The organism is Pseudomonas sp. Root401 (assembly GCF_001425105.1).
GTDB lineage: Bacteria > Pseudomonadota > Gammaproteobacteria > Pseudomonadales > Pseudomonadaceae > Aquipseudomonas > Aquipseudomonas brassicacearum.
On record NZ_LMDO01000045.1, the window covers coordinates 57,672 to 114,388 of the forward strand.

Genomic DNA, 56,717 nt, shown 5'->3' on the forward strand with positions numbered 1-56,717 from the left:
GTCGGCAACAGGCCGACGTTCACGCCGATGTTGATCAGGAACTGGCCGATCCACAGGAACGACAAGCCATACGCCACGTAAGCGGCAAAAAACTGCTTGGCTTTCTCGGCCCACAAGCCGATGTACATGCCGCGCACGCAGACGAACACGAACAAGGCAACGGTGCACAGGGAGCCGACCACGCCCAGCTCTTCGGCCAATACCGAGAACACGAAGTCGGTGTGGGCTTCCGGCAGGTAGAACTGCTTCTGCACGCTGTTGCCCAGGCCTACGCCCAGCCATTCGCCGCGACCGAAGGCGATCAGCGCCTGGGTCAATTGATAGCCGGAACCGAACTGGTCGGCCCACGGGTCGGTGAAAGTGATCAAGCGTGCCATCCGATAAGGCTGCGCCTGGACCAATACGGTCACGGCCGCCACTGCCAATGCCACCATCAGGATGAAACGGAACAGCCCGACGCCACCCAGGAACAGCATCGCCGCCGCCGCGCCCATCATCACCACCGTGGCGCCGAAGTCCGGCTCCATCAGCAGCAGGCCCGCCATCGGCAGCAACACGATGAACGGCTTGAAAAAGCCCATCCAGCTCTCGCGCACTTCTTTCTGGCGACGCACCAGGTAACCGGCCAGGAAAATCACCACGAAGACCTTGGCGATTTCCGAAGGCTGCACGTTGAAGAAACTGAAGCCGATCCAGCGCATGGAGCCGTTGACCTCGCGGCCAATGCCCGGCACCAGCACCATCACCAACAGGCCGAAGGCACCGAGCAGCATCATCCAGCCCAGGCGCTGCCAGGTAGCGATCGGCACCATCATGGTGACGATGCACGCGCCCAGGCCGATCACCAGGTAGATCAGGTGGCGGATCATGTGATAAAGCGTGTTGCCCGACTGCACCGCGGCCACTTCCGACGACGCGGAGGTGATCATCACCAGGCCCAGGCCCAGCAAGGCCAGGCAACCGGCAAGCATCGGGAAATCCAGGTCGATGCCGCGCCCGGTGATCAGCGGCGACGGGTACGGCTTGATGATGTTCATCAGGCTCATGCCAAGTCCTCCGCGGCCCGGGCAAACAACTGCCCACGCTCTTCGTAGTTCTTGAACATGTCGAAACTGGCGCAGGCCGGCGACAACAGCACCGCATCGCCCGGGTGCGCAAGAGCGCGGCATTGCTGCACCGCCTCGTCCAGCGAACCAACGCGAACCAGCGGCACGGCATCGCCGAAGGCCTGGGCGATCAATTCGCGATCGCGGCCCATCAGCACCACGGCACGGCAGTTGGCCGCCACCGGGTCGCGCAAGTCCTTGAAGTCGGCGCCCTTGCCGTCGCCGCCGACGATCAGCACGAGCTTGCCTTCGATGTCCGCGCCCAGCCCTTCGATGGCCGCCAGTGCGGCACCGACGTTGGTGGCCTTGGAGTCGTTGTACCAGGCCACGCCGTCCAGGTCGCGTACCCACTGGCAGCGGTGCTCAAGACCGGCGAAGGTACGCAGGGCCGAGAGCATGGCGTCGAACGGCAGGCCGACTGCATGCCCCAGGGCCAACGCGGCCAGGGCATTGGCCTGGTTGTGGGCGCCACGAATCTTCAGTTCGCGCACCGGCATCAGGTTCTGGAATTCGAAGGCCAGGTATTTCTCGCCATTCTCTTCGCGCAGCCCGAAGCCTTTGAAGTCCGGCACGCCCAGGCCGAAGGACCAGCACGGCATGCCCTCGCCCAACAACGGACGAGTCAGGGCGTCCTGGCGGTTGAACACCACTTGCCGGGCACCACGGAAGATCCGGTGCTTGGCCAGGTGATAAGCCGGCAGGCCGCTGTAGCGGTCCATGTGGTCTTCGCTGACGTTGAGCACGGTCGCCACTTCGGCGCCCAGGTGGTCGGTGGTTTCCAGCTGGAAGCTCGACAGTTCCATCACGTACAGCTCGACGTCGTCACTGAGCAGGTCCAGCGCCGGGGTACCGAGGTTGCCGCCCACGGCGACGCGCTTGCCGGCCGCCGCGGCCATCTCGCCCACCAGGGTGGTGACGGTGCTCTTGGCATTGGAACCGCTGATGGCGACGATTGGCGCCTTGGCGTTACGCGCGAACAGCTCGATGTCGCCGGACAATTTCACGCCACGGGCAGCGGCCGCCTGCAGGGCCGGAGTCGCCAGGGCCAGGCCGGGGCTCACGTAGAGCTCATCGGCGCGGCACAGGAATTCGACGTCCAGCTCGCCACAACGCACGTCCACCTGCGGATAGTCACGGCGCAGCGTGGCCAGCTCAGGTGGATTTTCCCGCGTATCGGCCACGGCAAACGACACGCCCCGGTTCGCCAGGAAGCGAACCAGGGACATGCCGCTCTTGCCGAGGCCGACAACGATGCGGAAGTGGTCAGAAGCGATCAGGGACACTCGTTCTACCTCAGCTTCAGGGTGGCAAGGCCAATCAGCACCAGAATCACGGTGATGATCCAGAAACGGACGATCACACGCGGCTCGGGCCAGCCCTTGAGTTCAAAGTGGTGGTGGATCGGCGCCATGCGGAATACGCGGCGGCCGGTCAATTTAAAGGAAGCAACCTGAATGACGACTGACAGGGTCTCCATCACGAACACACCGCCCATGATGAACAGGACGATTTCCTGGCGAACGATGACCGCGATGGTGCCCAGGGCCGCGCCCAGCGCCAGCGCGCCGACGTCGCCCATGAAGACTTGCGCCGGGTAGGTGTTGAACCACAGGAAGCCCAGACCGGCACCGATCAGCGCACCGCAGAACACGATCAGCTCGCCCGCCCCTGGCACATAGGGGATCAGCAGGTATTCGGCGAATTTCACGTTACCCGACAGGTAGCAGAAGATCCCCAGCGCACCGCCGACCATGACCGTGGGCATGATCGCCAGGCCATCGAGGCCGTCGGTGAGGTTGACCGCGTTGCTCGAACCGACGATCACCAGGTAGGTCAGCACGATGAAACCTGCGCCCAGCGGGATGCTGTAGTCCTTGAGCATCGGCAGGATCAGGGTGGTCTCCACCGGCGAAGCGGCGGTCATATAAAGGAAGATCGCCGCGCCGAGGCCGAACACCGACTGCCAGAAATACTTCCAGCGGCTTGGCAGCCCACGGGAGTTCTTCTCGATGACCTTGCGATAGTCGTCGACCCAGCCGATGGCGCCGAATAACAAGGTCACCAGCAGCACGACCCAGACATACCGGTTCGCCAGGTCGGCCCAGAGCAAGGTGCTGATGCCGATGGACGACAGGATCAGCGCGCCGCCCATGGTCGGGGTGCCGGATTTGGACAGATGCGATTGCGGGCCGTCGTTACGAACCGACTGGCCGATTTGCAGGTTCTGCAGAGTGCGGATCATCCACGGGCCCAGGAACAGCGACAACGACAGCGCGGTCAGCACACCCAGGATCCCGCGCAGGGTCAGGTACTGGAAGACCGCGAAGCCTTTGTGAAACTGTTGCAGGTACTCCGCTAGCAGCAGCAGCATTAATGTTTCTCCGTGGAGGCGCCGCACAGCGCCGCGACGATGTTTTCCATCGCTGCGCTGCGTGAGCCCTTGATCAATAAGGTGGTGTTCGGGTCCTGCTCGGCGCCCAGGGCCTGGATCAGTTCGGCCTGAGTGGTGAAATGCCGTGCGTGCTCGCCAAACGCGGCGACCGCATGGGCCATCATCGGGCCGACCGCATACAGCGCGTCGACCTTGCCGCGCGCATAGGCACCGACGTCGTGATGCCCCTGTTGCGCCCACTCGCCCAGTTCACCGATATCCCCCAGCACCAATACGGTACGGCCGGAGAAACCGGCGAGGATATCCACGGCCGCGCACATGGACGACGGGTTGGCGTTATAGGTGTCGTCGATCACGCGCATGCCATTGCTGGCCAGTTGCGCGACGGAGCGCCCCTTGACCGGCTGCACGGCGTTCAACCCGGCGACGATGCCCGGCAGCGACACGCCCAGCGCATGGGCGGCAGCCGCCGCGGCCAGGGCGTTGGCAACGTTATGGGTGCCAAGCAGGTTCAACTGCACCCGCTCGGCGCCATCCGGGCTGTGCAGGTTGAAGGCCGGGCAACCGCGAGCATCGCGGTCCAGGTCGCTGGCGTAGAAATTCGCGGCGAGGTTGCTCAGGGCAAAGGTCAGCACCTTGCGCTCGCCCGCCCGGGTCTTCCAGATTTCGAAGGCCTTGTCGTCGAGATTCAGCACAGCGACGCCATCGGCATCCAGTCCCTCGATGATCTCGCCCTTGGCCTCGACGATTTTTTCCGGGCCGCCGAACTCACCGACGTGAGCAGTCCCGGCATTGTTGAGCACCGCCACATGAGGCTTGGTCATGCCCACGGTGTAGGCAATCTCGCCGAGCCGCGAAGCGCCCAGTTCGATGACCGCGGCGCTGTGTTCCGGCGCCAGCTCCAGCAGGGTCAGTGGCACGCCGAGGTCGTTGTTCAGGTTGCCACGGGTCGCCAGCACCGGACCGCGGGTGCGCAGGATGCTGGCCAGCATTTCCTTGACCGTGGTCTTGCCGCTGGAGCCGGTGATGGCTGCGACCGGGTTGCCATAGGCCGCGCGGTTCAGCGCACCGAGCTGGCCCAGGGCCAGGCGGGTGTCGTTGACGAGCAATTGCGGCAGCGTGCTGTTGCTCACTTCGCGCTCGACCAGGGCCGCGACCGCACCTTTGGCGGCGACCTCGTTCAAGTAATCGTGACCATCGAAGCGCGGCCCAGCCAGAGCGACGAACAGTTGCCCCGGCGCGATCGCCCGACTGTCGATGCTGACGCCGTTGAAGGTGGCGTCCGCGGCGATGAGGCGCGCATTCAGGGCGTTGGTCAGTTCGCTGAGCTTCAGGGCCTTAAGCATGGGCCACCTCCCACGCGGTCAGGGCGTGATCGGCTTCCACCAGATCGGAGAAAGCGTGGCGTTCGCCGTTGATTTCCTGATAGTCCTCATGGCCTTTGCCGGCCAGGACGATGACATCGTCCGCCGAGGCGCTGGCGATCAACTGGGCAATGGCCTGGCCGCGACCAGCCACGAAGGTGACGTTATCCACAGCCGCAAAACCAGCACGGATGTCGTCGAAAATCCGCTGCGGGTCTTCGCTGCGTGGGTTGTCGTCGGTGACCAGCACGCCGTCTGCCAGCCGCTCCACCACTTCGGCCATCAATGGGCGTTTGCCGCGATCGCGATCGCCACCGCAGCCGAACAGGCACAGCAACCTGCCCTTGGCGTGAGGACGCAAGGCCGTGAGAACTTTTTCCAACGCGTCGGGGGTATGGGCGTAATCGACCACAACCAGTGGTTGAGTCCCACCGCCCAAACGCTGCATGCGGCCGGCCGGGCCCTCGAGCTTCGGCAAGACCTTGAGAATTTCGTCCAGCGCGTAGTCCAGGCCGAGCAAGGCGCCGATGGCCGCCAAGACGTTGCTCAGGTTGAAGCGGCCGAGCAAGGTGCTGCGCAAATGGTGCTCGCCCTGGGGCGTGACCAAGGTGGCGCGCACGCCTTCGTCATTGAATTGCGCCTGGCGTACATAAAGGTAGGCGCTGGCATCTTCCAGGCTGTAGGTGATCAACCGCGACTCGCGCTTTTCGGCAGCCAGTTGCCGACCGAATTCGTCATCAAGGTTGATGACCCGGCACTTCAGGTCATTCCAGGCAAACAGCTTGGCCTTGGCTTCACCGTAGGCCTGCATGGTGCCGTGGTAATCCAGATGATCCCGGGACAGGTTGGTCAACACCGCGACATCGAATGCCAGGGCGGTCACACGGCCCTGATCCAAACCGTGGGAAGAGACTTCCATCGCAACGGCCTTGGCACCGGCCTTTTTCAGGTCCGCCAAGGTCGCTTGCACGGCAATCGGGTTCGGCGTGGTGTGCAGTCCGCTTTCCAGCGCGCCATGGAAGCCGTTGCCCAGGGTCCCGACAATGCCGCAATGCTGGCCGAGCAGGTCGAGGGCCTGGGCCACCAGTTGGGTCACGCTGGTCTTGCCGTTGGTGCCGGTCACGCCCACCAGGTTCAGGTGACGGCTCGGGTCGCCATAGAATCGCCCGGCGATGTCCGACAGCTGCGCCGCCAGGCCCTTGACCGGAATCAGCGGAACGTCGGTGATCGGCAGCACTGTCGCGCCTTGCACTTCATAAGCCACGGCAGCCGCGCCACGCTTCAGGGCATCGGCAATATGGTCGCGACCATCGAAACGGGCACCCGGCACCGCCAGGAACAAATCCCCGGCGCGGACATTGCGGCTGTCCAGGGCCAGTTCACGAATCAGCAGATCGTGACCGGCGTGGGCAAAAATCTTGTTCAGGCTCAGGGACATCAGCCACGCCCTCCTTCGGCTTTCAAGGGAACGACCGGTGCGGTATTGGCCTGCTGGGTCGGCGGCAGGTTATCCGGGGTAATGTTCATCAGGCGCAGGGTGCCGGACATGACTTTGCTGAACACTGGCGCCGAGACCAGGCCACCGAAGTAGCCGGCCTTGCTCGGTTCATCGATGACCACGACGATGGCGTAGCGCGGGTCGCTCATCGGGCCGAAGCCGGCAAACAGCGAACGGTAGGAATTCTCGGCGTAGCCTTTGGTGCCCACGGAGGTCTTACGGGCCGTACCCGATTTACCTGCCACGTGATAGGCCGGCACCTGGGCGCGATAGACACCACGCGGCGCCTCGATCACCTGTTGCAGCATGCCCTGCATGGTCTTGGCGACGTTCTCCGGGATCACCTGGGTGGTCTGCGGCGCCTTGTCGGTCTTGATCAGGGTCAGCGGGGCGATACGGCCATTGTTGGCCAGCGCGGAGAACGCGTGGACCAGTTGGATCGCCGTCACGGAAACACCGTAGCCATAGGACAGGGTGGCGGTTTCCGCCTTGCGCCAGTCACGGTAGTTGGGCAGGTTGCCGACACGCTCGCCCGGGAAGCCCAGGCCGGTGTCCTGGCCGAGGCCGATTTTCTGGGCCAGGCGATAAATCGTCTCGCCGCCGATATCGAAGGCGATCTTGCTCATGCCCACGTTACTGGAGTTGATCAGGATGCCGGTCAGGTCGAGCACCGGGCCTTCGGTCTTGGACACGTCACGAATGGTGTACTTGCCGATCTGCAGGGTGCCCGGGTACACCTCGACGGTGTCGCTCGGTTTCCAGCGCCCGGTTTCCAGGGCGGCGGCCATGGACACGGCTTTCATGGTCGAACCGGGCTCGAACACGTCGATCATCGCGCGGTTGCGCATCATCGCCGGTTGCAGGTTGCGACGGTTGTTCGGGTTGTAGGTCGGCTGGTTGACCATGGCCAGGATCTCGCCGGTCTTCACGTCCATGATCACCAGGCTGCCGGCCTTGGCACCGTTCTCGACGATGGCATTGCGCAGCTCACGGTTGGCCAGGTATTGCAGGCGCAGGTCAATGGACAACGCCAAGGGCTTGCCGGCCTTGGCGTTTTTGGTGACTTGGACATCCTTGATCAGCCTGCCGCGCCGATCCTTGATGACTTGGCGCTTGCCGGCGACCCCGGCGAGCCATTCGTCATAGGCCAGTTCGACACCTTCCCGCCCTCGGTCATCAATGTCGGTAAACCCCACCATATGGGCCGTGACTTCACCAGCCGGGTAGAAACGCCGGAACTCTTCGATGCCGTAGACACCAGGTACTTTCAGGTCGAGCACACTCTGGCCCTGCTCGGGCGTCAGGCCGCGCACCAGATAAATGAATTCCTTGTTGGCCTGGGCTTCGAGGCGCTCGGCCAGGGCCTTGGGATCCTGCCCGAGGGCCGCGGCCAGTGCCGGCCATTTTTCCTTGGCCAGCTGCATTTCCTTGGCGTTGGCCCACAAGGTGGTCACCGGGGTGCTCACGGCCAGGGGTTCGCCATTGCGGTCGGTGATCAGGCCACGGTGAGCCGGGATCGGAATATGACGCACGCTGCGAGCATCGCCCTGACCCTTGAGGAAATCACGGTCGACAACCTGCAGGTCGATGATGCGCCACGAAATCGCCGCCACCATGACCCCGAGCAAACCCAGGACCAGACGAAACCGCCACGGGAACAGCGCCCCTTCGAGTTTCATCATGGCGCCACCATCTGCACTTCGGCGGCGCCGGGAATGCGCATTTTCAGCTGTTCGGTGGCCAACACTTCGATACGGCTATGGGCGGTCCAGGTGCTCTGCTCCAGGATCAACCGGCCCCACTCGGCCTGCGCCTTGTCGCGCACGCTCAGCTCGTTGTAAAGGTTATTGAGCAACTGCCGGTTCCAGTGCGCGCTATAGGACACGCCGATGGCCGACACGAGCACGCCGATAAACAGCAGCAGCATGAAAAAGCTGCCGCCTGGCAGTGGCTTGGCGAAGAGCTTGCTCACCGCAACTTCTCCGCGACACGCATGACGGCGCTACGGGCACGTGGGTTGGCCTTGAGTTCAGCCTCGGAGGCGAACTGCGCTTTGCCATGGATCTTGATTTTTGGCACGAAGGCTTCGAAACGCACCGGCAGGTTGCGCGGCAGGTTATCGGCTTCGCCTTTGGTGAGCTTGCGCATGAACAGCTTGACGATGCGGTCTTCCAGGGAATGGAAGCTGATCACCACCAACCGACCGCCGACTTCCAGCGCCTCAAGCGCCGCTTCGAGACCGACTTCCAGATCGCCCAGCTCGTTATTGACGTGGATGCGCAAGCCCTGGAAAGCACGGGTCGCCGGGTTCTTGCCCTTTTCCCAAGCCGGATTGGCAACTTTCAACACCTCGGCCAGGTCACCGGTGCGCTCGAATGGCTTGATGTCGCGCCGCTCGACCACGGCACGGGCCATACGGCCGGAGAAACGCTCTTCACCGTACTCCTTGAAAACGCGGGCGATTTCTTCCACCGGGGCAGTGTTGACGAATTCGGCGGCGCTGATGCCACGGGACGGGTCCATGCGCATGTCCAGCGGGCCGTCATTAAGGAAGCTGAAGCCGCGCTCCGGGTCGTCCAGTTGTGGCGAAGACACGCCCAGGTCGAGCAGCACGCCACTGACCTTGCCGGCCAGGCCACGCTCGGCGACCTCCGAAGCCAGTTCGGCAAAGCTGCGCTGCACAATGACAAAGCGGCCGTCTTCGGCCGCCAGCGCTTGCCCGGTGGCAATCGCTTGAGGATCCTTGTCGAACCCCAGCAGCCGGCCACCCGGACCGAGCTTGCTGAGAATCAACCGGCTGTGTCCGCCACGCCCGAACGTACCGTCCAGATAGCAGCCATCAGGACGTACGGCGAGAGCCTCGACGGCTTCGTCCAGCAGTACGGTGATGTGGTTAAAGCCGCTATCAATAGTCACAGGATCAAATCACGCAGTTCATCAGGCATGGCGCCCGGTTGTTGAATAGCAGCGAGGTCGGCGGCAGAAACCGCATTCCAGGCATCTTCGTCCCACAGCTGGAACTTGTTCAGTTGGCCCACCAGCATCGCGCGCTTGTCCAGCTTGGCGTACTCGCGCAGGCGCGGTGGAACCAGGAAACGACCGCTGCCATCGAGTTCGAGGTCGACGGCATTACCAATCAGCAAGCGTTGCAAACGGCGGTTTTCTTCCCGTAGCGAAGGCAGTGCGCGCAGTTTGGTTTCGATGATTTCCCACTCATCAAGAGGGTAAACACACAAACATGGGTCAACGGCGTCGATCGTGACGATTAACTGCCCAGAACTTCGCGAAACGAGCTCGTCACGATACCGGCTCGGCATGGCGAGACGGCCTTTTGCATCGAGACTGATAGCGTTAGCTCCGCGAAACACGTCTGCGTTTCTCCACTTTTTGGCGTTTTACCTTCAAAAAAACCCACTTCATGCCACTTTCCGCCACTTGCGCACACTATAGGAATGCGCCCACCGCACCGTCAAGGCGCGGATTGAAGGAAAAGCCTTATAGATCGGAGATTTAGAAGCGTTTCAGGAGGGGTAACAAGAATCTGACGTAGGAATTTTCGCCTCAACCCGAATGAGCACAGGAAGCTGCGCGCACAAGTTAAAGTGATTTGTTAAGAGTAAGATTTTTTTGGTATTAGGAACTGCGTCTGCCAGTGATTCCGGCAGGGAGGGAAAAAGGTGGAGAGTCGATCTGTAAGCCGGGTTCTGTCTTGAACAGTCATTCGTCTACGATGGCCATCACTGGACATCTTTAGCAACCTACCCGGTCCCAGCGCGGGCCACGCCTTGGGACCCTATTTGGTCTTGCTCCAAGTGGGGTTTACCTAGCCACGAACTGTTGCCAGACGTGCGGTGCGCTCTTACCGCACCTTTTCACCCTTACCGGCGCCGAAGCGCTTAGGCGGTTATTTTCTGTGGCACTTTCCGTAGGCTCACGCCTCCCAGGCATTACCTGGCACTTCGCCCTATGGAGCCCGGACTTTCCTCCCCCCCCTAATTCTCATAGAGGGCAGCGACTGTCCGATCGACTCTCCGCCGCGAAGGTTAACGGTAGAGCGCTTGAAGAACAAGCGCTAAAAGCCCCGGGCCAGCACCGTGTCCCGGTTTCACTGGTCTTTCTGTTTTTCCAGTGCGATCTGATACAGCACATTCTTGCGCTCGCCGGTGATCTGCGCCGCAAGGGCCGCGGCGCGCTTGAGGGGCATTTCCTCGAGCAGCAGGTTCAGGACGCGCATCGCTTCGCTGCTGACAGCGTCTTCACTTTCCGGGGCTGTCCACCCGGCCACCAGCACGACACACTCGCCGCGCTGCTGGTTGCTGTCGCTTTCGACAAACGCCCGCAGCTCCGCCAATGGCAACCCCTTGAGGGTTTCGAAGGTCTTGGTCAACTCACGAGCCAGCAGCGCCGGGCGCTCGGCGCCGAACACCAGCTCCATGTCTTGCAGGCACTCCAGAATGCGGTGCGGTGCCTCATAGAAGATCAGCGTGCGCGGCTCTTCCTTTATAGCTTCCAGGCGCGCCCGTCGCCCCACCGCCTTGGCCGGCAGAAAACCTTCGAAAATGAAACGGTCCGACGGCAGGCCCGCCGCCGACAGCGCCGCGATCAATGCACAAGCCCCGGGCACCGGCACCACGCTGATGCCTGCCGCCCGGGCCTGACGCACCAGATGATAGCCAGGGTCGGAAATCAGTGGCGTACCGGCATCGGAAATCAGCGCGACGTTATCGCCCGCCAGCAGCCGGGTAATGAAACGACTGCCTTCATCCCGTTCATTGTGTTCATGACAGGCGGCCAACGGCGTGGAAATGCCGAAATGCTGCAGCAGGCGCTGGGAGTGACGCGTGTCTTCGGCTGCGATCAAAGCAACTTCCTGCAGGATTTTCAGCGCCCGGGCACTGATATCGTCCAGGTTGCCGATGGGCGTCGCCACCACATAAAGCGAGCCGGCAGCGGAATTCAAAGCACCTGGAGCAGTCAAGACACATACCTCATGATCGGTAAAAACCGCCATTGTAGCGTGTAGCGGCCGTCTCGGCTGTTCGCGGTAATGGGTAACCCGAGGCAATGCCGCTCACTGGAAGGTTACACAAGCCCTTGTGCCGAGGAAGCTTGCTCCCGCTCGGTTGCGCCCGTAGGAGCTGACGAGCGAAGCGAGGCTGCGATCTTTCCCCTGCCACTTGAGTTTCAAGCGAAAGATCAAAAGATCGCAGGCTTCGCCAGCTCCTACAGGGCCCAGCGGGAGCAAGCTCCCTCGCCACAGGGGTCAATAGCCCCGTCTTTTTAAGCTGCACCGCACTCTTTGAAATACCTAAATTGATCGATTCACACCACTAACATCGCGCCCCGGCCAGTGCTTGGGTACAATTCGACGCTAATTTGATCTCGTATCAGGAACACTTACATGATCGCTTGCCTGCGGCTGCTCTCCGCCCTCTGCCTCGCTGCCCTCCTGGCGGCTTGCGCCAGCTCGCCCTCGTCCAGCCTTGGCGAACTTCCACGCACCCCGGATGCCAGTATCGAGCAGTTGCTCGAACAGGCCACTCAAAGCAAAAATCCGGAAAAAGCCGCCCTGCTGCGCCTGAGCGCTGCCGACCTGGCCTACCGCCAGGGCAATGCCGGCCAGTCCGCACAAATCCTGCAACAAGTGCCGATGGAACAACTCAAGCCCGGCCAGCAGATTTTCGCCAGCACGCTGTCGGCTGAACTGGCGATGACCCGCAACCAGCCCAAGGCGGCACTGACCGCCCTGAGCCACCCAAGCCTGCAACACCTGAGCGAAATGCCGGCGGAGCAACAGGTTCGCACCGGTACCGCCCGCGCCCGCGCCCTGGAGGCCGATGGCCAGACCCTGGCCGCCGCCAAGGAGCGCATTTTCATCGCACCCCTGCTGGAAAACGACGCCGCGGCAAAAAACCACGAAGCCATCTGGTCGTTGATCGCCTCGCTGCCCACCGACCAGTTGCAACCAAGCTCCAACGACGACCTTGGCGGCTGGCTGAGCCTGGCCCAGGCCGTCAAGACCGCCGGCACCCTGGAACAACAGCAGGCGGCTATCGACCACTGGCGCGAACAGAACCCGAAGCACCCTGCCGCCCTGCAACTGCCGACACCCCTGGTCAAGCTCAAGGAGCTGGCGAGCCAGCCGCTGAGCAAGATCGCCCTGCTGCTGCCACAGAATGGCCAGCTGGCTGCGGTTGCCAAGGCCTTGCGTGAGGGCTTCATGGCCGCGCACTACCAGGCCCAGCAGGCCGGGCAGAAGCCGCCAAGCATCCAGTTCTATGACAGCTCCAGCCTGACCTCCATGGACGAGTTCTATCGCAAGGCCCAGGCCGACGGCGTGCAACTGGTAATCGGACCGCTGGAAAAACCCCTGGTCAAGCAAATCAGCACCCGCCCGCAATTGCCGATCACCACCCTGGCGCTGAACTACAGCGAAGGCGAACAAGGGCCACCGCAACTGTTCCAGTTCGGCCTGGCACCCGAGGATGAAGCCCGCGAAGTCTCCCGTCGCGCCCGCGCCGATGGCCTGCATCGCGCCGCCGTCATGGTACCGAAGGGTGAATGGGGCGATCGTGTCCTGAAAGCCTTCAGCCAGGACTGGCAGGCCAATGGCGGCACCATCCTCGCAATCGAACGGGTCGACCAGCCGGTGCAACTGGCCCAGCAGATCGCCGACATGTTCCAGCTGCGCCAGAGCGAAGGTCGCGCCAAGAGCCTGCAAAGCACCGTTGGCACCACGGTCGCGGCCCAGCCGTCCCGTCGCCAGGACATCGAGTTCATCTTCCTGGCCTCGACGCCGCAACAGGCCCAGCAGATCAAGCCGACCCTGAACTTCCAGTACGCGGGTGATGTGCCGGTCTACGCGACGTCTTCAGTGTTCAGCGCCAGCGGCGACCAGAACCAGTACAACGACATGAGCGGTATCCGCTTCTGCGAAACCCCTTGGCTGCTCGACGCCAATGACCCGCTGCGCAAGCAGGTCACCGCCCAGTGGCCACAGGCGGGTAGCAGCCTGGGCCGGTTGTACGCGATGGGTGTAGACGCCTATCGCCTGGCGCCACGCCTGGGCCAGCTCAAGACGTTGCCGGACAGCCGCATCGAAGGGCTGTCGGGCAGCCTGGCAGTGTCTTCGACCCAGCGCGTACAGCGTCAACTGCCATGGGCCGAGTTCGTCAACGGCCAGGTGCAGCGCCTGCCGGATACCCAGCGCTGATGCCCGACCGATCACGCCAGCAAAGCGGACGGGATGCCGAGGGCCAGGCCCTCGCGCATCTCCAGCAACAAGGCCTGCGGCTGGTGGCGCAGAACTGGTTGTGCAAACGCGGCGAGCTTGATCTGGTCATGCTTGACGGCGATACAGTAGTATTCGTCGAAGTCCGCTACAGAAAAAATACTCAATGGGGTGGCGCGCTCGACAGCATTGACGAGCGCAAGCGCCAGAAGCTGGTTTTCGCCGCGCAGTATTTTCTGCAAAGCGAGTCTCGCTGGGCCGATCATCCCTGCCGCTTCGACGTGATTGCCATCGACAGCAACGCCGCCCAGTTGAACTGGCTGCAGAACGCCTTCGACAGTTGAGCGCCCATGCCGAGCCGGACACCTTCACCTAACTTTTTTGCTCTTTGCTTTGCGCGCCGCACATGTTTGTGCCGATAAGCCGCGCTACTTAAGGTCACACAGATGGACATGCAATCGCGAATTCGCCAGCTTTTTCAGGCCAGTATCGACACCAAGCAACAGGCGATGGACGTACTTGCACCGCACATCGAGCAAGCCAGCCAAGTGATGGTCAACGCCCTGCTCAACGAGGGCAAGATGCTTTCGTGCGGCAATGGTGGCTCGGCCGGCGACGCCCAGCACTTCTCTTCGGAACTGCTCAACCGCTTCGAACGCGAGCGCCCGAGCCTGCCGGCGATCGCCCTGACTACCGACAGCTCGACGATCACCTCGATCGCCAACGACTACAGCTACAACGAAGTCTTCTCCAAACAGATCCGCGCCCTGGGCCAACCCGGCGATGTGCTGCTGGCGATTTCCACCAGCGGCAACTCGGCCAATATTATTCAAGCGATCCAGGCCGCACATGATCGCGAAATGGTTGTCGTAGCATTGACCGGTCGCGACGGCGGCGGCATGGCGTCCCTGCTATTGCCAGAAGACGTCGAGATCCGCGTACCAGCCAATGTCACCGCACGTATCCAGGAAGTCCACCTGCTGGCGATCCACTGTCTTTGCGACTTGATCGACAGCCAACTGTTCGGGAGTGAAGAATGACCCCTAATCGCCTAGGCCTTCTGGCCCTGACCCTGTGCCTCGGCATCAGCGGCTGCACATCGGTGGTTAACGCCAGCCGGGAAAAGCCGATTGAAGATGACCGCGGCACCCGCACCTTCGGCAGCAAGATCGACGACTCCCTGATTGAAACCAAGGTAGGCGTGAACATCGCCAAGGCCGACCCGGACCTGGATAACAACTCGCACATCGTCGTCACCAGCTTCAACGGCGTCGTACTGCTGGCCGGCCAGACCCCACGCGCCGACCTCAAGGCCAAGGCCGAACAGGAAGCCAGCGCCGTGCAACGGGTCAAGACCGTGCATAACGAACTGCAGGTCCTGCAACCCTCCTCGCTGCTGGCGCGCCAGAACGACGCCTGGCTGACCACCAAGATCAAGACCCAGATGCTCACCGACGCCAGTATTCCCGGCTCGCGTATCAAGGTTGTGACTGAGAATGGCATTGTCTATTTGCTGGGGTTGTTGACCAAGAAAGAGGCTGCGCAGGCGACCAACCTGGTGCAGGGTGTGTCTGGGGTGCAGAAAATCGTCAAGTTGTTTGAGTACATTGACTGATTTTTGAACTTCAGTTGCTCAAGAAAAACGGCGCTTCTTCTGAGACGGGGGGCGCCGTTTTTTTTGCTTCTTTTTTGGTGGGATCGATGTGTATATCCGTTGCTGCGGTAACGGATATACACACCAACCACAACAGCACAAAAAAAATGCCCACATCTCTCGATACGGGCATTTTCTTAACCAGGTTACCAAGCTTTCAAACAGCCTGTATCTGGCACATATCTACCTACTTCACCACTTTCAGACTCGGCCGTCCGCTAGGACGCGGCGGCTCGTCATCCGGTGGTGGCAGGTCATCATCCGGCTCGAACTCTTCTTCGCCATCAAGCGGCGCTTCCAGCTCAAACACCATGCCCTGGCCATTCTCCCGAGCATAAATCCCCAGGATCGCAGCAATAGGCACGTACAAAGTGTGCGGCACGCCACCGAAGCGCCCTTCGAAGCTGACGGCATCGTTATCCATATGCAAGTGACGCACAGCGGCTGGCGACACGTTCAAGACAATTTGCCCGTCATTGGCAAAACCCTGCGGCACCTGCACCGACGGAAACTCGGCGTTGACCAGCATGTGCGGGGTGCAATCGTTGTCCACAATCCACTCGTAGAGCGCGCGGACCAGATAAGGTCGACTGGAGTTCATAGCGGCTCCCTAAGCCTTAGCGCATGTCACGTTCGACGCCAGACAGACTCGCCTGGAAAGCCTCACGCGCGAATTGGCGCTCCATATAATCAAGCAGCGGCTTGGCAGGCCGCGGCAGTTCGATACCCAGAATCGGCAAACGCCAGAGTATGGGCAATAGGCAGCAATCCACCAGACTTTGTTCCTCACTGAGGAAAAACGGCTTATCGACGAATAGCGGCGATACGCCAGTCAGGCTTTCACGCAACTCCTTGCGTGCCACGACCCGCGCCGGCTCCTTGGTCCGAGAGTCCAGGATCAGATCCACCAACCCGCACCAGTCACGCTGGATGCGATGGATCAGCAAACGGCTGTTGGCACGCGCGACAGGGTACACCGGCAGTAAAGGTGGATGCGGATAACGCTCATCCAGATATTCCATCACCACGGTCGACTCCCACAACGCCAGGTCACGATCGACCAGTGTGGGCAGGCTGCCGTAAGGGTTCACCTCGATCAGCTTCGGCGGCTGACGGCCCGCTTCAACGTAAATGATCTCGGCGCTGACACCCTTCTCTGCCAGTACGATGCGTACCCGGTGGGAATAGTGGTCGGCGGGGTCGGAGTAACAGGCCAACCGATTGGTCACGCCCATGGCGATCCTCCTCGCTTGTTGAAATTATCGAAAAACGGAAAAACGAGCGCGCCCAGAGGGCGTCTCCTGTAACACCTGGCTGGCCAGGCTCGTTACATTTCTAGAGACGCCCTTGGGCGCGCACGATTAACAGCAACGGCTTACAGCTTTATCAATGCACGTCTTTCCAGTATTCACGCTTGAGCAGGTAAGCGAATACGAAGAAGAACGCCAGGTACAGCAATACATAGGTACCGATGCGCTGATGCTCCAGCTTCACCGGGTTGGCCGAGTAGGCCAGGAAGGTCACCAGGTTCTTGACCTTCTCGTCGAACTGCTCTGGAGTCAGGCTACCGGTGTTCGGCAATACCGTCAGCTGGTCGCAGGCTTCATGGGTCAAAGCAGTGCCGGTCAGCGGATCGAATTGCTTTTTACCATCCTCAACGATCTGAACCTGTTTGCAGCCTACCACCTGGCGCCCCTGGAGGCCGACCAGTACGTTAGGCATGCCGACGTTCGGGAAGACCTTGTTGTTCACGCCCCATGGACGCGCAGGATCTTCGTAGAACGAACGCAGGTAACCATAAAGCCAGTCAGTCCCACGCACACGAGCAACCAGGGTCAGGTCCGGCGGCGCGGCGCCGAACCAGGTCTTGGCGTCCGCAGGCTGCATGCCGATGGTCATGTGATCGCCCAGCTTGGCACCGGTGAACACCAGCTTCTCGAGCATCAGCTCATGAGGAATGCCCAGGTCATCGGCAACGCGCTCGTAGCGCTGGAACTTGGCACTGTGGCAACCCATGCAGTAGTTGGCGAACGTACGCGCGCCGTCCTGCATGGCAGCTTTGTCGGAAACGTCGATGTCGACTTTTTCCAGCTCCGGACCAGCAGAGGCAGAAGCAAAGGACAGTGCAGGCATAGCCGCGAGAATCAGTACAGCAAATAGCTTTTTCATCAGCCAGTCACCCTTTCCGGAACCGGTTTGGTCTTCTCTAGCCTGGTGTAGAACGGCATCAGAATGAAGTAGGCGAAGTAAAGGAAGGTGCAAACCTGCGACAGCAACGTACGCTCCGGTGTCGGGGCCAACACGCCCAGCACACCCAGGATCACGAACGAGATGCAGAACACCACGAGCCAGATTTTGCTCAGCCAGCCTTTGTAGCGCATCGACTTTACGGGGCTGCGGTCCAGCCAAGGCAGGACAAACAGCACTGCGATGGCCGCGCCCATGGCGATAACGCCCATCAGCTTGTCCGGGATCGCCCGCAAAATCGCGTAGAACGGCGTGAAGTACCAGACCGGGGCAATGTGCTCAGGCGTCTTGAACGCGTTCGCCTGCTCGAAGTTCGGCTTCTCGAGGAAGTAACCACCCATTTCCGGGAAGAAGAACACGATGGAGCAGAAGATGAACAGGAAGACCACCACGCCGACGATATCTTTTACGGTGTAGTACGGGTGGAAGGCGATGCCATCCAGCGGTACGCCGTTCTCGTCCTTGTGCTTCTTGATGTCCACGCCATCCGGGTTGTTCGAGCCGACTTCGTGCAGCGCCAGAACGTGCAGCACCACCAGACCGAGAATCACGATCGGCAAGGCGACCACGTGCAGGGCGAAAAAGCGGTTCAGGGTAATGCCCGAGATCAGGTAGTCACCACGAATCCACTGGGTCAGGTCGTCACCGATGACCGGGATCGCACCGAACAGCGAGATGATCACCTGGGCACCCCAGTAGGACATCTGCCCCCACGGCAGCAGGTAGCCCATGAAAGCCTCGGCCATCAGCGCCAGGTAGATCAGCATGCCGAAGACCCACACCAGCTCACGAGGCTTCTGGTACGAACCGTAGAGCAGGCCACGGAACATGTGCAGGTAAACCACGATGAAGAACGCCGAAGCGCCGGTGGAGTGCAGCAGACGCAGGATCGAGCCGTACTCGACGTCGCGCATGATGTATTCGACGGAAGCAAACGCTTCTTCCGCCGACGGGGTGTAGCTCATGGTCAGCCAGACACCGGTAACGATCTGGTTGACCAGAACGAGCAGCGCCAGGGAGCCAAAGAAGTAGAAAAAGTTGAAGTTCTTCGGAGCGTAATACTTGCTGAGATGGTCTTCCCACATTTTGGTCGCGGGAAAGCGCGCATCAACCCAATCCATGAATTTGCTCATCACGCTTTCTCCGTATCGACGCCGATGACAATGATGTCGTCGGTCTCATAGGAATGCGGGGGAACTGGCAGGTTCAGAGGTGCAGGCTGCGACTTGTAGACGCGACCAGCCAGGTCGTAGTGGGAGCCGTGGCAAGGGCAGAAATAACCACCGACCCAGTCCTTGCCCAGATCGGCAGGAGCCACTTCAGGACGGAACGTTGGCGAGCAACCCAGGTGCGTACAGATCCCGATCAGCAGCAAAACCTCTGGCTTGATCGAACGCGTTTCAGGATTGACGTATTCCGGTTGGACCGAGTTCTTGGAGGACGGGTCGGACAACTGACCCTCGATCTTTTTCAGATTCCCCAGGATTTCCTCTGTACGGCGGACGATGAACACCGGCTGGCCGCGCCACTCAGCAATCATCTGCTGGCCTGGCTCGATCTTGCTGACATTCACTTTCACCGGTGCACCTGCGGCTTTCGCCTTGGCACTGGGAAACCATGACCCCACGAACGGGACCGCAGCCCCCACCGCTCCTGCAGCACCCACCACGGATGTGGCTGCTACCAGGAAGCGACGCCGGCCTGCATTCACGCCGTCATTGCTCATTCAGTCCTCTCCCATCAGCTTTGTGGCCTGTTAGATCAGGCGTCTACTAAGTAAAAATCTGAACTTATAAAAATTTTGCCGAATGGTAATGAAAAGCCCCAATTCTGACAAGGTAATTACCAAGCGGCCAAACCGCCAAGCCTTGTAGTATAGGGGCTCTACGAATGTGGCAAGTTGTCACAGAGCAATTCTTTTGCCCATAAAAAAACGCCCAGCTCCGTGAGGAACTGGGCGCCTTTTGAAAGCGGAAGCGAAATTAACGCTTCGAGTACTGCGGACGCTTACGCGCTTTACGCAGACCGACTTTCTTACGTTCAACTTCGCGAGCATCGCGAGTTACGAAGCCGGCTTTGCGCAGAGCACCACGCAGAGTCTCGTCGTAATCCATCAGGGCGCGAGTGATGCCGTGGCGGATTGCGCCAGCCTGACCACTTACACCACCACCGATAACAGTGACGTAGATGTCGAATTTTTCGACGGTCTCGGTCAGTTCCAGCGGCTGACGAACTACCATGCGGGCAGTTTCGCGGCCGAAGAAGTTATCCAGGGAGCGGTTGTTGATGGAGATGTTACCAGTGCCCGGACGCAGGAAAACGCGTGCGGTTGCAGTCTTGCGACGGCCAGTGCCGTAATTTTGAGTCGCCGACATAATGAACTATTCCGTTAAAACTTCAGTTCTTGGGGCTGCTGAGCAGTATGAGGGTGAGCAGCGCCCGCATAAACCTTCAGCTTACGATACATGTCGCGACCCAGTGGGTTTTTAGGCAGCATGCCTTTAACCGCGGTCTCGATCACGCGCTCAGGGGCTTTGGCGATCAGCTTTTCAAAGTTGATCGACTTGATGCCGCCAGGAAAACCGGAGTGGGAGTAGTACATTTTGTCAGTGGTTTTAGCGCCAGTAACACGTACTTGCTCAGCGTTGATCACGACGATGTAGTCACCGGTGTCAACGTGAGGGGTGTACTCAGGCTTGTGCTTGCCACGCAGACGGCTCGCGATTTCGGTGGCCAGACGACCCAGGGTCTGACCAGCAGCGTCGACGACAAACCAGTCGCGCTTTACTGTTTCCGGTTTAGCAGTAAAAGTTTTCATTCTTTATAGCCTCAGGGGCCGCCCTGTAAATTAGACGGCGGATCTTACTGAATAGTGCGTACTTTGACAAGTCAAAGGCAGCCGGATACAGACGCTTTCGGGGGCTCGGGTCGGCGCGTCCGTTCAACGGCAAGATTCTTCGGCGGCGGCGCATCACTTCCACTGCAGAAAGAGGTGCGCAATTATGCAGATTGCGAAAAATATTTCAACCTGCTTTTATGATTGTTTTGCCCAAGGAGTTCCCGATGGACTATCGCCCGCTAGGCCGTACCGACCTGAACGTGAGTGCCCTGTGCCTCGGAACCATGACCTGGGGTGAGCAGAACAGCGAGGCCGAGGCCTTCGCCCAGATCGAACGCGCCAAGGCTGCCGGCATCAATTTCATCGACACCGCCGAGATGTACCCGGTGCCACCCAAGGCCGAAACCTACGCCACCACCGAGCGCTACATCGGCAATTACTTCAAGAGTCGCGGCGACCGTGCCGACTGGATCCTGGCGAGCAAGATCGCCGGCCCCGGCAATACCATCGACTACATCCGCGACAAGAACCTCAAGCACAACCGCCGCCATATCGTCGAAGCCGTGGACGCCAGCCTCAAGCGCCTGCAGACCGACTGGATCGATCTCTACCAACTGCATTGGCCGGAGCGCAGCACCAATTTCTTTGGTCAACTGGGCTACCAGCACAATGCCGACGAAACGTTCACCCCGCTGGAAGAAACCCTCGAAGCCCTGGACGAACAGGTTCGCGCCGGCAAGATCCGCCATATCGGCCTGTCCAACGAAACGCCGTGGGGCACCATGAAATTCCTTGCCTTGGCCGAGGCCCGTGGCTGGCCGCGGGCGGTGTCGATCCAGAACCCGTACAACCTGCTCAACCGCAGCTTCGAGATCGGCCTGTCGGAAATCGCCATTCGCGAGCAATGCGGCTTGCTGGCTTATTCGCCACTGGCGTTCGGCTTCCTGTCGGGCAAATACGAAAACGGCGCACGGCCAGCCAAGGGCCGCCTGACGCTGTACAGCCGCTTCACGCGCTACTTCAATCCACAATCGGAAGCGACGTGCAGCCGTTATGTGGCCCTGGCTCGCGAACATGGCCTGGACCCGGCGCAGATGGCCCTGGCGTTCGTCACCCGGCAGCCGTTCGTGACCAGCAACATCATTGGCGCCACCACGCTGGAGCAACTGGACAGCAACATCGCCAGCTTCGACCTGAAACTGTCGGATGAAGTGCTGGCGGGGATCGAGGCGATTCACAAGGATCAGCCGAACCCGGCGCCATAACCTCAAGCGGAACGCAGAGCGTCCCTGGCGGCGTTCCCACGCAGAGCGTGGGAACGATCACGCTGCATTACAGCGACCGCGCAATAATCTCCTTCATGATCTCATTGGTCCCGGCATAGATCCGCTGCACCCGCGCATCCGCCCAAGCCCGGGCAATCGGGTATTCCCACATGAAGCCGTAGCCGCCATGCAACTGCACGCATTCGTCGAGCACCTTGCATTGCAGGTCAGTGCCCCAGTACTTGGCCATCGCCGCCGTCGGCACGTCCAGCTTGCCTTGCAGGTGCAATTCCAGGCAGCGGTCGACGAAGACCCGGCCGATCTGGATTTCGGTGGCCATTTCCGCGAGCTTGAAACGGGTGTTCTGGAAGTCTGCGATGGATTTGCCGAACGCCTTGCGCTCGCGGGTGTAGTCCAGGGTCCATTGCAACGCCGCTTCGGCCGACGCCAGGCCGCCGATGGCGACGGTCAGGCGCTCCTGGGGCAGCTCCTGCATCAAGTAGGCGAAGCCCATGCCGGCCTGCCCCAACAGGTTCTCCTTCGGCACGCGGACATCCTGGAAGAACAATTCCGACGTGTCCTGGGCCTTCATGCCGACTTTTTCCAGGCGCTTGCCCTTTTCAAATCCCGGCGTACCCGCCTCCACCAGGAACAGGCTGGTGCCCTTGGCGCCGGCCTTCGGATCGGTCTTGGCAACCACGATCACCAGGTCTGCCAGGAAGCCATTGGTGATGAAGGTCTTCGAGCCGTTGATGACATATTCATCACCGTCCAGCACCGCCGTGGTCTTGACCCCTTGCAGGTCGGAACCGGCGCCCGGTTCGGTCATGGCAATGGCCGTGACCATTTCGCCAGACACCAGCTTCGGCAGGTACTTATGTTTCAACGCTTCGCTGCCGTAATGCAGGATGTACGGTGCGACGATGTCGGAATGCAGCGAGAAGCCAATCCCTGTCAGCCCCAGGCGGCCGATCTCCTCGATCACCACCGTGCTGTAGAGAAAATCTGCGTCCAGCCCCCCATAGGCTTCCGGGAGGTGCGAGCACAACATGCCCGCCTCCCCTGCCTTGTTCCAGAGCTGGCGATCGACATGCCCCTGTTTTTCCCACTGGCTGTGGTACGGCACAGCTTCTTTTTCAAGGAAGGTTCGTACGCTGTCGCGAAACAATTCGTGCTCGGGACTGAACAGTGTTCTTGGGATCATGGCGCACCTTTGGTTATTGTCGGGCGTGGTTATCCGACAGAGCCTAAGCCTGCGGGGTACGACAGGACACTGGACACATCCGACAAAAAATAAGACGATCCAGCCGTCTGTTGACCACTTTCCCCTATAAAAATAAAGATGAATTATGTCTATGCACGCCTCCACGCCCTTGCGGCGCGTCAGCATCCTGGCGATCGACCGGGTCTTCGCCTCCACCCTCATGCAAGCCAAGGATTTTTTCCACCTGGCCAGCCTGCGCTATGGCAAACAACTGGGCCACGGCCTGACGCCGGCGTTTGAAACCCGGCTGGTCAGCCCCGATGGCAAACCAGTGAACAGCTTCAGCGATGTGATCATGCCGGTGGACGGAGGCCTGGAAAACACCGATGTCATCATCCTGCCGGCCTTCTGGGACGATTTCGCCACCCTCTGCCAACGTTATCCCCAGGTCCTGCCTTGGCTGCGCGAACAACACGCGCGCGGCGCGGTACTCTGCGGCGAAGCCACCGGGGTGTTCTGGCTGGCGGAGGCCGGGCTGCTCGACGGCAAGGAAGCCACCACCTACTGGCGTTTCTTCAATGCCTTCAAGGAGCGCTTCCCCCAGGTATACCTGAACCAGGACAAGCACCTGACCGACGCCGACAACCTGTTCTGCGCCGGCGGCACGACCTCAGCCTGCGACCTCTACATTTACCTCATCGAACGCTTCTGTGGCGCCAACGTCGCCCAGGCCGTGGCGCGGGATATCCTGTATGAGGTGCAACGCAGCTATTCGCCAGGGCGGATCGGCTTCGGCGGGCAGAAACTGCACCAGGACGTGATCATCCTGCAGATCCAGCAATGGCTCGAAGAGCACTTCGCCGATAAATTCCGCTTCGAGGACGTTGCCCGGGAACATGGCATGAGCATCCGCAATTTCATGCGCCGCTTCCAGACCGCAACTGGCGACAAACCGCTGCATTACCTGCAACGGCTGCGGATCGAAACCGCCAAGGGCCTGCTCTCCGGCAGCCGCAAGAGCATCAAGACCATCAGCTATGAAGTCGGCTATGACGACGCGAGCTTTTTCGCCCGGCTGTTCCGGCAACATACCGACCTGTCGCCGAACCAGTATCGGCAGCAGTTCCAGCAGGCGGCGTAGCCCGAGGGCTTGGCAACGATCCACTGTGGGGAATATGCACATACAAAAAAGGCCCGCAATCGCAGGCCTTTTTTGGTGTTCCGAATGTCCCTACGGCTTATGCGCCCGCGCCAGGAATTCGTGGGACTGCATCTCCAGCAAGCGACTCAAGGTCCGCTGGAATTCGAAGGTCAGGCGACCGCCGGTGTAGAGGTCCTTGAGTTCGACTTCGGCCGAAATGATCAGCTTCACGTTACGGTCGTAGAACTCGTCGACCATGTTGATGAAGCGACGGGCGATGTCGTCGGTGGTGACGCTCATCTGCTCGACATTGCTCAGCAGCACGGCGTGGAAGATCTTGCCCAGTTCGATGTAGTCGTTCTGGCTGCGTGGGCCGTCGCACAGTTCGCGGAAGTCGAACCAGGCCACGTCATCGCACGTACGCACGGCGCGAATTTCGCGATTTTCGATGACCAATACATCATTTTCCACGGCCTGGGTGCATTCCGGCGTCAGGGCGCGGAAGCTCTTGCGCAGGCTCTCCTGGGCAGCGGCATCCAACGGGAAGTGGAACAGTTCTGCTTGTTCGAGGTGACGCAGACGGTAGTCGACGCCGCTGTCGACGTTGACGATTTCAGTGTGTTCCTTGATCAGCGCGATGGCCGGCAGGAAACGCGCCCGCTGCAGGCCGTCCTTGTACAGGCCGTCCGGCACGATGTTCGAGGTGGCGACCAGGGTCACGCCGTTCTTGAACAGCTCTTCCATCAAAGTGCCGAGGATCATGGCGTCGGTGATGTCGGAAACGAAAAACTCATCGAAGCAGATCACCCGGGTCTCGTCGGAAAACCGCTTGGCGATGATGGTCAGCGGGTTCTTCTCGCCGCCCAGGGTCTTCATTTCCTCGTGCACGCGCTTCATGAAGCGGTGGAAGTGCGTCCGTGTCTTCTCCTTGAACGGCAACGCTTCGAAGAAGGTGTCCACCAGGTAGGTCTTGCCCCGGCCCACGCCGCCCCAGAAATACAGGCCCTTGACCGGTGCCTGGTCTTTTTTGCCGAACAGTTTGCCCAACAGGCCGGGTTTGTTGTTCGCCGCCGCGACCAGGTCGTCGTACAGGCGTTGCAAATGCCGCACCGCCGTTTCCTGGGCTGCGTCGTGGAAGAACTCCGGGCGTTTCAGATCAGCTTGATATCGTTCTAGGGGCGTCATATTCGTTAGCAAGGCAACAAAAACGGGCCGTCACTGTAGCGACGGCCCAGAGGAATGGCAATCGGCCCGTATTCGGGCCGATGGTCGGGTAACGCGCCGGGATCAGTCCTGGGCAGGCGTCAGGGCAACGCGCAACGCATCGACGGCGGCATCTCGCGCGGTGCTGTCAGCAAAGGCCGGGCTATTCGCCACGCACTCGCCGTCGAGCCAGACGCTGAAACCCAGGTCGTCGCTTCGTACATCCAGCGGCTGGCCAGCTTGCAGTTGCTTGGTGACCTGGCCGGCCGCCTTGCCATCGGCAAAGTTGCGCGACAGCAACAGTTGCTCGCCGTCGGCGGACAGCAGACGGAAGCGGAAACTGCCGTCGTCTTCGCGGAAGCTGACAAAGCGTGCAGCCTTGGCGGCTTTCTTCTTGGTGCTGGCGGCCACCTGGACCTGGCTGACAAACGAGCGCAGGCCAACGGCCTCGCGCAGTTCGTTGAGGAACGGCGTTGCCACGGCCCGGGCTTTTTTCGCGCCCAGTTGCAGGATGTCTTCAAGGTCCGACGGACGCTCGATGAACTGGTGATAACGCTCACGCGCCTCACCCAACTCGCTGTCGAGCAACTGGAACAGGCGGTTCTTGGCTTCGCCCCAACCCAGGCCTTGCAGCAGTTCGCTGCGGAACTCGGCGGACTGTTCGGCAGTGGCGAAGGCCTGGAACAGGGTGAACAGGTGCGAATTGTCCGGATCCTTGGCTTCGCCCGGGGCACGCGAGTCGGTAACGATCCGCGAGATCGCGTCCTTCATGTCCTTGGCGCTGCTGAACAACGGGATGGTGTTGTCGTAGCTCTTGGACATCTTGCGACCATCAAGGCCCGGCAGCGTGGCGACGCTTTCCTCGATCAGCGCCTCGGGCATGGTGAAGAACTCCTTGCCCTGGCCGAACAGGTGGTTGAAGCGCTGGCCAATGTCGCGGGCCATCTCCACGTGCTGGATCTGGTCACGACCGACCGGCACCTTGTGGGCGTTGAACATCAGGATGTCGGCGGCCATCAACACCGGGTAGCTGTACAGCCCCATGGTGATGCCGGCGTCCGGGTCTTCGCCGGCCTCGACGTTCTTGTCCACCGACGCCTTGTAGGCGTGGGCACGGTTGAGCAGGCCCTTGGCGGCGACGCAGGTCAGCAGCCAGGTCAGCTCCGGGATCTCGGGAATATCGGACTGGCGATAGAACGTCACGCGGTCCACATCCAGGCCGCCGGCCAGCCACGTGGCGGCGATTTCCAGGCGCGAACGCTGGATACGCAGCGGGTCATCGCACTTGATCAGGGCGTGGTAGTCGGCCAGGAAGTAGAACGAATCGGCGTTGCTGTCGCGGCTGGCGAGGATCGCCGGACGGATGGCGCCGGCATAGTTGCCCAAGTGCGGGGTGCCGGTGGTGGTGATGCCGGTCAGGATACGGGTACGCGTCGTCATGGGTTATCGCTTGTCAGACTGCTGTCAATTCGAGAGGCGCGGCAGGATCAGATCCTTGAGATCGGTCAGCTTGCCATGAAAAAAGTGTCCGCATTCTGCCACTTTCAGCAGCTCATGGGGACGTTGGAGCGTGTCGGACCATTCGTAAACCAGCTTTGGATCGACTACTTCGTCGGTTTCCGGTTGGATCACGGTCAACTCGCCGCTCATCGGCAAGGGCGACTGCTCGTCCAGGCGCATCACCGCCGGGGCCACCATGAACAGGTGCTTGACCGGCTGGCCCTGGGCTTCCAGACGCCCACCCAGGCTGGCGGCGACGAAGCCGCCAAAGGAGAAACCGAACAGGGTCAGGGGCAATTGCGGGTATTTTTCCCGCAGCCATTGGGCGACAGCCTGGGCGTCATCCACTTCGCCAGTGCCCATGTCATGACTGCCGGCACTGGCCCCCACGCCACGATAATTGAAACGCAACGTAACCAGGCCAGCATCGCGGGCAGTGCGTTGCAGGGTCGAGACCACTTTGTTGAGCATGGTCCCGCCCTGCACCGGGTTCGGGTGGCAGATCAGCGCCAGGCCACGGGGAGCCTCGCTGTCCAGGTACAAGGCTTCCAGTTGGCCCACCGGGCCATCGATGACTACAGGGGTTTCGCGCATAAGCAAGGGAAAGAACTCCGTGACCTCGAATTGGGTCGACTCGTCTAGCTAAAGTCTGTGCCTGGCATGATTGCGATGTTCTTCGCGGTATACAGCGCAGGTCCGAGCCGTTAACGTAAAGCAAAGCCGTTTATAGAGGAAGGACTCGTGGAACACTCGCTCTTAGTTTGGTTGTTGCCGACTCTTGCCCTGGTTGCCGGTGTCGCCATTGGATTCCTGCTTGCCCGACTGCTGCCCAACGCGGTGCCCAACAGCACGCAACGTCAGCTGGACGACATCCAGGAACGTTTCGACAGTTACCAGAATGAAGTGGTCACCCACTTCAACAGCACCGCGTCCCTGGTGAAAAAACTCACCCAGAGCTACCAGGAAGTCCAGGATCATTTGTCCGAGGGTGCCAATCGCCTGGCCCTGGACGAACAGACTCGCCAACGCCTGCTGGCTGCCCTGCACGCCGATTCGGCGCAGGCTCCACGGGAACGCCTGACCCCGCCAAAGGATCAGGAACCGCCCCGGGACTACGCCCCCAAGGCCCCGAATTCGCCCGGCATGCTCGATGAGCATTACGGTTTGAAGAAGTAATCGCCAGGCAACAACCAAAAGCCCGCCCGATCGCATGATCGGGCGGGCTTTTTATTGGCTCTAATTCCCCTATCTCAATTTGATTCCCTGTGGCGAGGGAGCTTGCTCCCGCTGGGCCTGTAGGAGCTGTCGAGTGCAACGAGGCTGCGATTTTTCCAAAGACACTTGAATCCCAAGCGAAAGATCAAAAGATCGCAGCCTTCGGCAGCTCCTACAACGCAGCCCAGCGGGAGCAAGCTCCCTCGCCACAGGATATTGGTGTCCTGAAGAATTATTGACTCAGTTCAAGCCAACACCTCACCTGCCACCTGATCGATAGCACCTTTAGTGATGTCGACGATCAGGTCCGCATCCTCGCGAGTCAGGATCAGTGGCGGGGCGAAGCCCAGGATGTCGCCGTGGGGCATGGCACGGGCGATCATGCCGCGTTCCAGGCAGGCGGCCGAGACCTTCGGGCCGACTTTGAGTGCCGGGTCGAACGCCGTGCGCTGTTCACGGTCGGCCATGAATTCCACCGCCGCCAGCATGCCGTCACCACGCACCTCTCCCACCAACGGATGACCTTCAAGGGTTTCGCGCAGGCGACGATTCAGGTAGCCACCCACGTCCTCGGCGTTGGCCGTGAGGTTTTCCCGTTCAAGAATGTCGAGGTTCGCCAGTGCCGCCGCCGCGCAAATCGGGTGCCCGGAATAGGTCCAGCCATGGCCCATGGCGCCTTCGGCCTGGGAGGCTTTTTCAATCACGCTCCAGACCTTTTCCCCGATGATCACCGCTGACAGGGGCGCATAGGCACTGGTCAGGCCTTTGGCGGTGGTGATCAGGTCCGGCTTCATGCCGTAGCGCTGGCTGCCCATCTTCGAACCCAGGCGGCCGAACGCGCAGACCACTTCATCGGCAATCAGCAGCACATCGTATTTTTTCAGCACGGCCTGGATCGCATCCCAATAACCGGCGGGGGGAACGATGATGCCCCCGGTGCCCATCAGCGGTTCACCAATGAACGCCGCCACGGTGTCCGGGCCTTCGGCGAGGATCATTTTTTCCAGCTCGTCGGCGCAATAGCGCACGAAGGCCGCTTCGTCCATGCCCGTCGGAGCCTTGCGATACCAGTGCGGGCACACGGTGTGCTTGACCCCTTCGACCGGCAGGTCGAAATGCTGGTGGAAGGTCGCAAGCCCAGTGAGGCTGCCGGTCATGATGCCCGAGCCATGGTAGCCACGGTCCCGTGAAATGATTTTCTTCTTCAGCGGCCGGCCCAATACGTTGTTGTAGTAGCGCACCAGCTTGACCTGGGTTTCGTTGGCATCGGAGCCGGACAAACCGTAATAGACCTTCTTCATCCCTTCCGGCGCCCAGTCCATGATGCGACTGGACAGCTCGATGATCGCCTCGCTCGAATGGCCGACGTAGGTGTGGTAGTAGGCCAGTTCCTTGGCCTGCTTATAGATGGCGTCGGCCACCTCGGTGCGCCCATAACCGATGTTCACGCAGTAGAGGCCGGCAAAGGCATCAATGAACTCACGGCCTTCATGGTCGCGAATGCGAATGCCTGACGCACTCTTGATGATCCGGCCCTTGAGCACGCCGCTGGCGTGGTCGTGGGCGTGGGTCGAGGGGTGCATGAAATGCGCACGGTCTTGTTCGAACAGCGTGTTGAGTTCTTGGCTCATGCGGGCTCTCCTGGGAACTGGCCTTGATGGTGCAGGCAAAAATATTTGGTTTCGACAAAGGGCTCGAAGCCCTCGCTGCCACCCTCGCGACCGAGGCCCGAGGCTTTCATGCCACCGAAGGGAATCGGGTGGCCGGTGAACTTGACGCCGTTGACCGCGACCATGGCGTGGTCCAGACGGCGGATCAGCGGATAAATGAGGTCCAGGCGGTTGGAACAAATATAGGCCGCCAACCCATACTCGGTGTCGTTGGCCATTTCGATGGCTTCGTCCAGGGTGTCGAACGGCATCACCCCGGCAATGGGCGCGAAGTTTTCTTCACGGTAGATGCGCATCTGCGGCGTGACGTCGGCCAGCACCGTGGGCTGATAAAACAACCCGCCCAAGGCATGGGCCTCACCGCCCACCAGGCGTTGAGCGCCAAGGGCCAGCGCATCGGCGACGCGGTCAGCGGTCGCATCGAATGCCGCCTGATGCATCAACGGCCCGACCTCCACGTCCTGCTCCTGTTGATCAACCATGGCCGGCCCGACGCGCAAGGCGCGCACCGCGGCGGCGAAACGACTGAGGAACGCCTGGTAAACAGGGCGCTGCACCATGATCCGGTTAGCCGCACAGCAGTCCTGGCCCGAGGTCTGGAACTTCGCCTCCACGGCGACTTTCACCGCCAAGGCCAGGTCGGCATCGGCGCAGACAATGAACGGCGCGTTGCCGCCCAACTCCAGCGCGACTTTCTTCACGTCATGGGCCGCCGCTTGCAGCACCAATTTGCCGACCCGGGTCGAGCCGGTGAAGCTCACCGAGCGTACGCGACGATCCTTGACCAGGGTTTCCATGGCCATTTGCGGCTCGCCCAATACCACGTTGAAGACCCCGGCGGGAAAGCCGGCTTCCTCGGCCAATTGCGCCAGCGCCAAAGCCGAGTACGGCGTTTCGTGGGCCGGCTTGATCACCACGGTGCAGCCGGCGGCCAGGGCAGCGGCGGCCTTGCGGGTGATCATCGCCGACGGGAAATTCCACGGTGTGAGCAGCGCGCAGACGCCTACCGGTTCCTTGATCGTACCCAGGTGCGCATTCGGGATATGGCTGGGGATGTTCTGACCGTACAGGCGCCGGGCTTCCTCGGCGAACCACGGGATGAAGCTGGCAGCGTAGGCGATTTCGCCACGGGACTCGGCCAATGGCTTGCCCTGCTCCAGGCTGAGAATGTGGGCGAGGTCTTCGCTGTGTTCGACGATCAATGCCGCCCAGCGCCGCAGCAACGCGCCGCGAGTCTCCAGGCTCTGCTCGCGCCACGCCGGGAAGGCGCGATGCGCAGCGTCCACCGCCGCGACGATCTGCGGCTGATCCAGCATCGGCACATGGCCGATGACGGTGCGGGTGGCAGGGTTGTGGACGGCCACACTGTGACCGCTGTCGCTGTGGACCCAATGGCCGTCGATGTAGCAAAGCGCTTTGAACAGCAGCGGATGTTGGTAAGGCATGACGTTCACTCCAGAGCGTGTGCGTGAATCCATGCTAGGGCAGCGGCGCGTGGGGAATTGGGGGTTTACGGTGGGTCAAACCCTGGTTTTTTTCTGAATCGAAGGCGACAAACCGGGTTTTCTGCGGTGCTCAGGACGGTTCGGCCAACTCCGCCGGCAGGGCACCGGCGGTCTTGATGGTCTTGGTGACGATGTAGGTGAAGTAGCGTTCGATGCCAAGGTCTTCGAGCAGCAGTTGGTCGACGAAACGCTGGTAGGCATCGACGTCCGGCGCCTGGATCATCGCCAGGTAATCCACGCCGCCGCCCGTGGCGTAACAGAACGCCACTTCTGGCGCGGCGATCATGCGTTGCTCGAAACGGCGCATGTCCTGGGCGGTGTGCCGGGCCAGGGTGATTTCCACCAGCACCTGCTGACGCTTGAACACCGCCCCCCAATCGATCTGCGCCCGGTAGCCGATGATCAGGCCCGCCGCTTCGAGCTTGCGCACCCGTTCCCAGGCCGGCGTCACCGACAGGTTGATGGACTCGGCCAGGCTCGACTTGGTAATCCGCCCGTCCTCGGCGAGGATTTGCAGGATCTTGAGGTCGTAGCGATCGAGCTTGTGCATGGGCCGGGCTCTCCAGACAATTCAGAAATTCACACCGCCCCCTGTGGCGAGGGAGCCTGCTCCCGCTAGGTCTGTAGGAGCTGTGTAGGAGCTGTCGAGTGCAACGAGGCTGCGATCTTTCCCCCCGACACTTGAGTCTCAAGCGAAAGATCAAAAGATCGCAGGCTTCGCCAGCTCCTACAAAGCCGAACGGGAGCAAGCTCCCTCGCCACAAGGTGGTGTGTCAGTTGAGGTGCATCACGCCAACACATCCGCAATCACCGCCAAGGTATCGCCACACTGCACCAACCCGGGAAAGTGCCGGGCCGCCAGCAGGCCGCTGCGGGCGGCGCTGTATTCGACCGGGGCGACGCCGCTGCGGGTGGCGTCGTAGATGCGCGCCACCACCTCGCCCCGGGTCACGTGTTCCCCCAGGTCGCGGCACATTTCCAGCAGGCCGTCGTGTTCGCTGGCGATGAAACAACTGGCGTCCGGCATGTCGAGCACCAGCGAGGGCTGCAACTCGATCGTGCCCCGCAGGATGCCGGCGTGGATCAACAGGTTGCGCACCCCACGCTCGGCAATCGCCACGCTGCGGGCGGTCGATGAACCGCCGCCGCCCAACTCGGTGGTGACGAACACCTTGCCTTGGGATTCGGCCGCCGTGTCGTACATCGCCCCGGCGTCCAGCTCCAGCATGCGCATGCAATACGGCGCGTTGAACGCCAGCATCCCGGCCTCGCAGCGCGCTTGCTGCTGTTTGTCCGACAAGACGTGGCAAGCGGCAAACGGCAGGAAATCCAGGGTCCGCCCGCCGGAATGAATGTCCAGGACAATGTCGGCCAAGGGCAGCAGGGTGCGATTGAAATAGTCGGCGATTTTCTCGGTGACGGTGCCGTCCGGCCTGCCGGGAAAACTGCGGTTCAGGTTGCCCTTGTCGATGGGCGAAGTCCGGCGTCCGGCGTGGAAGGCCGGAGTGTTCATGAACGGCACGATGATCACCCGCCCGCTCACGTCTTCGGCCGTCAGTTGCTGCGCCAGTTTGCTCAGGGCCACCGGGCCTTCGTATTCATCGCCGTGGTTGCCACCGCTGAGCAGCGCCGTCGGACCGCTGCCGCGCTGGATGACCGTGATGGGAATCATCACCGCGCCCCAGGCCGAATCGTCCCGCGAATACGGCAGTTTGAGAAAGCCGTGCTGCACGCCCTCGCGGGTGAAGTCGACCGTGGCGCTGATGGGATTATTAGGCAGATCGGGCATGGCTCAATCCTTCACGAACAATTGACGAGGTACGTCGCACAGCGTCTCGACGCCGGTCTCGGTGATCAGGATGCTTTCGGTGATTTCCAGGCCCCAATCGTCCATCCACAGCCCTGGCATGAAGTGGAAGGTCATGCCCGGCTGCAACACGCTGTTGTCGCCAGGACGCAGGCTCATGGTGCGCTCGCCCCAATCCGGCGGATAACTGATCCCGATGGGGTAGCCGCAACGGCTGTCCTTGTGAATGCCGAATTTCTCCAGCACCTTGAAAAACGCCACGGCGATGTCGCCGGTGGTGTTGCCCGGCTTGGCTGCGTCCAGGCCGGCGGCGATGCCCTCGACCACGGCTTTTTCGCCATCGAGGAAATGTTGCGGCGGCTTGCCCAGGTAAATGGTGCGCGACAACGGGCAGTGGTAACGCTTGTAGCAACCGGCGATTTCAAAGAAGGTGCCGGCGCCCTTTTCGAAGGGTGAATCGTCCCAGGTCAGGTGCGGCGCACTGGCGTCGGCCCCGGTGGGCAACAGCGGCACGATGGCCGGGTAGTCGCCACCATGGCCGTCGGCACCGAGGATGCCGCTGCTGTAGATCTCGGCCACCAGTTCGTTCTTGCGCATGCCCGGTTCGATGCGTTCCAGGATCCGGCTGTGCATGTTCTCGACGATGCGCGCGGCGATGCGCATGTAGGCGATTTCCTGGGGCGACTTGACCGCTCGCTGCCAGTTCACCAGGCCCACCGCATCCATCAGTTTTGCCTGGGGCAAATGCTTTTGCAGCGACAGGTACGCGGCGGCGCTGAAGTAATAGTTGTCCATCTCCACGCCGATGGTCAGCGCGCCCCAGCCACGGGCGATGATCACCTCGCGGGACAGGTAGTCCATGGGGTGGCGCTCGCGGGACTGCACGTAGATGTCCGGATAGCCGACGATGTTATCGGCCTGCATGAACACCGTGCGTTTGGCACCGTTGGCATCCTGGCCGCGACCGAACCATACGGGCTCGCCTTCCAGCGCCAGCAGCACGCATTGGTGCACATAGAACGACCAACCGTCATAGCCGGTGAGCCAGGCCATGTTCGACGGATCGGTGACCAGCAGCAGCTCCAGGCCCTGGGCCTGCATGGCGGCGCGAACCTTCGCCAGGCGTTGGGTGTATTCCTCCCGCTGAAACGGAAGATTGACGACGATCTCAGACATCCATCTGCCCTCTGTTCAATGACTCATGAGAAAAATGATCTAGCGACCGAACGCAAAGCCCTTGCCCGCCGCCCGCGCCCGCTCGAACGCCAGGTTGGCGATGGCGGTGTCCTGGGCACCGGTGCCGGTGAGGTCGCACAGGGTGACTTGCGCCTCGCGGGTGCGACCGACCCGTTGCCCCGACAACACCTGGCCCAGTTCCAGCAAGGCCAACTCATCGCGAACGGTGCCGGCCAGCAAGGCGTGGTGCAGCTCGCCAAGCACGCGGGTCTGGCTCAGGCGATCGGCGACATAGCAGTCGACGGCCGCCAGGGCTTGCGGGGAAATTTCGTTCTTGTGTTCGGCGTCCGAGCCCATCGCCGTGATGTGCAGGCCAGGATGCAAATGGCGGGCTTGGATCAACGGCTCGCGACTGGGTGTGCAGGTGATGGCGATGTCCACGCCTTCCAGGGCATCGTCAATGGAGGCGCATGGCGAGACGGCAAGCCCGGTGTCACGCGCCAGCTCCTGACTGAACGCCTTGGCCTTTTGCGCATCGCGCGCCCAGACCCGCACCTCGTCGATGGGCCGCACCAGGCGCAGCGCCTGAAGCTGCAACGCCGCCTGCTCGCCGGCACCGATCAGCGCGACGCTGCGGCTCTCCTCGCGAGACAGGCAACGCGCTGCCACCGCCCCCGCCGCAGCGGTGCGCACGGCGGTGAGGTAACCGTTGTCCAGCAGCAGGGCTTCCAGCAGGCCGGTGCGTGCCGAGAGCAGCATCATCATGCCGTTGAGGCTGGGCAGGCCGAGCTTGGGGTTATCGAAAAAACCCGGGCTGACCTTGATGGCGAAGCGCTCCAGGCCCGGCAGGTAAGCGGTCTTCACATCCACTTCACCGTTGTACTCGGGAATGTCCAAGCGCAGGATCGGCGGCATCGCCACGGCGGCGGTGGCCAGCAGTACGAAGGCCTGTTCGATGGCGTCGATGCTGGCCAGATCGAGGGCCACGCAACTGCGCAGGTCGGCTTCGCTCAATAGGGTGACTTCACTCATGACAGGCTCCGTTAGGGGTTATCAGGCGTTGGCGCCAGCGATCACGCGGGCATGGTGTGCGGTGTCGACGTTGCGCCCGCTGACCACCAGGACAATGGGGCCGCGCGGCTCGACCAGGCCGTCGAGCAGCGCCGCGATGCCCACCACGGCAGCGCCTTCGAGCACCAGGCGTTCGTGGTGATAGGCGTGGCGGATGGCATTGGCGATAGATACTTCCGAAAGCAGGTGTACGTCGTCGCTCAGTTGCCGGGTCATGGCGAAGGTGTAGCGGTTGTCCAGGCCGATGCCGCCACCGAGGGAGTCGGCCAGCGTCGGCAGTTCTTCGATGTCCACGGGCTTCCCGGCGGCGAGGCTGGCGTGCATCGCGGCACCGCGGGCCATGCTGATGCCGTGGACTTGAATCGCTGGATTGGCACTTTTGAGGGCCAGGGCAACTCCGGCGAACAGGCCGCCACCGGACAACGGCACCAGGACCTGGGCCACCTCCGGTTGCTGCTCGAGGATCTCCAGGCCGAGAGTGCCCTGCCCGGCGATGATCGCCGGGTGATCGAAGGGCGGCAAAAAGGTCGCGCCCTGCTCCCGGGCGATGCGCTCGGCCTCGCGCTGGGCATCGTCCTGGGACTGGCCGACGATGCACACCTCAGCGCCGAGGTCGCGAATCGCCTGCACCTTGTTGGCCGGCACCAGATGCGACAGGCAGACAATCGCCCTGACGCCCTGCTGTGACGCGGCATGGGCCAGCGCTCGGCCATGATTACCCGTCGACGCGGTGACCACGCCCCGGGCCTTTTGCTCGGGACCGAGTTGCGCGACGGCATTGCTCGCCCCGCGCAGCTTGAAGCTGCCGGTGATTTGCAGGGCCTCAAGCTTGAGGTACACCGCCACGCCCATCAACCGCGACAAACTCGGGGAATGCTCCATGGGCGTATGCCTGACCTGCGACTCGATGCGCTGGCGAGCGAGGTAAATGTCCTGAAGCTGCAACCCTGTCATGACTGCGTCCCGAGCGGATGTGTTGGGCGCAGTCTAAGAGGGCTGGATTGTGGTGATGAATGTACTAGGGCAATTTAGTTTGCATTCATTGCGGACTGAATGGGCTGAACAAATCCATGAAGATCACCCTATCCCTGTGGCGAGGGAGTTTGCTCCCGCTGGGCGCGTTGTAGGAGCTGTCGAGTGCAACGAGGCTGCGATCTTTCCCCTGGCAATTGAATCGAGAGCGCAAGATCAAAAGATCGCAGCCTTCGGCAGCTCCTACAGAGTCCCAGCGGGAGCAAGCTCTCAGAAATCATGAATCTGCGGGTACTGGTTGAAGATCTGCCGCATGCCGATCAGCGCATGGCGCATTTCTTCGTCGCTGCATTCGGCGCCGACGCAGACCCGCACCGCGCGGGGCCTGGGGGTGCCGCGGACGGTGAACGGATCGGGCGAGGTCACGGCGATGTGCTTGTGCCGCAGCGCCCGCACCAGGCTGTCCACTTCCCAATGGGATGGAATCCCGATCCAGGCATTCAAGGCATGCGGGTGCTGGCCCAGCAGATGCTCGCCCATGTACTCGGTGACCATCGCCTGGCGCCCGGCCAGCAGTTGACGTTGCAATCGCACCAGCGACTCGGCGCGTCCATCACGAATCCAGCGGGTGGCGATCTCCGAGACCATGGGTGTGGCCATCCAACTGTTGACCCGCAGGATGCTCTCGGTACGCAAGGCCAGGCGCTTGGGCATCACCAGATAACCGGTGCGCAAGCCTGTGAGCACCGACTTGGTCATGCTCGTGCAGTAGAACGACAGCTCCGGCAGGTAATGGCTGATGGGCGGCGCCCGGCGTTCGTCCAGCAGCGGGCCGTACACATCGTCTTCGATAATGTGCACGCCAAAACGCCGGGCAATCTCGGCGATTTCCCGGCGGCGGGCGTCGGGCATCAGGCTGGTGGTGGGGTTGTTCAGGTTCGGCGTACACACCAGCGCAGTGATGCGCTCGTTGCTGCACATGTCTTCGAAATGTTCGGGGTCGATGCCATAGCGGTCCATCTCCAGGCCCTTGAGGGTGAAGCCCAGCACCTGGGAATTGCCGATCACGCCGTGGTCGGTCAAGCCTTCGCAGAGCACCACGTCGTCGGGGCCCGCCAGCGAAGCGAGGGCCAGGAAAATCCCGTGGGCCGCGCCGTTGGTGATCAGCACATCGTTACGGTCGACTTTCAGCCCTTGCCGACCGATCCACTGCGCCGCCGCTTCGCGATGGGATTCGAAACCGGCGATGGGGCGAAACGCATGAATCCACGGCTGGTCTTCTTCAGTGCTCAGCGCCGCGCAGGTATCACGCCAGGCCTGGTCATGCTCGCGGGTGTGCAGGATGCGGGTGATGGAAAAATCCACCAGCGCCCGCTCGGGGCTGTCGAGAATGTACGTCGCCACCCGGTCGCTCATGCGCCGCGAGACGAAACTGCCACGCCCGACCTCACAGCGCACCAGTCCCTGGCGCTCCAACTCCTTATAGGCGTTGGTGACGGTCTGCACGCTGATGCCCATGGCGTCGGCCACCTGCCGTTGCGGCGGCAGGCGCTGGTCATTGGCCAGGCTGCCCTGTTCGATATCGTCGGCGATGGCCTGCACCAGAATCTTGTATTTGGATTCACCGCTGCGGGCGAGGTCCAAGGCTGACTTCCACTTATCCATAACAGCTGCAACCGGCGTGTGTAGGGGTGCGCACAGCATTGCGCGGCCATCGCGGCAAAGCAATTGTCCTAGTGCAATACAATCGATGCCGGGGCTTTTGTATGCTCGGTCCAAGGTCGTCACCCAGGCGGGCTCATCGCCCTGACAAAAAGCCGGATCGACCTGTACCGGCGCCGTTCCCGACTCCAGGCCACGCCCGGATCCGCCGCTGTACGCTTTGCTCTTGTAACACTGCCTCCTACCACAGAGCCGTCAAACGACGGATCCACAAGAAACAGGAGATTTTATCGATGAGCAATTTTCTTCCCAGCACCGGTGCGCCCCTACGTCGGCTCTTGCTGACCTGTGCCGTACTGGGCCTGGCCGGCAGCGTTCAAGCGGCCACCCTGGATACGGTCAAAAGCAACAGCAGCATCCGGATCGGCTACGCCAACGAAACCCCGTTTGCCTTCACCGAAACCGACGGCACCGTCACCGGTGAGTCGCCGGAGATCGCCAAGATCATCTTCGCCAAGATGGGCATCAAGCAGGTCAATGGCGTGCTCACCGAATGGGGCTCGTTGATTCCAGGCCTGCGCGCAGGTCGTTTCGACGTGATCGCCGCCGGCATGTACATCACCCCGGCGCGCTGCAAGCAAGTGTTGTTCACCGATCCGCAGTACCAGTTGCCCGATGCCTTGCTCGTAGCCAAGGGCAACCCGAAAAAACTCCACAGCTATGAAGACATCGCCAAGCAACCGGATGTGAAACTGGCAATCATGGCCGGCACGGTGAACCTGGCTTATGCCCGCGATTCCGGGGTCAAGGACGACCAGATCCTCCAGGTCCCCGACACCACCGCGCAATTGCAAGCCGTGCGTGCCGGACGCGCGGACGCTGCCGTCGGCACCCAACTGACCATGAAAGGCCTGGCCAGCAAGGGTGGCGACAAGGTGGAGGCGATGACCGAATTCAAGGACGACCCGTCCCACATCGGCTATGGCGCCCTGGCCTTCCGCCCCGAAGACAAAGACTTGCGCGATGCGGTCAATGCCGAGTTGAAAAAGTGGCTGGGCTCCGAAGAGCATCTCAAGACGGTTGCGCCATTCGGTTTCGACAAATCCAACGTAACCAGCAAGACCGCAGCCGAGCTCTGCGCTCAGTAGTCGCCAACAACTGGCGTGCCGAAACGGGCATGACGCGCGGTGCGTGATGCCTGTTCCCTGCTTCACCGGACATTGGGTTGAACCATGGGCGAATTACTTCCGTTATTGATACAAGGGGCCTGGGTCACGCTCCAGGTGACCTTCTTCGGCTCGCTGCTGGCCATCGTCGCGGCGGTGCTGGCAGCCCTCGGGCGACTCTCGCCGTGGCGAGCGTTGCGCTGGTTTTCCATCACCTACATCGAAGTGTTCCGTGGCACCTCGCTGCTGGTGCAATTGTTCTGGCTGTTCTTCGTGCTGCCACTGCCACCCTTCAACATTGAGCTGAGCCCTTACGCCGTGGCGATTGTCGGCCTGGGCCTGCACATCGGCGCTTACGGGGCCGAGGTGATGCGCGGCGCCATCAGCTCGGTCGCCAAGGGCCAATACGAAGCCTGCACGGCGTTGAATTTCAGCGGCTTCACCCGCTTCAAGCGGATCATCCTGCCGCAGGCGTTGCTGGCGGCGATCCCACCGGGCACCAACCTGTTGATCGAGCTGCTGAAGAACACCTCGCTGGTGTCGCTGATCACCTTGTCGGACCTGAGCTTCCGGGCGCGGCAGTTGGATCAGGCGACCTTCCAGACCCTGGAGATCTTCAGCCTGGCCCTGGTGATGTATTTCATCCTCGCCCAGGCCATCAACTTCGGCATGCGCCACGTCGAACGACGACTGAGCCGGGGCCGGATGCGTGGAGGTCTGTCATGACACTATTCGACTGGTCCTACGCCGCACAAATCCTGCCGGACCTGCTGCGGGCATCGCTCAACACCGTGGGCATTACCCTGATCGGCTTCCTGATCGCGATTGTCCTGGGGCTGTTCCTGGCGATTGGCCGGCGCAGTCGCAAATTCTGGCTGTCGTGGCCGGCCACGGCGGTGATCGAGTTCATCCGCAGCACCCCCCTGCTGATCCAGGTGTATTTCCTCTACTACGTACTGCCCAACTACGGCTTGAGCCTGACGGCCATGCAAGTCGGCATCCTCGGCATCGGCCTGCACTACGCCTGCTACATCGCCGAGGTTTATCGCAGTGGTCTCGACGCGGTGCCGCGGGCGCAGTGGGAAGCGGTGACGGCGTTGAACATCGCGCCGTACGACGCCTATCGCAACATCATCCTGCCCCAGGCGCTGCGTCCGATCGTACCGCCCCTGGGCAACTACCTGGTGGCAATGCTCAAGGACACGCCGGTGCTGTCGGCGATCACCGTGGTGGAAATCATGCAGCAGGCCAAGAACATCGGTTCCGAGAACTTTCGTTATCTGGAACCGATCACCATGGTCGGCCTGTTCTTCCTCGCCCTGAGCCTTGCCCTGGCTTATCTGGTACGGCGCCTTGAAACGCGCATGGAGCTACGCTAATGACTTTACCCCTGTCCACGCCCACCGATTTGTCCCGGCGCAGCACGCTGGCGTCGCAGCAGGAGGCCCCGGCCATGCAGATTCCGACACCGTCCCGGCCGATTGTGAGTTTCCAGGACGTGACCAAAAGCTATGGCAGTTTCACGGTGCTCGACCATCTGAACCTGGATGTCGCCCCCGGTGAAAAGGTCGCGATCATCGGCCCCAGCGGCTCAGGCAAGTCCACGCTGCTGCGGGTGTTGATGACCCTGGAAGGCATCGACCAGGGCCAGATCCGCGTCGAGGATGACTCCCTGACCCACATGCCCAACCGCAACGGCGTGCTGGTGCCGGCCAACGACCGACACATCCGCCGGGTGCGCGGCAAGATCGGCATGGTGTTCCAGAGCTTCAACCTGTTCCCCCACATGACCGCGCTGCAGAACGTGATCGAGGCGCCAGTGCAGGTGCTGGGCATGAATCCGAAAGAAGCCCGGGAGCGCGCCGCCGACCTGTTGGAGCTGGTAGGGCTGGGCAACAAGCTCGACCATTACCCGTCGCAATTGTCCGGCGGCCAGCAACAGCGGGTGGCGATAGCCCGAGCGCTGGCGATGCGGCCCAAGGTGATGCTGTTTGACGAAGTGACCTCGGCGCTCGACCCGGAGCTGTGCGGCGAGGTGCTGAACGTGATCCGCAAACTGGGGGCCGAACATAACCTGACGATGCTGATGGTGACCCACCAGATGGGCTTCGCCCGGGAGTTCGCCGACCGGGTGTGCTTCTTCTACAAAGGGCAGATCCACGAACAGGGCACCCCGGCGCAGATCTTCGAGAACCCGCAGCAGGAGCGCACGTGTGCGTTCTTGAGTGCGGTAAAAGAGGCGAATTGATCCCCTTGTGAACACCTTTGTGGCGAGGAGACTTGTGGGAGCAAGGCTTGCCCGCGATGAAAGCGATGCGGTCTTTCAGAAAATCGAGGCGCCTGTTTCGCGAGCAAGCTTTGCTCCCACAAATCCCCTCGCCACAAGTGGCGGCATCAGGCGGATAGAAACTGACAACCACAAAAAACGGGGGCCCTGTTTCCAGAGCCCCCGTTTCATTTGCCGCCCAGCCGTTATGGGTACTGCTGGTAAGTCTGGCCCTGCTGCTGCGGCGCCTGGTACTGCTGGCCGGGAATGGCCTTGAGGTTGACCTCGACACGACGGTTTTGCGCACGGCCATTGACGTCGGCGTTGCTGGCCACCGGGTTGTCCGGGCCGGCGCCACGGGCCGACAGGTTGGCACCGCTCACGCCCTGGGACGTCAGGTAGGTCGCCACGCTCTGCGCACGACGCTGGGACAGGTCCATGTTGTGCTGGCGGCTGCCGGTGCTGTCGGTGTAGCCGACGATTTCGATCTGGTTCTGGTTGAACTCCTTGAGGGAGTTGGCCAGGTTGTTCAGCGGCTGGTAGAAGCTGGAGGCGATGTTCGCCGAGTCGGTGGCGAAGGTGATGTTGCCTGGCATGATCAGCTTGATCTGGTCGCCCTGGCGCTGCACTTCAACACCGGTATTGGCCATGCTCGCACGCAGCTTCTTTTCCTGCTGGTCGGCGTAGTAGCCGTAACCGGCCGCGGAAGCCCCCACCACCGCGGCACCGATCAGCGCACCCTTGCCACGGTTATCGTGACCGATGGCCGCACCGGCCAACGCCCCCGCCAGTGCACCGAGGCCGCCATACTTGGCGGTTTTGCTCATGCCCGAAGATTCGGTAGAGGCCTGGCCCTGGTTGTCGTAGGGGTTAGGCGACGCACAGCCGGACAACAGGGCCACAGCAGTTGCGACAACGATCAAGCGACGCGAGGTGAACATGAAGATGCTCCTGGGTTTTCAGTCTGAATGCCAAAGTGTAGGCAATCGACTCTGGCAGGCGTTGGAACACGGCAATCGTTAAAAATTCCGTCGCGCTGCGTTGCGCTTCGCCCGGCTGACCGATAAAAAACCGGCAGCCGGGCGAACGCCCCTCACCCCTGCGCCAGACAGCGACTCACACCCCGGACAATCATCTCCACTTCCCGCCCATCGATCGTCAACGGCGGCAGCAGGCGGATGGTCTGGCCCCGAGTGATATTGATCAACAGGCCGTGGTCCCGGGCGGCACGCAGGGCCAAGTCGCGGACCGGTTGCTTGAGTTCGATGCCGATCATCAACCCCTGGCCGCGAATCGCCAAGACATTCGGATTGTCCACCAACTCGGCCCGCAGCCGGCTCAGCAACTGTTCGCCCTGATGCCTGGCGTTGTCCACCAGCGCTTGTTGCTCAATGATCTCCAGCACCGTGCAACCGACCCGACAGGCCAGCGGATTACCGCCGAACGTACTGCCATGGCTGCCAGGGGTAAACAGCTCGGCTGCCTTGCCCCGCGCCAGGCAGGCCCCAATGGGCACGCCGTTGCCCAGGCCTTTGGCGAGGGTCATGACGTCCGGCACGATACCCTCGTGCTGGAACGCGAACCATTGGCCAGTGCGACCGATGCCGGTCTGGATCTCGTCGAGCATCAACAGCCAGGCGCGCCGGGTGCACAGTTCACGCAGGGCCTTGAGATAACCCGGCGGTGCGAGTTGCACACCGCTTTCGCCCTGGATCGGTTCCACCAGCACTGCGACGATGCGCTCGGCATGCGCCTGCTGGATCGCTTCCAACGCCGCCAGATCGCCGAACGGCACCTTGATGAAGTCCCCCGGCAAGCGGTTGTAGCCCAGCCGCACGGACGGGCCGTCACTGGCGGACATCGTGCCCAATGTGCGCCCGTGGAACGCATTGTCCATGACCACCACCAATGGCTGCTCGATGCCTTTATGCCAACCATAGAGGCGCGCCAGTTTCAGTGCGGTTTCGTTGGCCTCGGCGCCTGAGTTGTTGAAAAACGCCCGCTCCAGCCCCGACAGCTGAGTGAGCTTTTGCGCCAGGCGTTGTTGCCAATCGATGCTGTACAGGTTCGACGTGTGCAACAGCAGGCCGGCCTGCTCGCTGATGGCGGCCACCAACCGCGGGTGGGAGTGGCCGACATTGGTCACCGCCACGCCCGCCACCGCATCGAGGTATTCGCGGCCGTCCTGGTCCCACAGGCGCGTACCCAAGCCATGGGTGAAACTCAGCGCCAGGGGTTGGTAAGTGGTCATCAGGCAGGCAGCGGTCATGGCATCAAGCTCCATTTGGTTGGTTTTTTCCAGTATGGTTAGCCACCAAGGCTGGATAAACACTGCTTTACTTCAATCATTTAAAAGTTGGGCTTGATAATGGACTTGTTCCAGGCGATGACCGTTTACGTGAAGGTGGTGGAAGCCGGAAGCCTGACGGCGGCGGCCCAGGCGTGCGAAATGTCCACCACCATGGTGGGCAATCATCTTCGGGCATTGGAGCAACGTCTCGGCGTGCGCCTGATCAACCGTACGACGCGGCGCCAGCGCCTGACTGAGTTCGGCTCGACCTACTACCAACGCTGCCTGGAAGTGCTGGGGCTGGTGGCCGATTCCGAGCGCCTGGCCGAACAGACCCAAGGCGAGCCCACCGGCACCCTGCGCATCACCGCGCCACTGACCTTCGGCTCCGAACGCCTCGCGCCGGCCCTGGCCGAATTCAGCCAGCGCTTCGCCCAGGTCAAGCTCGACGTGATGCTGACCAATCAGCGGCTGGACCTGCTCGAACATGGATTCGACGTCGCCATCCGCCTCGGCCATCCCGACCCGAAACTGATTGCCCGTCCGTTGGTGGACTACACCCTGACCATCTGCGCCTCCCCTGCCTACCTGGCTCGGCACGGCACACCGGAAAAACCCGTCGACCTGCAGCAGCACGACTGCCTGTCGTTCGCCTATTTGGCAGGGGACGACTGGCGCTTCGCCCAGGATCTCTGGCCGATCAACGGCCCGGAAGGCGAGATCAAGGTCCCGGTAAACGGACCGATGCTGATCAACAGCTCCTCGGGCCTGCATCGCGCCGCCCTGGCCGGGATGGGCGTGGTCATGCTGCCCGATGCGCTGGTGGCCCAGGACCTGAAGGATGGACACCTGGTGGCGTTGTTACAGGACTACCAGTTGCCCCATCGCCCAATGAGCCTGATGTACGCGCAGGATCGCTACCGTTTGCCGAAACTGCGCAGTTTTGTCGAGTTCGCGCTGGAAAAATGGGGCAAACCCCCAACCCCAGCCGAATGATGACGTAGGAGCTGACGAGCGCAGCGAGGCTGCGATCTTTTCCCAGACACTTGAGTCCCAAGCGAAAGATCAAAAGATCGCAGCCTCGCTTCGCTCGACAGCTCCTACACTCAAGGCGTCCCCCCCGCTAGTGCCTCTCGCCCCCCATCAGCTACTCTTCCTCCTTGGACGAGCATTTTGATATCAAGGCTGATTGAGGGAACGACGATGGGAGATGCCTCGAACATCGACATGCTGCGGTTCGACCTGTCCGATCTGGACGAAGGCGTACTACACACCATCCTGGAACTGGTCAGCGATGGCATCTGGGACTGGAATGCCAACACCGGCTTCGTCTACCGCAACCCCGGCTGGTACACGATGCTTGGCTACCTGCCTCATTCACTGGACAACACCGTGCTGACCTGGGAGAGCGTGATCCACCCGGATGACTATCCACGGGTCATGGCATTGTTCGACGACTACCTGGAACACCGATCCCACATCTACCAAGCCGAATACCGCTGCCGCACCCACGACGGTTCCTACATCTGGATCGAGGATCGCGGCTATGTGATCGCCCGTAACCCGGACGGCACGGTGGCGCGCATGATCGGCGCCCATCGCAGTATCGACGACAAGAAACGCCTGTTCGAACAACTGGAACGGCGCAACAAATCCCTGGAAGCCGTAATCGAAGAACGCACCCGCGAACTGTCCCGGGTCAACCATCAGTTGCAGATCCAGCTCGACGAAAACCGCAGGCTTGCCGAAACCGACGCCCTGACCCGGGTCGCCAACCGTTATCGCCTGGACCAGGCGCTGCCGCTGGCCTGTGAGCGCGCGCAGCGTTTTCGCGAGTCGTTGTCGCTGATCGCCATGGACGTGGATGATTTCAAGGAAATCAACGATCGCTACGGCCACGCCTTTGGCGACGCCGCGTTGATACAAGTGGTGCAGAGCGTCAAGCGCTGCGAGCGCGACGGCGACTTGCTGGTGCGCTGGGGCGGTGACGAATTCATCATGATCTTGCCCAACACCACCCTGGCCGACGCCCGCCTGCTGGCTGAGAGCATTCGCCGGGGTCTGTCCGACCTGCTGCCGGTGGGCGACTTCCAGATCACCATGAGTTTTGGCGTGGTGCAGCGACTCGAGAATGAACAGCACGCCGTGTTGCTGCACCGGGCGGACCAGGCGCTGTATCGCTCCAAGATGTCGGGCAAGAATGTGATTTGTGAATGAGCTCCGACCGTGACAACACCGCCCGCGTCCAATAGATTAGGCGACCGGAAAAAAGCTCAATGCCTTTCTCGCCTCATCCCGCTAACAGAAGTAGTGAAATTTCAATGTCCGATTCCAACACCGCTGAATCCTTAGTCACCCTGTCGTCCAAAGCGGAATACGAAAACTCCATCAATCTTTCACAGCATCTGCCCCAGGCCAAAACCATCAGCGAAATGGTCCTCGATGCGTTCCAGTCGAATCGCGAAAGCGACCAGATCCGCGAACTGCGCAACGCCATCCGCCAGGCTCACGATGCGTTCGACGACGACAAGGCCTATGAACTGATGGGCCAGCTCAAACAACTCAAGGACGCCGAAGCCGCCGATTTCGCGGCCCTGGAAGACCTGAGCAGCCGCTTCCCGATCAGCCGTATCCTCTCCAGCTACAAGGACGACCCGTCGTTCCAGGAACTGGTCTACGGCCTGGCCCTGAAAGTACTGAACCAGACCCACCAGGCCATCAGCAACCCGAGCGGCAGCAAGGGCAAGGCCTCGCGGGCCAAGAAGGAAGCCGAAGTGTTTGTTATCAGCAAGGATGGCATCAGCGTCACCCTGCCCCTGCGCACACCACGCTCCAAGCCGAACGTCGACCGCGAGGCCTTCGAGTTCCTGGGCTTCAATTTCGTAGGCGAAGGCGACGAAGCCGAGCTGGAAAGCGAAACCTTCCTGGACAATGACGGCACCGAACAACAGGCCACCCGCAAAAGCATCGTCACCGCCCTGCAACAGCAGAAAGCGTTCGATGGCTACAGCATCGCCCAGCAATAAGCCCATGTGGGAGCGAGCTTGCTCGCGATCGATAGTCCCCACGCTCCGCGTGGGAATGACTCCTCGGACGCTCCGCGTTCGGCTCTTGGGGGACGCAGAGCGTCCCAGGCTGCATTCCCACGCGGAGCGTAGGAGCGATCCTCCAGGCAGTGGCCATGAAAAAGCCCCGCGCTTCTCTCGAAGGCGGGGCTGTTTTCATGGATATGAGCTGATCAAACAGCGCCAAGCCGTTCGACCATATCTGGAAACTTCTCGACCAGCTTGATCAACAAAGCCGCCTGGGCGTTAGGCTTGGACTTCTCCTGCTCCCAGTTCCTGAGCGTACCTGGACTGGTCCTGATGCTCTTGGCGAAAACGGCTTGAGACATGTGGAGCTTGTCGCGCAACGCCACGATTTCTTGGGCAGACACCTCGGGAACCGGTTTGTCTTCGATCGATATCTGGCGAAGGGTAATCTTGCCCTCCCGGTGGGCGGCCATCTCCTCGACGCCTTGCATCATCTCGGCAAACAGATCGCGCTTTTTCATAAGGTACCTCGTACTTTCAACTCAGCTTCTATGGCGCGTTTGAGCGTCTTCTCTTGCTCGGAGGTCAGGTTTTCCAACTCGTCCTTGTCATAAATCGCGAACATTCAGAACTGACGATCGTTCATGAGCCAATAGTAGATAACGCGCAACCCGCCTCGCTTCCCTTTACCACGACGTTCATCGAACCAGCGCAGCTTACGAAAGCCGCCGGTACGTGGCATGACGTCACCGACCTCTGGATGCTGCAGCATATAGGACTGAAGCAGGCGATACTCATCATCAGTCAGGTAATGGCCAACCGTGTCGGTGAATGTAGTCGTTTCAAAAAATAGGGTACGCATGGCAGAAACTATAGGCAAATTGCGCATAGTTCAACAAACCATAATCTATTGCGACGAATGACAGCCAATCCACACCTCACCTCAACAAAAAGCCCCGCGCTTCTCTCGAAGGCGGGGCTTTTTTTGCAGCGTCTGAAGCTTAAGGCGCGTAGGTCAGCAGCAGCTCACTTGGCACCTTGAAGTCCAGGGACATCATGACGCTCAGGGCGGTGATGGTGAAGATCGAGAACACGAACAGCTTGCGTGCCCAGACCGTGTCATCCACCGCCTTGTAGCCGGTCCAGGCCATGTACAGCCAGTACATGCCCATGGCGGCGGCGACGGCGAGGTAGCTCATGCCGGCGTAGCCGCTGAAGGTCAGCATCAAGGTCGCCACGAGGAAGGCCAGGATGTAGAGCAGGATGTGCTTCTTGGCCACCCGGATACCGCGCTTGACCGGCAGCACCGGAATCGAGGCTGCCAGGTAGTCGTTGAAGCGGAATATCGCGATGGCGTAGGAATGCGGCATCTGCCACAGGCTGAACATCACCAGCAGCGTTAGCGCCGCCATGTCGAAGCTGTTGCTCACCGCTACGTAGCCGATCACTGGCGGCATCGCCCCCGACAGGCTGCCCACCAGCGTGCCGTGGACCGACTTGCGCTTGAGGTACAGGCTGTAGAGGCCGACGTAGATGACAAAACCTATCACCGCGAACAACGCCGCCAGCGGGTTGGCCACCCAGTACAACAGCGCCACGCCGGCCACGCCCAGCACCGTGGCGAACGCCAGGGCCAGTTGCACCGGAATCAGGCCCTGGACCAGCGCCCGATTCTTGGTGCGTTCCATCTTGATATCGATGTCACGGTCGATGCAGTTGTTGAACACACAACCGGACGCCACCACCAGGGAAGTGCCGATCATCGCCGCCAGGAAGATGGCCAGATCGACATGCCCTTTCGAGGCCAGGAAAAACCCGCCTGCCACAGAAAGCACGTTACCGAAAATGATCCCCGGCTTGGTGATTTGGATAAAGTGCTTCAGGGACATCCGGACTTTCCTCAGTGCGCCATCATGTTGGTGTGGATGCTGAACATGATCCACAACGACAGGCCAACCAGCAGGACAATCACGATCGCGGCAAAGACAAATGCGACCACGTTGTTACGTTGGGCGGCGGAGCGGTCCAGGTGCAGGAAGTACACCAGGTGCACCAGTACCTGGACCACGGCGAAGATCAGTACGATCCACAGGGTCAGGCTCTTGGGCAGCGATGGGTACATCACCAGGCCGAACGGAATGACGGTCAGGATCACCGACAGAATGAAACCGATGGCGTAGGACTTGACGCTGCCGTGGCCGGCGTCGTGGCCATCATGGGAATGTGCGTTAGCCATTTACAGGGTCCCCATCAGATAAACAACGGTGAATACGCAGATCCACACCACGTCCAGGAAGTGCCAGAACAGGCTCAGGCAGCTCAGGCGCGTCTTGTTGGTGGCGGTCAGGCCGTTTTTCTGGACCTGGTACATCATGATCGCCATCCAGATCAGGCCGCTGGTCACGTGCAGGCCGTGGGTGCCGACCAGGGTGAAGAACCCGGACAGGAAGCCGCTGCGGCTTGGGCCGTAGCCCTCGGAGATCAACACGTGGAACTCGTTGATCTCCATGCCGATGAAGCCGGCGCCGAACAGGAAGGTCATGGCCAGCCAGCCCAGTACCTGGGTTTTCTTGCCCTTGAACAACGCCAGCATGGCGAAGCCGTAGGTGATCGAGCTGAACAGCAGCAGCGCGGTTTCGCCCAGTACGTACGGCAGTTCGAAGATGTCGTGGCCCGATGGGCCACCGGCGACGTTGTTAACCAGCACCGCGTACGCTGCGAAGATCGACGCAAACAGAATGCAGTCGGTCATCAGGTAGAGCCAGAAACCGAATACGGTCATCTCGCCCGAGTCGTGGTGATGGTCATCGTGCCCATGGTCATGACCATGGGCGTGTCCAACAGTGGTCACTAAGTTCGACATGGTTTAAGCCTGTTCCAACGAGGTTTCAACACGGGTGGCGGTGGCAGGGACTTTCCCGGCCGCTACCAGACGTTTGTGCTGCTCGGCTTCGATGCGCTCGATGACATCCACCGGCACCATGTAGCCCTGATCGTCACGGGCAGCATGGATAGCGAAATACACCACGGTGCCGACCAGGCTGGCGATGGCCAGCCACCAGATGTGCCAGATCATCGCGAAACCGAACACGGTCAGCAGCGCGCCCATGACCACACCAGTGGCGGTGTTGTTGGGCATGTGGATCGGCTCGTACTTGGCCGGGACCGGGTACGCGGTGCCGTTTTCCTTGGCTTCGGTGAACGGGTCGATGACGTCTGCTTTTGGCAGCACGGCGAAGTTGTAGAACGGCGGCGGCGAAGAGGTCGACCATTCCAGGGTATGGGCATTCCACGGGTCACCGTGTTCGCACATGTTCTCTGGTTTGTTGCGATCGCGCACGCTGACATACAACTGGATCAGCTGGCAGGCGATACCGACAGCGATCATCACCGCACCAAACATGGCGACGTACAGGTACGGTACCCACTCAGGGTTGGTGGTGGTGTTCAGGCGACGGGTCATGCCCATGAAGCCCAGTACATAGAGCGGCATGAACGCGACGAAGAAGCCGGTGATCCAGAACCAGAACGCTGCCTTGCCCCAGCCTTCGTGCAGCTTGAAGCCGAACGCTTTCGGGAAGTAGAAGGCGAAGCCGGCGATATAGCCGAACACCGCACCACCGATGATCACGTTGTGGAAGTGCGCGATCACGAACAGGCTGTTGTGCAGCACGAAGTCAGCACCCGGGATGGCCAGCAATACGCCGGTCATGCCGCCGATGGCGAAGGTCACCATGAAGCCCAGGGTCCACATCACGTGGCTGGTGAAACGCAGGCGGCCCTGATAGATGGTGAACAGCCAGTTGAACAGCTTCACCCCCGTCGGGATCGAAATCAGCATCGTCGCCAGGCCGAAGAAGGCGTTGACGCTGGCACCCGAGCCCATGGTGAAGAAGTGGTGCAGCCAGACCATGAAGCCCAGTACCGAGATCGCGCCGCTGGCGTAGATCATCGAGTGGTGGCCGAACAGTTTCTTGCCGGAAAAGGTCGAGATGACTTCGGAGAAAATCCCGAACGCCGGCAGGATCAGGATGTACACCTCAGGGTGACCCCAGGCCCAGAACAGGTTGACGTACATCATCGGATTGCCACCAAGTTCATTGGTGAAAATGTGGAAATCCATGTAGCGGTCAAGCGTCAGCAGAGCCAGGGTAGCGGTCAGGATCGGGAAGGAAGCGACGATCAGGACGTTGGCCCAGGTGCAGGTCCAGGTGAAGATCGGCATGTCCATCAGCTTCATGCCCGGGGTACGCATTTTTACCACGGTGGCCAGGAAGTTGACCCCCGTCAGCGTCGTACCCAACCCGGATAGCTGTAGCGCCCAGATGTAGTAATCCATCCCTACGCCCGGGCTGTATTGCAGGCCCGACAGCGGCGGATAGGCAACCCAACCGGTCTTGGCGAATTCGCCAACGCCCAGGGACAGGTTGATCAGCACCACGCCGGAAACCAGCAGCCAGAAGCTCAGGGAGTTCAGGAACGGGAAGGCAACGTCACGGGCGCCGATCTGCAGCGGCACTGCAAGGTTCATCAGGCCGGTGAAGAATGGCATCGCCATGAAGATGATCATGATCACACCGTGGGCGGTGAAGATCTGGTCATAGTGTTCAGGCGGCAGGTAGCCAGGCGAACCCTCGGTGGCCATGGCCAGCTGGGTTCGCATCATGATGGCGTCGGCAAAACCACGCAGCAGCATGACCATGGCGACGATGATGTACATCACGCCGATTTTCTTGTGGTCGACCGACGTCAGCCACTCGGTCCACAGGTAGGTCCACTTCTTGAAGTAAGTGATCCCCGCGAACAGCGCCAGACCGCCGAGTGCGATGATGGCGAGGGTCACCATGACAATCGGCTCGTGGAACGGGATCGCTTCCCAACTTAATTTACCAAACATCGTTTACTCCTCTGCCCCGGCAGCTGAATGCGAACTCATGTCCATCCCTTCCATGTTGTGGGCCACTTCCTTCTCGTTCTTCTCGTGGTGCATCGGCTTGCCCGGATTCATCCCTTCATACTTGTCGATGATGGTCTGGAACAGGTTCGGCGTAACCGACGAGTAGAGTTCGACTGGGTTGTTCTGGCTCGGCTTGGAAAGGGCTTCGTATTCAGCTTTTTCAAGCTGTTTAGGTGCCTTCTTCACATCGTTGACCCAGGCGTCGAAATCTTCCTGGGTCGTGGCGATTGCTTTGAACTTCATGCCGGTAAAGCCCGCGCCGCTGTAGTTGGCGGAGATACCGTCGAGTTCGGCGTTCTGGTTGGCGATCAGGTGCAGCTTGGTCTGCATGCCCGCCATCGCGTAGATCTGGCCGCCCAGGCCCGGGATGAAGAACGAGTTCATCACGGTGTCGGAAGTGACCTTGAAATTGATCGGCGTGTGGGCCGGGAACACGATCTTGTTGACCGTGGCAATGCCTTGTTCCGGATAGATGAACAGCCACTTCCAGTCCATGGAGACCACTTCAATGGTGATCGGCTTGACGTCGGAATCCAGCGGACGATATGGGTCCAGGGCGTGGGTCGACTTGTAGGTGATGTAACCCAGGGCAATGATGATCAGCACCGGAATGGTCCACACCGCCACTTCGATCTTGGTCGAATGCGACCACTTCGGCGTATAGGTGGCATTGGTATTGGTTGCGCGGTACTTCCAGGCGAACAGGAAGGTCATGACGATGACCGGCACAACGACCAGCAACATCAGCAGCGTAGCGGTGATGATCAGGTTTCGTTCATCCAGGCCGACCTGGCCCTTGGGATCGAGCAAGGTCATGTTGCAGCCTCCCAGCAGCAACGTGCCGAGCAGCGGCAACAAGCCTAGTAATCGGGGGTACCTGTTTTTACTCATCTCACGACCTCTAAAGCAGCTTGCGCAATGCAGTTGGGTTTTGATCGCCAACACTTCACCCTGCCAAGGGTTGGCATTTTCTTGGATTGAATAAGGGCTGCCCGTCGAACGTCAGCGGCTGTTCGACACATCCTGGGCCAGCAGTGAGTTCTTATTCGTTGGTCAAAGGCCTAGTTCAAGCCCAATTCCATTTGGTGCGGGTAGTTGGAGGCACCGACACCTTGGGGTCGCATGGGGCGCTGGCGCCCTTCGACCACTCTCGTACTCAAGTTTGAGCCGGGTCGGAAAATCGGTGCGGGCGATTGTAGTGAGCTGAGGCGCTGTAGACCATGTCTCATCTCGAAATAATTTTTATCCGATCCGGCAACAATCTTTCGCAGATATTGCAACAAGCCAGCATGTTATCGAAATTAATTCTCAACAAGAACCCCAAAAAACGTAGGGCTACTATGACCGATTTAGACAGCTCGAGAGGATTACAAAGGGCTTTTTTGCCCCGCAAGCGCCCAGTTTTCGGGGGCTCAGGCGCCCGACGCTTCGCTGTTAAAAATGCCTGCTGCAGGGGATACGCGTTTTGCGAAACCGGACGGTTTTTTGTTACAGGAAGGTGCGCTTAATCGCCCTCGAAAAGGCTCAGCGCCCCAAGATATGTGACAACATGTCGCACATTGTCGCAGGCTATTCTTGCCTCGGATCAAGGACGGTCCGGCTCAGAAGTGAAACGCAAAACGCCCCGGCTCTCCAGGAGAGAAACCGGGGCGTTTCATGAAGCCGCTTCAGCGAATCTGTTTGCGGTTACGTGACACCAGCAGCGGCACCAGCACCACCGTCAACACGAAGGCCACCAGTGCCCATTGCGCCAGGGACAGACCCAGGATCGGTGGGTAGGGAGTGGAGCAAAAACCATCGACCTGGAACCCCAGCGGGAAAATCTTTGCCAGCGGCAGGTCATCGACAATCGGTTGCAACACATCGATGCCGCAACTGACCGCAGGGAAGAACTGGGTGTACACGTGATGCCCTGCCACCCCGGCACCGGCCAGGGCGCTGAGCACCACCAGGCCTTCGAAGATCGTCAGGCTGCGGCGGGTGCGCATGGCGGCACCGATGAAGGCGAAGATCGCGATCAGCAACAGCGCATAGCGCTGCAAGATACACAGCGGGCACGGCGCCTCGCCGAGGGCCACCTGCATGTACAGCGCACCGCCAATCAGCGCCAGGCAGATCAGCCCCAGCAGCACCAGATAGCGCCGCTCACGGCCTAACCGCATCATTTCCTCACTCATTGCGTTTCCCTTTGTCTGCATGGATCGACGCGCGGCACGGCGACACTCGGGCGCGGTCGGATGCCCGAAGTCTACACGCAGACCATGACAGTGAACGAGCAGCGGGCGTCGACATTCAAGGGGAATAGACCGCAAGAAGGTTAAGTGCGGATTAATTCTGGTCAGTTGGACCCAGGATGGACCTGCCGCCGCCAACGCGAGCAGGCTCGCTCCCACAAGGGATTTGTGGCGGACGCGGATGTTGTCACCCGCACAGATCCAGGGCGGGAGCGAGCTTGCTCGCGATAGCGGTGGGTCAGCTTGCATTGATGTTGAATGTGCCGACGCCATCGCGAGCAAGCTCGCTCCCACAGTTCGAGAATCGTGTCCACCGCAGATCCCTTGTGGGAGCGAGCCTGCTCGCGATGAAGGCAACCGGTCTCCCGGTTTAGCGCGACCTTATTCCAGCGCCGCCGCCGGGCCGAAGAATTCGTAACGGCTCTGCTGGTCCGGCACGCCCAAGGCCTTGAGGTGGCGCTTGACGGCGCTCATGAAGCCCTTCGGCCCGAGGAAATAGGCGTCCACGTCACGTTGCTGCGGCAGCCATTGCGCCAGTTGTTCCTGGCTCAACAGCCCCACCTTGTCGGCCGCCGGGCTCAAGCCGTCGTCTTCGTCGTAGCAGTAGAAGCGCTTGAGCTGCGGGTGCCGCTTGGCCAGGTCGTCGATCCAGTCGCGGAAGGCATGGGCACGGCCGTTGCGCGCGCAATGAATGAAGTGCACCGGCCGCTCGGTTTGCAGCGCCGCCTGCAACATGGCCAGGGTCGGGGTGATGCCAACGCCGCCACTGATCAGCACCAGCGGTTTGTCGCTGGCAGTCAGGTAGAAATCCCCCGACGGCGGGAACAACTGGATGCGGCTGCCGACGTCGAAATGATGATGCAGGTGGTTGGACACCCGCCCGCCCGGTTCGCGCTTGACGCTGATACGGTATTGACCATTGTCCGCCAGGGCTGACAGTGAATAGTTGCGGCGTACTTCCTCGCCATCGAGCATGAGCTTCATGCCGATGTACTGGCCCGGCTCGGCCAACAGGATCGGGCCCTTGTCCGCCGGTTCAAAGTAAAACGAAGTGATCTCCGAGCTTTCCTGCACCTTGGCCGTCAGGATGAACTCACGCTCACCACGCCAGCCGCCCGGCGCCTCGGCCTTCTTGTCGTACATGCCGGCTTCGGCGCCGATGAGGATATCGGCCAACTGGTTGTAGGCTGCGCCCCACGCCGCAATCACTTCGGGCGTGGCGATCTCTGCGCCCAGCACTTCGGCGATTGCTCGCAGCAGGCACGAACCGACAATCGGGTAATGTTCCGGCAGGATCTGCAGGGCAACGTGCTTGTTGACGATCTTCGCCACCAGGTCGCCCAATTGATCGAGCTGGTCAATGTGCCGCGCATACATCAACACACCGTTGGCCAAGGCCCGCGGTTGATCGCCACTGGCCTGGTGAGCCTGGTTGAACAATGGGCGCACCTGCGGGTATTCGGACAGCATCATGCGATAGAAGTGAGTGATCAGCGCCTCACCACCGCTTTCAAGCAACGGAACGGTGGAGCGAATGATGGCGCGTTCTTCTCGACTGAGCATAGGGTGACTCCTGGCGTATGACCGATAACAGTTAGGTAAGCCTTATCAGTTTCCATGCCATAATTTTTTTTCTTAAATATCAGTCAGTTAAAAACAATGTAGTCATAGCGACACGGCCCACCTTATAGTCGTTACGACTACATGGAGTCATTATGACCGCAACCGCCCTGCTGACCTCCCTGCTGCCACTGGTGGCCGATCTGTCCCGCGAACTGCCTGAAGGCGAACGTTATCGGCGCCTGCTCGGCACCTTGCGAGCCTTGCTGCCGTGCGATGCGGCGGCGTTGTTGCGCCTGGACGGCGACTGCCTGGTGCCGCTTGCCGTGGATGGCCTGAGCACCGATACACTGGGCCGGCGATTCCGGATCAGCGAACACCCGCGCTTCGAAGCGCTGCTGGCCAACCCACAGCCCACCCGTTTCGCCGCCGACAGCGGCCTGCCCGATCCGTACGACGGACTGGTCGAGGGGCTCGCCGAGCATCTGGAGGTTCACGACTGCATGGGCTGCCCGCTGTTCGTCGACGAACGGCCCTGGGGCCTGCTGACCCTGGATTCGCTGGATCCGGAGCGCTTCGAATCCATCGATCTGGGTGCCCTGCAAGCCTTCGCCAGCCTCGCCGCCGCCACGGTCAGCGCCGCCGAGCGCATCGAGCGCCTGGCCCTGAAGGCCGAGGACGAGCACCGCCGCGCCGAGGTCTATCGCCAGGCCAGCGGCCAGCAGCCTCGCGACATGGTCGGCCAGAGCAAGGCCCACAAACGCCTGGTGGAAGAGATCGCGCTGGTGGGCAGCAGCGACCTGACAGTATTGATCACCGGCGAAACCGGCGTGGGCAAGGAGCTGGTCGCCCAGGCCATCCATGCCGCGTCGAAGCGTGCCGAGCAGCCACTCATCAGCCTCAATTGCGCCGCCCTGCCCGATACGCTGGTGGAAAGTGAACTCTTCGGCCATGTACGAGGCGCCTTCACCGGGGCCACGAACGACCGGCGCGGCAAGTTCGAACTGGCCGACGGCGGCACCTTGTTCCTCGACGAAGTGGGCGAGTTGTCCCTGACCGTCCAGGCCAAGTTGTTGCGGGTACTGCAAAGCGGTCAACTGCAACGCCTGGGCTCGGACAAGGAACACCGGGTCGATGTGCGCCTGATCGCGGCCACCAATCGCGACTTGGCCGAAGAAGTGCGCAACGGCCGTTATCGGGCCGACTTCTATCATCGCTTGAGTGTGTATCCGCTGCAGGTGCCGGCGCTGCGCGATCGCGGACGGGACGTGCTGCTGCTCAGCGGTTTTTTCCTGGAACACAACCGTTCGCGCATGGGTCTGGGCAGCCTGCGCCTGACCAGCGATGCCCAGGCCGCACTGCTGGCCTACGACTGGCCGGGCAATGTGCGCGAACTGGAACACCTGATCGGCCGTAGCGCCTTGAAGGCCTTGGGCCGGTGCGCGACGCGCCCGAAAATTCTCAGCCTCAGCGCCCAGGACTTGGATTTG

The 56,717-nt window shown here is 61.1% G+C and carries 54 protein-coding genes, 1 other RNA gene and 1 pseudogene (2 of these 56 cut by a window edge); 15 read left to right on the top strand and 41 right to left on the bottom strand.

Annotation, left to right across the window (positions count from 1 at the left end; genetic code table 11):
• The 11 genes from ftsW to rsmI form a co-directional block, all read right to left on the bottom strand.
• Positions 1-1,046: the 5' portion of a putative lipid II flippase FtsW gene (gene ftsW / locus ASC85_RS24595; protein ID WP_057451743.1), read on the bottom strand. Its footprint begins 172 nt before the window's first position; only the first 1,046 of its 1,218 coding nucleotides appear in the window; its start codon is at positions 1,044-1,046; the stop codon falls past the left edge of the window.
• Positions 1,043-2,389 carry a UDP-N-acetylmuramoyl-L-alanine--D-glutamate ligase gene (gene murD, locus ASC85_RS24600; protein WP_057451744.1) on the bottom strand — a complete coding sequence of 449 codons (1,347 nt, stop codon included), beginning with the start codon at positions 2,387-2,389 and terminating at the stop codon, positions 1,043-1,045. The genes ftsW and murD overlap by 4 nt, the downstream gene beginning before the upstream one ends.
• Before the next feature lie 5 nt (positions 2,390-2,394).
• Positions 2,395-3,477, bottom strand: a complete 1,083-nt coding sequence (gene mraY / locus ASC85_RS24605) for a phospho-N-acetylmuramoyl-pentapeptide-transferase (protein ID WP_003205349.1) — start codon at positions 3,475-3,477, stop codon at positions 2,395-2,397.
• A complete protein-coding gene (locus tag ASC85_RS24610) occupies positions 3,477-4,844 on the bottom strand; it encodes a UDP-N-acetylmuramoyl-tripeptide--D-alanyl-D-alanine ligase (RefSeq protein ID WP_057451745.1) in 1,368 nt (455 codons plus the stop codon). Before ASC85_RS24610 ends, mraY begins: the two co-directional genes overlap by 1 nt.
• Positions 4,837-6,300 carry a UDP-N-acetylmuramoyl-L-alanyl-D-glutamate--2,6-diaminopimelate ligase gene (locus ASC85_RS24615; RefSeq protein WP_057451746.1) on the bottom strand — a complete coding sequence of 488 codons (1,464 nt, stop codon included), beginning with the start codon at positions 6,298-6,300 and terminating at the stop codon, positions 4,837-4,839. Before ASC85_RS24615 ends, ASC85_RS24610 begins: the two co-directional genes overlap by 8 nt.
• On the bottom strand, positions 6,300-8,039 hold the full coding sequence (locus tag ASC85_RS24620) for a peptidoglycan D,D-transpeptidase FtsI family protein (RefSeq protein WP_164488498.1): 1,740 nt from the start codon (positions 8,037-8,039) through the stop codon (positions 6,300-6,302). The genes ASC85_RS24615 and ASC85_RS24620 overlap by 1 nt, the downstream gene beginning before the upstream one ends.
• Complete coding sequence (gene ftsL, locus ASC85_RS24625) at positions 8,039-8,332, bottom strand: cell division protein FtsL (RefSeq protein WP_057451748.1); 294 nt, start codon at positions 8,330-8,332, stop codon at positions 8,039-8,041. The genes ASC85_RS24620 and ftsL overlap by 1 nt, the downstream gene beginning before the upstream one ends.
• Entirely contained in the window at positions 8,329-9,276 is a 948-nt protein-coding gene (rsmH, locus tag ASC85_RS24630) for a 16S rRNA (cytosine(1402)-N(4))-methyltransferase RsmH (RefSeq protein WP_057451749.1), read from the bottom strand. Before rsmH ends, ftsL begins: the two co-directional genes overlap by 4 nt.
• The gene (gene mraZ, locus ASC85_RS24635) at positions 9,273-9,728 is read right to left on the bottom strand and encodes a division/cell wall cluster transcriptional repressor MraZ (protein WP_003205355.1); all 456 of its coding nucleotides are present in this window, start codon (positions 9,726-9,728) and stop codon (positions 9,273-9,275) included. Before mraZ ends, rsmH begins: the two co-directional genes overlap by 4 nt.
• 309 nt (positions 9,729-10,037) lie before the next feature.
• An RNA gene (gene rnpB, locus ASC85_RS25740) (RNase P RNA component class A) lies at positions 10,038-10,391 on the bottom strand.
• Between the two features lie 74 nt (positions 10,392-10,465).
• A complete protein-coding gene (gene rsmI, locus ASC85_RS24640) occupies positions 10,466-11,371 on the bottom strand; it encodes a 16S rRNA (cytidine(1402)-2'-O)-methyltransferase (RefSeq protein WP_082534486.1) in 906 nt (301 codons plus the stop codon).
• A gap of 390 nt (positions 11,372-11,761) precedes the next feature.
• On the opposite strand from rsmI, the gene ASC85_RS24645 reads away from it, so the two are divergent.
• The 4 genes from ASC85_RS24645 to ASC85_RS24660 all read left to right on the top strand — a co-directional run bounded on the left by ASC85_RS24645 (position 11,762) and on the right by ASC85_RS24660 (position 15,206).
• Positions 11,762-13,573, top strand: coding sequence for a penicillin-binding protein activator (locus ASC85_RS24645; RefSeq protein WP_057451751.1), 1,812 nt, complete (start codon positions 11,762-11,764; stop codon positions 13,571-13,573).
• On the top strand, positions 13,573-13,935 hold the full coding sequence (locus ASC85_RS24650) for a YraN family protein (protein ID WP_057451752.1): 363 nt from the start codon (positions 13,573-13,575) through the stop codon (positions 13,933-13,935). Before ASC85_RS24645 ends, ASC85_RS24650 begins: the two co-directional genes overlap by 1 nt.
• Positions 13,936-14,037: 102 nt before the next feature.
• Positions 14,038-14,631: a phosphoheptose isomerase gene (locus ASC85_RS24655; RefSeq protein WP_057451753.1), complete on the top strand. Its 594-nt coding sequence runs from the start codon at positions 14,038-14,040 to the stop codon at positions 14,629-14,631.
• Positions 14,628-15,206: a BON domain-containing protein gene (locus ASC85_RS24660; protein WP_003178201.1), complete on the top strand. Its 579-nt coding sequence runs from the start codon at positions 14,628-14,630 to the stop codon at positions 15,204-15,206. Before ASC85_RS24655 ends, ASC85_RS24660 begins: the two co-directional genes overlap by 4 nt.
• A gap of 226 nt (positions 15,207-15,432) precedes the next feature.
• On the opposite strand, the gene ASC85_RS24665 is transcribed toward ASC85_RS24660, so the two are convergent.
• The 7 genes from ASC85_RS24665 to rplM form a co-directional block, all read right to left on the bottom strand.
• Positions 15,433-15,846 (bottom strand): ClpXP protease specificity-enhancing factor, encoded by a 414-nt coding sequence (locus ASC85_RS24665; protein ID WP_003205360.1) that lies wholly within the window; start codon positions 15,844-15,846, stop codon positions 15,433-15,435.
• A gap of 16 nt (positions 15,847-15,862) precedes the next feature.
• Positions 15,863-16,480 (bottom strand): glutathione S-transferase N-terminal domain-containing protein, encoded by a 618-nt coding sequence (locus ASC85_RS24670; protein WP_003178195.1) that lies wholly within the window; start codon positions 16,478-16,480, stop codon positions 15,863-15,865.
• Positions 16,481-16,631: 151 nt separating this feature from the next.
• Positions 16,632-17,414: a cytochrome c1 gene (locus ASC85_RS24675; RefSeq protein WP_057451754.1), complete on the bottom strand. Its 783-nt coding sequence runs from the start codon at positions 17,412-17,414 to the stop codon at positions 16,632-16,634.
• Positions 17,414-18,625: a cytochrome b gene (locus ASC85_RS24680; protein ID WP_057451755.1), complete on the bottom strand. Its 1,212-nt coding sequence runs from the start codon at positions 18,623-18,625 to the stop codon at positions 17,414-17,416. Before ASC85_RS24680 ends, ASC85_RS24675 begins: the two co-directional genes overlap by 1 nt.
• Positions 18,625-19,218 carry a ubiquinol-cytochrome c reductase iron-sulfur subunit gene (petA, locus tag ASC85_RS24685; protein ID WP_003205363.1) on the bottom strand — a complete coding sequence of 198 codons (594 nt, stop codon included), beginning with the start codon at positions 19,216-19,218 and terminating at the stop codon, positions 18,625-18,627. Before petA ends, ASC85_RS24680 begins: the two co-directional genes overlap by 1 nt.
• A 256-nt stretch (positions 19,219-19,474) precedes the next feature.
• The gene (rpsI, locus tag ASC85_RS24690; RefSeq protein WP_003205364.1) at positions 19,475-19,867 is read right to left on the bottom strand and encodes a 30S ribosomal protein S9; all 393 of its coding nucleotides are present in this window, start codon (positions 19,865-19,867) and stop codon (positions 19,475-19,477) included.
• A gap of 14 nt (positions 19,868-19,881) precedes the next feature.
• Positions 19,882-20,310 (bottom strand): 50S ribosomal protein L13, encoded by a 429-nt coding sequence (gene rplM / locus ASC85_RS24695; protein WP_003205365.1) that lies wholly within the window; start codon positions 20,308-20,310, stop codon positions 19,882-19,884.
• 245 nt (positions 20,311-20,555) lie between these two features.
• Between rplM and ASC85_RS24700 the strand changes: the two genes are divergently transcribed.
• On the top strand, positions 20,556-21,596 hold the full coding sequence (locus ASC85_RS24700; RefSeq protein ID WP_057451756.1) for an NADP(H)-dependent aldo-keto reductase: 1,041 nt from the start codon (positions 20,556-20,558) through the stop codon (positions 21,594-21,596).
• Positions 21,597-21,663: 67 nt separating this feature from the next.
• On the opposite strand, the gene ASC85_RS24705 is transcribed toward ASC85_RS24700, so the two are convergent.
• Positions 21,664-22,800 (bottom strand): acyl-CoA dehydrogenase family protein, encoded by a 1,137-nt coding sequence (locus ASC85_RS24705; RefSeq protein WP_003205367.1) that lies wholly within the window; start codon positions 22,798-22,800, stop codon positions 21,664-21,666.
• A 244-nt stretch (positions 22,801-23,044) separates the two neighbouring features.
• Here ASC85_RS24705 and ASC85_RS24710 point away from each other — a divergent pair, with 244 nt between their 5' ends.
• Positions 23,045-23,941: a GlxA family transcriptional regulator gene (locus ASC85_RS24710; protein WP_172681420.1), complete on the top strand. Its 897-nt coding sequence runs from the start codon at positions 23,045-23,047 to the stop codon at positions 23,939-23,941.
• 90 nt (positions 23,942-24,031) lie between these two features.
• On the opposite strand, the gene zapE is transcribed toward ASC85_RS24710, so the two are convergent.
• The 3 genes from zapE to ASC85_RS24725 form a co-directional block, all read right to left on the bottom strand.
• Positions 24,032-25,126, bottom strand: a complete 1,095-nt coding sequence (gene zapE / locus ASC85_RS24715) for a cell division protein ZapE (RefSeq protein WP_041476132.1) — start codon at positions 25,124-25,126, stop codon at positions 24,032-24,034.
• Between the two features lie 102 nt (positions 25,127-25,228).
• Positions 25,229-26,584 (bottom strand): tryptophan--tRNA ligase, encoded by a 1,356-nt coding sequence (locus ASC85_RS24720; RefSeq protein WP_057451757.1) that lies wholly within the window; start codon positions 26,582-26,584, stop codon positions 25,229-25,231.
• Between the two features lie 24 nt (positions 26,585-26,608).
• Positions 26,609-27,238, bottom strand: coding sequence for an alpha/beta hydrolase (locus tag ASC85_RS24725; protein WP_057451758.1), 630 nt, complete (start codon positions 27,236-27,238; stop codon positions 26,609-26,611).
• A 147-nt stretch (positions 27,239-27,385) separates the two neighbouring features.
• Between ASC85_RS24725 and ASC85_RS24730 the strand changes: the two genes are divergently transcribed.
• The gene (locus ASC85_RS24730) at positions 27,386-27,820 is read left to right on the top strand and encodes a YhcB family protein (RefSeq protein WP_046063603.1); all 435 of its coding nucleotides are present in this window, start codon (positions 27,386-27,388) and stop codon (positions 27,818-27,820) included.
• 284 nt (positions 27,821-28,104) lie between these two features.
• Here the strand turns inward: ASC85_RS24730 and ASC85_RS24735 are convergent, their stop codons facing one another.
• From ASC85_RS24735 to ehuR, 8 genes are all read right to left on the bottom strand, one after another.
• Positions 28,105-29,490 carry an aspartate aminotransferase family protein gene (locus tag ASC85_RS24735; RefSeq protein ID WP_057451759.1) on the bottom strand — a complete coding sequence of 462 codons (1,386 nt, stop codon included), beginning with the start codon at positions 29,488-29,490 and terminating at the stop codon, positions 28,105-28,107.
• Complete coding sequence (locus ASC85_RS24740; RefSeq protein ID WP_057451760.1) at positions 29,487-30,974, bottom strand: NAD-dependent succinate-semialdehyde dehydrogenase; 1,488 nt, start codon at positions 30,972-30,974, stop codon at positions 29,487-29,489. The genes ASC85_RS24735 and ASC85_RS24740 overlap by 4 nt, the downstream gene beginning before the upstream one ends.
• Before the next feature lie 130 nt (positions 30,975-31,104).
• On the bottom strand, positions 31,105-31,584 hold the full coding sequence (locus ASC85_RS24745; protein ID WP_057451761.1) for an Lrp/AsnC family transcriptional regulator: 480 nt from the start codon (positions 31,582-31,584) through the stop codon (positions 31,105-31,107).
• A 237-nt stretch (positions 31,585-31,821) separates the two neighbouring features.
• The gene (gene doeB, locus ASC85_RS24750; RefSeq protein WP_057451762.1) at positions 31,822-32,823 is read right to left on the bottom strand and encodes a N(2)-acetyl-L-2,4-diaminobutanoate deacetylase DoeB; all 1,002 of its coding nucleotides are present in this window, start codon (positions 32,821-32,823) and stop codon (positions 31,822-31,824) included.
• A 3-nt stretch (positions 32,824-32,826) separates the two neighbouring features.
• The gene (gene doeA, locus ASC85_RS24755; RefSeq protein WP_057451763.1) at positions 32,827-34,017 is read right to left on the bottom strand and encodes an ectoine hydrolase DoeA; all 1,191 of its coding nucleotides are present in this window, start codon (positions 34,015-34,017) and stop codon (positions 32,827-32,829) included.
• 39 nt (positions 34,018-34,056) lie between these two features.
• Positions 34,057-35,049, bottom strand: a complete 993-nt coding sequence (locus tag ASC85_RS24760) for a cyclodeaminase (protein WP_057451764.1) — start codon at positions 35,047-35,049, stop codon at positions 34,057-34,059.
• A 21-nt stretch (positions 35,050-35,070) separates the two neighbouring features.
• Complete coding sequence (gene eutB / locus ASC85_RS24765; protein WP_057451765.1) at positions 35,071-36,042, bottom strand: hydroxyectoine utilization dehydratase EutB; 972 nt, start codon at positions 36,040-36,042, stop codon at positions 35,071-35,073.
• A 288-nt stretch (positions 36,043-36,330) separates the two neighbouring features.
• Positions 36,331-37,725: a MocR-like ectoine utilization transcription factor EhuR gene (gene ehuR / locus ASC85_RS24770; protein ID WP_057451766.1), complete on the bottom strand. Its 1,395-nt coding sequence runs from the start codon at positions 37,723-37,725 to the stop codon at positions 36,331-36,333.
• Positions 37,726-38,015: 290 nt separating this feature from the next.
• On the opposite strand from ehuR, the gene ehuB reads away from it, so the two are divergent.
• The 4 genes from ehuB (at position 38,016) to ehuA (ending at position 41,136) form a co-directional block, all read left to right on the top strand.
• Positions 38,016-38,870, top strand: a complete 855-nt coding sequence (ehuB, locus tag ASC85_RS24775; protein ID WP_057451767.1) for an ectoine/hydroxyectoine ABC transporter substrate-binding protein EhuB — start codon at positions 38,016-38,018, stop codon at positions 38,868-38,870.
• Between the two features lie 84 nt (positions 38,871-38,954).
• Positions 38,955-39,614: an ectoine/hydroxyectoine ABC transporter permease subunit EhuC gene (gene ehuC / locus ASC85_RS24780; RefSeq protein ID WP_014340095.1), complete on the top strand. Its 660-nt coding sequence runs from the start codon at positions 38,955-38,957 to the stop codon at positions 39,612-39,614.
• Positions 39,611-40,267, top strand: coding sequence for an ectoine/hydroxyectoine ABC transporter permease subunit EhuD (gene ehuD, locus ASC85_RS24785; RefSeq protein ID WP_003205383.1), 657 nt, complete (start codon positions 39,611-39,613; stop codon positions 40,265-40,267). The genes ehuC and ehuD overlap by 4 nt, the downstream gene beginning before the upstream one ends.
• Positions 40,267-41,136 carry an ectoine/hydroxyectoine ABC transporter ATP-binding protein EhuA gene (ehuA, locus tag ASC85_RS24790; RefSeq protein ID WP_408003292.1) on the top strand — a complete coding sequence of 290 codons (870 nt, stop codon included), beginning with the start codon at positions 40,267-40,269 and terminating at the stop codon, positions 41,134-41,136. Before ehuD ends, ehuA begins: the two co-directional genes overlap by 1 nt.
• Positions 41,137-41,360: 224 nt before the next feature.
• Here the strand turns inward: ehuA and ASC85_RS24795 are convergent, their stop codons facing one another.
• Positions 41,361-42,095 (bottom strand): OmpA family lipoprotein, encoded by a 735-nt coding sequence (locus ASC85_RS24795; protein WP_018604257.1) that lies wholly within the window; start codon positions 42,093-42,095, stop codon positions 41,361-41,363.
• A 152-nt stretch (positions 42,096-42,247) separates the two neighbouring features.
• The gene (locus ASC85_RS24800) at positions 42,248-43,423 is read right to left on the bottom strand and encodes an aspartate aminotransferase family protein (RefSeq protein WP_057451768.1); all 1,176 of its coding nucleotides are present in this window, start codon (positions 43,421-43,423) and stop codon (positions 42,248-42,250) included.
• Positions 43,424-43,522: 99 nt separating this feature from the next.
• Here ASC85_RS24800 and ASC85_RS24805 point away from each other — a divergent pair, with 99 nt between their 5' ends.
• From ASC85_RS24805 to ASC85_RS24815, 3 genes are all read left to right on the top strand, one after another.
• On the top strand, positions 43,523-44,440 hold the full coding sequence (locus tag ASC85_RS24805; RefSeq protein ID WP_057451769.1) for a LysR family transcriptional regulator: 918 nt from the start codon (positions 43,523-43,525) through the stop codon (positions 44,438-44,440).
• 207 nt (positions 44,441-44,647) lie between these two features.
• Complete coding sequence (locus tag ASC85_RS24810; RefSeq protein WP_057451770.1) at positions 44,648-45,661, top strand: sensor domain-containing diguanylate cyclase; 1,014 nt, start codon at positions 44,648-44,650, stop codon at positions 45,659-45,661.
• Positions 45,662-45,765: 104 nt separating this feature from the next.
• Positions 45,766-46,470: a hypothetical protein gene (locus ASC85_RS24815; protein WP_003205390.1), complete on the top strand. Its 705-nt coding sequence runs from the start codon at positions 45,766-45,768 to the stop codon at positions 46,468-46,470.
• Between the two features lie 212 nt (positions 46,471-46,682).
• On the opposite strand, the gene ASC85_RS24820 is transcribed toward ASC85_RS24815, so the two are convergent.
• From ASC85_RS24820 to hmpA, 9 genes and pseudogenes are all read right to left on the bottom strand, one after another.
• On the bottom strand, positions 46,683-46,997 hold the full coding sequence (locus tag ASC85_RS24820) for a helix-turn-helix domain-containing protein (RefSeq protein WP_003205391.1): 315 nt from the start codon (positions 46,995-46,997) through the stop codon (positions 46,683-46,685).
• A pseudogene (locus ASC85_RS24825) lies at positions 46,994-47,338 on the bottom strand (toxin). Before ASC85_RS24825 ends, ASC85_RS24820 begins: the two are co-directional and overlap by 4 nt.
• Before the next feature lie 139 nt (positions 47,339-47,477).
• A complete protein-coding gene (gene cyoE, locus ASC85_RS24830; protein WP_003178131.1) occupies positions 47,478-48,365 on the bottom strand; it encodes a heme o synthase in 888 nt (295 codons plus the stop codon).
• A gap of 11 nt (positions 48,366-48,376) precedes the next feature.
• Positions 48,377-48,712, bottom strand: coding sequence for a cytochrome o ubiquinol oxidase subunit IV (gene cyoD, locus ASC85_RS24835; RefSeq protein ID WP_003205394.1), 336 nt, complete (start codon positions 48,710-48,712; stop codon positions 48,377-48,379).
• Positions 48,713-49,339, bottom strand: coding sequence for a cytochrome o ubiquinol oxidase subunit III (locus ASC85_RS24840; RefSeq protein ID WP_057451771.1), 627 nt, complete (start codon positions 49,337-49,339; stop codon positions 48,713-48,715).
• A 3-nt stretch (positions 49,340-49,342) separates the two neighbouring features.
• Positions 49,343-51,373 carry a cytochrome o ubiquinol oxidase subunit I gene (gene cyoB / locus ASC85_RS24845; RefSeq protein ID WP_057451772.1) on the bottom strand — a complete coding sequence of 677 codons (2,031 nt, stop codon included), beginning with the start codon at positions 51,371-51,373 and terminating at the stop codon, positions 49,343-49,345.
• Between the two features lie 3 nt (positions 51,374-51,376).
• The gene (gene cyoA, locus ASC85_RS24850) at positions 51,377-52,324 is read right to left on the bottom strand and encodes a ubiquinol oxidase subunit II (RefSeq protein WP_057451773.1); all 948 of its coding nucleotides are present in this window, start codon (positions 52,322-52,324) and stop codon (positions 51,377-51,379) included.
• Positions 52,325-53,100: 776 nt separating this feature from the next.
• Positions 53,101-53,610, bottom strand: a complete 510-nt coding sequence (locus ASC85_RS24855) for a disulfide bond formation protein B (RefSeq protein WP_003205398.1) — start codon at positions 53,608-53,610, stop codon at positions 53,101-53,103.
• Positions 53,611-54,048: 438 nt separating this feature from the next.
• The gene (hmpA, locus tag ASC85_RS24860) at positions 54,049-55,230 is read right to left on the bottom strand and encodes an NO-inducible flavohemoprotein (RefSeq protein WP_057451774.1); all 1,182 of its coding nucleotides are present in this window, start codon (positions 55,228-55,230) and stop codon (positions 54,049-54,051) included.
• Between the two features lie 152 nt (positions 55,231-55,382).
• On the opposite strand from hmpA, the gene norR reads away from it, so the two are divergent.
• Positions 55,383-56,717 carry the 5' portion of a nitric oxide reductase transcriptional regulator NorR gene (norR, locus tag ASC85_RS24865; RefSeq protein WP_057451775.1) on the top strand. It continues 222 nt past the right edge of the window, so 1,335 of the gene's 1,557 nt are visible here — the first part of the coding sequence; its start codon is at positions 55,383-55,385; its stop codon lies beyond the right edge, outside the window.

Coding starts and splice junctions, on each gene's coding strand:
- rpsI (WP_003205364.1), bottom strand. CDS start 19,867: ATGTCGGCGACTCAAAATTACGGCACTGGCCGTCGCAAGACTGCAACC.
- ASC85_RS24675 (WP_057451754.1), bottom strand. CDS start 17,414: ATGAAAAAGCTATTTGCTGTACTGATTCTCGCGGCTATGCCTGCACTG.
- rplM (WP_003205365.1), bottom strand. CDS start 20,310: ATGAAAACTTTTACTGCTAAACCGGAAACAGTAAAGCGCGACTGGTTT.
- ASC85_RS24645 (WP_057451751.1), top strand. CDS start 11,762: ATGATCGCTTGCCTGCGGCTGCTCTCCGCCCTCTGCCTCGCTGCCCTC.
- cyoA (WP_057451773.1), bottom strand. CDS start 52,324: ATGAGTAAAAACAGGTACCCCCGATTACTAGGCTTGTTGCCGCTGCTC.
- doeA (WP_057451763.1), bottom strand. CDS start 34,017: ATGTCTGAGATCGTCGTCAATCTTCCGTTTCAGCGGGAGGAATACACC.
- ASC85_RS24700 (WP_057451756.1), top strand. CDS start 20,556: ATGGACTATCGCCCGCTAGGCCGTACCGACCTGAACGTGAGTGCCCTG.
- ASC85_RS24820 (WP_003205391.1), bottom strand. CDS start 46,997: ATGAAAAAGCGCGATCTGTTTGCCGAGATGATGCAAGGCGTCGAGGAG.
- ASC85_RS24720 (WP_057451757.1), bottom strand. CDS start 26,584: ATGACGACGCGTACCCGTATCCTGACCGGCATCACCACCACCGGCACC.
- ehuA (WP_408003292.1), top strand. CDS start 40,267: ATGACTTTACCCCTGTCCACGCCCACCGATTTGTCCCGGCGCAGCACG.
- cyoD (WP_003205394.1), bottom strand. CDS start 48,712: ATGGCTAACGCACATTCCCATGATGGCCACGACGCCGGCCACGGCAGC.
- zapE (WP_041476132.1), bottom strand. CDS start 25,126: ATGACGCCCCTAGAACGATATCAAGCTGATCTGAAACGCCCGGAGTTC.
- ASC85_RS24735 (WP_057451759.1), bottom strand. CDS start 29,490: ATGAGCCAAGAACTCAACACGCTGTTCGAACAAGACCGTGCGCATTTC.
- ASC85_RS24670 (WP_003178195.1), bottom strand. CDS start 16,480: ATGGGCGTGACCAATCGGTTGGCCTGTTACTCCGACCCCGCCGACCAC.
- ASC85_RS24665 (WP_003205360.1), bottom strand. CDS start 15,846: ATGAACTCCAGTCGACCTTATCTGGTCCGCGCGCTCTACGAGTGGATT.
- ASC85_RS24740 (WP_057451760.1), bottom strand. CDS start 30,974: ATGCCTTACCAACATCCGCTGCTGTTCAAAGCGCTTTGCTACATCGAC.
- rsmI (WP_082534486.1), bottom strand. CDS start 11,371: ATGGCGGTTTTTACCGATCATGAGGTATGTGTCTTGACTGCTCCAGGT.
- ASC85_RS24705 (WP_003205367.1), bottom strand. CDS start 22,800: ATGATCCCAAGAACACTGTTCAGTCCCGAGCACGAATTGTTTCGCGAC.
- ASC85_RS24840 (WP_057451771.1), bottom strand. CDS start 49,339: ATGTCGAACTTAGTGACCACTGTTGGACACGCCCATGGTCATGACCAT.
- ASC85_RS24620 (WP_164488498.1), bottom strand. CDS start 8,039: ATGAAACTCGAAGGGGCGCTGTTCCCGTGGCGGTTTCGTCTGGTCCTG.
- ASC85_RS24760 (WP_057451764.1), bottom strand. CDS start 35,049: ATGAGTGAAGTCACCCTATTGAGCGAAGCCGACCTGCGCAGTTGCGTG.
- ehuR (WP_057451766.1), bottom strand. CDS start 37,725: ATGGATAAGTGGAAGTCAGCCTTGGACCTCGCCCGCAGCGGTGAATCC.
- ASC85_RS24800 (WP_057451768.1), bottom strand. CDS start 43,423: ATGACCGCTGCCTGCCTGATGACCACTTACCAACCCCTGGCGCTGAGT.
- eutB (WP_057451765.1), bottom strand. CDS start 36,042: ATGACAGGGTTGCAGCTTCAGGACATTTACCTCGCTCGCCAGCGCATC.
- ASC85_RS24855 (WP_003205398.1), bottom strand. CDS start 53,610: ATGAGTGAGGAAATGATGCGGTTAGGCCGTGAGCGGCGCTATCTGGTG.
- ASC85_RS24815 (WP_003205390.1), top strand. CDS start 45,766: ATGTCCGATTCCAACACCGCTGAATCCTTAGTCACCCTGTCGTCCAAA.
- ASC85_RS24805 (WP_057451769.1), top strand. CDS start 43,523: ATGGACTTGTTCCAGGCGATGACCGTTTACGTGAAGGTGGTGGAAGCC.
- ASC85_RS24795 (WP_018604257.1), bottom strand. CDS start 42,095: ATGTTCACCTCGCGTCGCTTGATCGTTGTCGCAACTGCTGTGGCCCTG.
- ASC85_RS24745 (WP_057451761.1), bottom strand. CDS start 31,584: ATGCACAAGCTCGATCGCTACGACCTCAAGATCCTGCAAATCCTCGCC.
- ehuD (WP_003205383.1), top strand. CDS start 39,611: ATGACACTATTCGACTGGTCCTACGCCGCACAAATCCTGCCGGACCTG.
- ASC85_RS24725 (WP_057451758.1), bottom strand. CDS start 27,238: ATGCGCGAAACCCCTGTAGTCATCGATGGCCCGGTGGGCCAACTGGAA.
- petA (WP_003205363.1), bottom strand. CDS start 19,218: ATGAGCAATGACGGCGTGAATGCAGGCCGGCGTCGCTTCCTGGTAGCA.
- ASC85_RS24810 (WP_057451770.1), top strand. CDS start 44,648: ATGGGAGATGCCTCGAACATCGACATGCTGCGGTTCGACCTGTCCGAT.
- ASC85_RS24655 (WP_057451753.1), top strand. CDS start 14,038: ATGGACATGCAATCGCGAATTCGCCAGCTTTTTCAGGCCAGTATCGAC.
- ASC85_RS24660 (WP_003178201.1), top strand. CDS start 14,628: ATGACCCCTAATCGCCTAGGCCTTCTGGCCCTGACCCTGTGCCTCGGC.
- ehuC (WP_014340095.1), top strand. CDS start 38,955: ATGGGCGAATTACTTCCGTTATTGATACAAGGGGCCTGGGTCACGCTC.
- doeB (WP_057451762.1), bottom strand. CDS start 32,823: ATGCCCGATCTGCCTAATAATCCCATCAGCGCCACGGTCGACTTCACC.
- mraY (WP_003205349.1), bottom strand. CDS start 3,477: ATGCTGCTGCTGCTAGCGGAGTACCTGCAACAGTTTCACAAAGGCTTC.
- ehuB (WP_057451767.1), top strand. CDS start 38,016: ATGAGCAATTTTCTTCCCAGCACCGGTGCGCCCCTACGTCGGCTCTTG.
- ASC85_RS24615 (WP_057451746.1), bottom strand. CDS start 6,300: ATGTCCCTGAGCCTGAACAAGATTTTTGCCCACGCCGGTCACGATCTG.
- ASC85_RS24680 (WP_057451755.1), bottom strand. CDS start 18,625: ATGAGCAAATTCATGGATTGGGTTGATGCGCGCTTTCCCGCGACCAAA.
- cyoE (WP_003178131.1), bottom strand. CDS start 48,365: ATGTCCCTGAAGCACTTTATCCAAATCACCAAGCCGGGGATCATTTTC.
- hmpA (WP_057451774.1), bottom strand. CDS start 55,230: ATGCTCAGTCGAGAAGAACGCGCCATCATTCGCTCCACCGTTCCGTTG.
- ASC85_RS24610 (WP_057451745.1), bottom strand. CDS start 4,844: ATGCTTAAGGCCCTGAAGCTCAGCGAACTGACCAACGCCCTGAATGCG.
- cyoB (WP_057451772.1), bottom strand. CDS start 51,373: ATGTTTGGTAAATTAAGTTGGGAAGCGATCCCGTTCCACGAGCCGATT.
- ASC85_RS24650 (WP_057451752.1), top strand. CDS start 13,573: ATGCCCGACCGATCACGCCAGCAAAGCGGACGGGATGCCGAGGGCCAG.